The 57,671-nt window shown below is 49.0% G+C and carries 52 protein-coding genes, 2 tRNA genes, 5 pseudogenes and 1 other annotated feature (2 of these 60 running past the window's edge); of the genes and pseudogenes, 15 read left to right on the forward strand and 44 right to left on the reverse strand.

Features of this window, described 5'->3' with window-relative positions:
• On the reverse strand, positions 1-650 hold the 5' portion of the coding sequence (locus ACFPYJ_RS24325; RefSeq protein ID WP_379190819.1) for an ArsR/SmtB family transcription factor. 295 nt of this gene lie to the left of the window's left edge; the window shows 650 of its 945 coding nt (coding positions 1-650); the start codon lies at positions 648-650; its stop codon lies off the left edge, out of view.
• A 162-nt stretch (positions 651-812) separates the two neighbouring features.
• On the opposite strand from ACFPYJ_RS24325, the gene ACFPYJ_RS24330 reads away from it, so the two are divergent.
• Positions 813-3,563 carry a glycoside hydrolase family 2 protein gene (locus ACFPYJ_RS24330; RefSeq protein ID WP_379190820.1) on the forward strand — a complete coding sequence of 917 codons (2,751 nt, stop codon included), beginning with the start codon at positions 813-815 and terminating at the stop codon, positions 3,561-3,563.
• Positions 3,564-3,664: 101 nt separating this feature from the next.
• Here the strand turns inward: ACFPYJ_RS24330 and ACFPYJ_RS24335 are convergent, their stop codons facing one another.
• The 11 genes from ACFPYJ_RS24335 to ACFPYJ_RS24385 form a co-directional block, all read right to left on the reverse strand.
• Positions 3,665-4,846: a response regulator gene (locus ACFPYJ_RS24335; protein ID WP_379190882.1), complete on the reverse strand. Its 1,182-nt coding sequence runs from the start codon at positions 4,844-4,846 to the stop codon at positions 3,665-3,667.
• On the reverse strand, positions 4,843-6,618 hold the full coding sequence (locus tag ACFPYJ_RS24340) for a sensor histidine kinase (RefSeq protein ID WP_379190821.1): 1,776 nt from the start codon (positions 6,616-6,618) through the stop codon (positions 4,843-4,845). Before ACFPYJ_RS24340 ends, ACFPYJ_RS24335 begins: the two co-directional genes overlap by 4 nt.
• A 50-nt stretch (positions 6,619-6,668) precedes the next feature.
• Positions 6,669-7,493: a carbohydrate ABC transporter permease gene (locus tag ACFPYJ_RS24345; RefSeq protein ID WP_379190822.1), complete on the reverse strand. Its 825-nt coding sequence runs from the start codon at positions 7,491-7,493 to the stop codon at positions 6,669-6,671.
• A 17-nt stretch (positions 7,494-7,510) separates the two neighbouring features.
• Complete coding sequence (locus ACFPYJ_RS24350) at positions 7,511-8,401, reverse strand: carbohydrate ABC transporter permease (RefSeq protein WP_379190823.1); 891 nt, start codon at positions 8,399-8,401, stop codon at positions 7,511-7,513.
• Positions 8,402-8,581: 180 nt separating this feature from the next.
• A complete protein-coding gene (locus ACFPYJ_RS24355; RefSeq protein WP_379190824.1) occupies positions 8,582-9,958 on the reverse strand; it encodes an extracellular solute-binding protein in 1,377 nt (458 codons plus the stop codon).
• 206 nt (positions 9,959-10,164) lie between these two features.
• A complete protein-coding gene (locus tag ACFPYJ_RS24360) occupies positions 10,165-10,668 on the reverse strand; it encodes a DUF2569 domain-containing protein (RefSeq protein WP_379190825.1) in 504 nt (167 codons plus the stop codon).
• Positions 10,669-10,686: 18 nt separating this feature from the next.
• Positions 10,687-11,256 carry a GNAT family N-acetyltransferase gene (locus ACFPYJ_RS24365; RefSeq protein ID WP_379190826.1) on the reverse strand — a complete coding sequence of 190 codons (570 nt, stop codon included), beginning with the start codon at positions 11,254-11,256 and terminating at the stop codon, positions 10,687-10,689.
• Positions 11,253-12,467, reverse strand: coding sequence for a lysophospholipid transporter LplT (lplT, locus tag ACFPYJ_RS24370; protein ID WP_379190827.1), 1,215 nt, complete (start codon positions 12,465-12,467; stop codon positions 11,253-11,255). The genes ACFPYJ_RS24365 and lplT overlap by 4 nt, the downstream gene beginning before the upstream one ends.
• 222 nt (positions 12,468-12,689) lie before the next feature.
• On the reverse strand, positions 12,690-13,058 hold the full coding sequence (locus ACFPYJ_RS24375; RefSeq protein ID WP_379190828.1) for a VOC family protein: 369 nt from the start codon (positions 13,056-13,058) through the stop codon (positions 12,690-12,692).
• Between the two features lie 273 nt (positions 13,059-13,331).
• Positions 13,332-14,000 (reverse strand): HD domain-containing protein, encoded by a 669-nt coding sequence (locus ACFPYJ_RS24380; protein WP_379190829.1) that lies wholly within the window; start codon positions 13,998-14,000, stop codon positions 13,332-13,334.
• Positions 14,001-14,087: 87 nt separating this feature from the next.
• Positions 14,088-14,546 (reverse strand): TipAS antibiotic-recognition domain-containing protein, encoded by a 459-nt coding sequence (locus ACFPYJ_RS24385; RefSeq protein ID WP_379190830.1) that lies wholly within the window; start codon positions 14,544-14,546, stop codon positions 14,088-14,090.
• Positions 14,547-14,834: 288 nt separating this feature from the next.
• Between ACFPYJ_RS24385 and ACFPYJ_RS24390 the strand changes: the two are divergent.
• The 3 genes and pseudogenes from ACFPYJ_RS24390 to ACFPYJ_RS24400 all read left to right on the forward strand — a co-directional run.
• Positions 14,835-15,272: pseudogene (locus tag ACFPYJ_RS24390) on the forward strand (MFS transporter); the annotation flags it as partial.
• Positions 15,273-15,455: 183 nt separating this feature from the next.
• Entirely contained in the window at positions 15,456-16,601 is a 1,146-nt protein-coding gene (locus ACFPYJ_RS24395; RefSeq protein WP_379190831.1) for an AMP-binding protein, read from the forward strand.
• Positions 16,582-17,019 carry a class I adenylate-forming enzyme family protein gene (locus ACFPYJ_RS24400; protein ID WP_379190832.1) on the forward strand — a complete coding sequence of 146 codons (438 nt, stop codon included), beginning with the start codon at positions 16,582-16,584 and terminating at the stop codon, positions 17,017-17,019. Before ACFPYJ_RS24395 ends, ACFPYJ_RS24400 begins: the two co-directional genes overlap by 20 nt.
• Positions 17,020-17,135: 116 nt before the next feature.
• Here the strand turns inward: ACFPYJ_RS24400 and tyrS are convergent, their stop codons facing one another.
• On the reverse strand, positions 17,136-18,422 hold the full coding sequence (gene tyrS / locus ACFPYJ_RS24405; RefSeq protein ID WP_379190833.1) for a tyrosine--tRNA ligase: 1,287 nt from the start codon (positions 18,420-18,422) through the stop codon (positions 17,136-17,138).
• 52 nt (positions 18,423-18,474) lie between these two features.
• Positions 18,475-18,698 (reverse strand) — a binding site (T-box leader).
• A 232-nt stretch (positions 18,699-18,930) separates the two neighbouring features.
• On the opposite strand from tyrS, the gene ACFPYJ_RS24410 reads away from it, so the two are divergent.
• Positions 18,931-19,443, forward strand: a complete 513-nt coding sequence (locus tag ACFPYJ_RS24410) for a hypothetical protein (RefSeq protein WP_379190834.1) — start codon at positions 18,931-18,933, stop codon at positions 19,441-19,443.
• A 103-nt stretch (positions 19,444-19,546) separates the two neighbouring features.
• Complete coding sequence (locus ACFPYJ_RS24415) at positions 19,547-20,740, forward strand: FtsW/RodA/SpoVE family cell cycle protein (RefSeq protein WP_379190835.1); 1,194 nt, start codon at positions 19,547-19,549, stop codon at positions 20,738-20,740.
• A 109-nt stretch (positions 20,741-20,849) separates the two neighbouring features.
• Here the strand turns inward: ACFPYJ_RS24415 and ACFPYJ_RS24420 are convergent, their stop codons facing one another.
• The 3 genes and pseudogenes from ACFPYJ_RS24420 to ACFPYJ_RS24430 form a co-directional block, all read right to left on the reverse strand.
• Positions 20,850-21,593: a DUF4247 domain-containing protein gene (locus ACFPYJ_RS24420; RefSeq protein WP_379190836.1), complete on the reverse strand. Its 744-nt coding sequence runs from the start codon at positions 21,591-21,593 to the stop codon at positions 20,850-20,852.
• Between the two features lie 24 nt (positions 21,594-21,617).
• Entirely contained in the window at positions 21,618-22,022 is a 405-nt protein-coding gene (locus ACFPYJ_RS24425) for a DUF350 domain-containing protein (protein ID WP_379190837.1), read from the reverse strand.
• A 174-nt stretch (positions 22,023-22,196) separates the two neighbouring features.
• Positions 22,197-22,870 (reverse strand): annotated as a pseudogene (locus ACFPYJ_RS24430) (PspA/IM30 family protein).
• Between the two features lie 189 nt (positions 22,871-23,059).
• On the opposite strand from ACFPYJ_RS24430, the gene ACFPYJ_RS24435 reads away from it, so the two are divergent.
• Positions 23,060-24,235 (forward strand): acyltransferase, encoded by a 1,176-nt coding sequence (locus tag ACFPYJ_RS24435; protein WP_379190838.1) that lies wholly within the window; start codon positions 23,060-23,062, stop codon positions 24,233-24,235.
• Here ACFPYJ_RS24435 and ACFPYJ_RS24440 read toward each other — a convergent pair.
• Both ACFPYJ_RS24440 and ACFPYJ_RS24445 read right to left on the reverse strand, forming a co-directional pair.
• A complete protein-coding gene (locus tag ACFPYJ_RS24440; RefSeq protein ID WP_379190839.1) occupies positions 24,232-25,002 on the reverse strand; it encodes a helix-turn-helix domain-containing protein in 771 nt (256 codons plus the stop codon). The genes ACFPYJ_RS24435 and ACFPYJ_RS24440 overlap by 4 nt on opposite strands.
• 154 nt (positions 25,003-25,156) lie before the next feature.
• Positions 25,157-26,041 (reverse strand): phytanoyl-CoA dioxygenase family protein, encoded by an 885-nt coding sequence (locus tag ACFPYJ_RS24445; protein WP_379190840.1) that lies wholly within the window; start codon positions 26,039-26,041, stop codon positions 25,157-25,159.
• Between the two features lie 114 nt (positions 26,042-26,155).
• Here ACFPYJ_RS24445 and ACFPYJ_RS24450 point away from each other — a divergent pair, with 114 nt between their 5' ends.
• The 3 genes and pseudogenes from ACFPYJ_RS24450 to ACFPYJ_RS24460 all read left to right on the forward strand — a co-directional run bounded on the left by ACFPYJ_RS24450 (position 26,156) and on the right by ACFPYJ_RS24460 (position 27,165).
• The gene (locus ACFPYJ_RS24450; RefSeq protein ID WP_379190841.1) at positions 26,156-26,443 is read left to right on the forward strand and encodes a hypothetical protein; all 288 of its coding nucleotides are present in this window, start codon (positions 26,156-26,158) and stop codon (positions 26,441-26,443) included.
• Between the two features lie 24 nt (positions 26,444-26,467).
• Positions 26,468-26,887: pseudogene (locus tag ACFPYJ_RS24455) on the forward strand (SGNH/GDSL hydrolase family protein); the annotation flags it as partial.
• Between the two features lie 32 nt (positions 26,888-26,919).
• Positions 26,920-27,165 carry a hypothetical protein gene (locus tag ACFPYJ_RS24460; protein ID WP_379190842.1) on the forward strand — a complete coding sequence of 82 codons (246 nt, stop codon included), beginning with the start codon at positions 26,920-26,922 and terminating at the stop codon, positions 27,163-27,165.
• 85 nt (positions 27,166-27,250) lie between these two features.
• Here ACFPYJ_RS24460 and ACFPYJ_RS24465 read toward each other — a convergent pair whose 3' ends face one another.
• The 4 genes from ACFPYJ_RS24465 to ACFPYJ_RS24480 form a co-directional block, all read right to left on the reverse strand.
• The gene (locus ACFPYJ_RS24465) at positions 27,251-28,528 is read right to left on the reverse strand and encodes an ammonium transporter (protein ID WP_379190883.1); all 1,278 of its coding nucleotides are present in this window, start codon (positions 28,526-28,528) and stop codon (positions 27,251-27,253) included.
• A 197-nt stretch (positions 28,529-28,725) separates the two neighbouring features.
• Positions 28,726-29,115: a hypothetical protein gene (locus ACFPYJ_RS24470; protein ID WP_379190843.1), complete on the reverse strand. Its 390-nt coding sequence runs from the start codon at positions 29,113-29,115 to the stop codon at positions 28,726-28,728.
• The gene (locus ACFPYJ_RS24475; RefSeq protein WP_379190844.1) at positions 29,112-31,073 is read right to left on the reverse strand and encodes a primary-amine oxidase; all 1,962 of its coding nucleotides are present in this window, start codon (positions 31,071-31,073) and stop codon (positions 29,112-29,114) included. The genes ACFPYJ_RS24470 and ACFPYJ_RS24475 overlap by 4 nt, the downstream gene beginning before the upstream one ends.
• Before the next feature lie 189 nt (positions 31,074-31,262).
• Complete coding sequence (locus ACFPYJ_RS24480; protein ID WP_379190845.1) at positions 31,263-32,021, reverse strand: IclR family transcriptional regulator; 759 nt, start codon at positions 32,019-32,021, stop codon at positions 31,263-31,265.
• A gap of 230 nt (positions 32,022-32,251) precedes the next feature.
• Here ACFPYJ_RS24480 and ACFPYJ_RS24485 point away from each other — a divergent pair, with 230 nt between their 5' ends.
• Positions 32,252-33,868 (forward strand): PucR family transcriptional regulator, encoded by a 1,617-nt coding sequence (locus ACFPYJ_RS24485; RefSeq protein WP_379190846.1) that lies wholly within the window; start codon positions 32,252-32,254, stop codon positions 33,866-33,868.
• Here ACFPYJ_RS24485 and ACFPYJ_RS24490 read toward each other — a convergent pair.
• The 12 genes and pseudogenes from ACFPYJ_RS24490 to ACFPYJ_RS24545 all read right to left on the reverse strand — a co-directional run.
• Positions 33,865-34,074, reverse strand: a complete 210-nt coding sequence (locus ACFPYJ_RS24490) for a hypothetical protein (RefSeq protein ID WP_379190847.1) — start codon at positions 34,072-34,074, stop codon at positions 33,865-33,867. The two genes, ACFPYJ_RS24485 and ACFPYJ_RS24490, sit on opposite strands and share 4 nt — an antisense overlap.
• A 21-nt stretch (positions 34,075-34,095) precedes the next feature.
• Positions 34,096-35,484: a dihydropyrimidinase gene (gene hydA / locus ACFPYJ_RS24495; protein ID WP_379190848.1), complete on the reverse strand. Its 1,389-nt coding sequence runs from the start codon at positions 35,482-35,484 to the stop codon at positions 34,096-34,098.
• Between the two features lie 37 nt (positions 35,485-35,521).
• Positions 35,522-36,790, reverse strand: a complete 1,269-nt coding sequence (gene preA, locus ACFPYJ_RS24500) for an NAD-dependent dihydropyrimidine dehydrogenase subunit PreA (protein WP_379190849.1) — start codon at positions 36,788-36,790, stop codon at positions 35,522-35,524.
• A gap of 37 nt (positions 36,791-36,827) precedes the next feature.
• A complete protein-coding gene (locus ACFPYJ_RS24505; protein ID WP_379190850.1) occupies positions 36,828-38,183 on the reverse strand; it encodes an NAD(P)-dependent oxidoreductase in 1,356 nt (451 codons plus the stop codon).
• Between the two features lie 21 nt (positions 38,184-38,204).
• A complete protein-coding gene (locus ACFPYJ_RS24510) occupies positions 38,205-39,086 on the reverse strand; it encodes a nitrilase-related carbon-nitrogen hydrolase (RefSeq protein WP_379190851.1) in 882 nt (293 codons plus the stop codon).
• 2 nt (positions 39,087-39,088) lie between these two features.
• A complete protein-coding gene (locus ACFPYJ_RS24515) occupies positions 39,089-40,357 on the reverse strand; it encodes a M20 family metallo-hydrolase (protein ID WP_379190852.1) in 1,269 nt (422 codons plus the stop codon).
• Positions 40,302-41,735 carry an aspartate aminotransferase family protein gene (locus ACFPYJ_RS24520; RefSeq protein WP_379190853.1) on the reverse strand — a complete coding sequence of 478 codons (1,434 nt, stop codon included), beginning with the start codon at positions 41,733-41,735 and terminating at the stop codon, positions 40,302-40,304. Before ACFPYJ_RS24520 ends, ACFPYJ_RS24515 begins: the two co-directional genes overlap by 56 nt.
• Positions 41,736-42,393: 658 nt before the next feature.
• Complete coding sequence (locus ACFPYJ_RS24525; RefSeq protein ID WP_379190854.1) at positions 42,394-42,612, reverse strand: hypothetical protein; 219 nt, start codon at positions 42,610-42,612, stop codon at positions 42,394-42,396.
• Positions 42,596-43,090 carry an ATP-binding cassette domain-containing protein gene (locus ACFPYJ_RS24530; RefSeq protein ID WP_379190855.1) on the reverse strand — a complete coding sequence of 165 codons (495 nt, stop codon included), beginning with the start codon at positions 43,088-43,090 and terminating at the stop codon, positions 42,596-42,598. Before ACFPYJ_RS24530 ends, ACFPYJ_RS24525 begins: the two co-directional genes overlap by 17 nt.
• 264 nt (positions 43,091-43,354) lie before the next feature.
• On the reverse strand, positions 43,355-44,182 hold the full coding sequence (locus tag ACFPYJ_RS24535) for a sugar phosphate isomerase/epimerase family protein (protein WP_379190856.1): 828 nt from the start codon (positions 44,180-44,182) through the stop codon (positions 43,355-43,357).
• A gap of 43 nt (positions 44,183-44,225) precedes the next feature.
• Positions 44,226-44,987: an SDR family NAD(P)-dependent oxidoreductase gene (locus tag ACFPYJ_RS24540; protein WP_379190884.1), complete on the reverse strand. Its 762-nt coding sequence runs from the start codon at positions 44,985-44,987 to the stop codon at positions 44,226-44,228.
• Positions 44,988-45,285: 298 nt separating this feature from the next.
• A pseudogene (locus tag ACFPYJ_RS24545) lies at positions 45,286-45,621 on the reverse strand (endo-1,4-beta-xylanase); the annotation flags it as partial.
• Between the two features lie 216 nt (positions 45,622-45,837).
• On the opposite strand from ACFPYJ_RS24545, the gene ACFPYJ_RS24550 reads away from it, so the two are divergent.
• Together ACFPYJ_RS24550 and ACFPYJ_RS24555 are read left to right on the forward strand one after the other, a co-directional pair.
• A tRNA-Thr gene (locus ACFPYJ_RS24550) sits at positions 45,838-45,913 on the forward strand.
• Positions 45,914-45,921: 8 nt separating this feature from the next.
• A tRNA-Pro gene (locus ACFPYJ_RS24555) sits at positions 45,922-45,998 on the forward strand.
• A gap of 162 nt (positions 45,999-46,160) precedes the next feature.
• On the opposite strand, the gene ACFPYJ_RS24560 is transcribed toward ACFPYJ_RS24555, so the two are convergent.
• The 4 genes from ACFPYJ_RS24560 to ACFPYJ_RS24575 all read right to left on the reverse strand — a co-directional run bounded on the left by ACFPYJ_RS24560 (position 46,161) and on the right by ACFPYJ_RS24575 (position 50,668).
• Complete coding sequence (locus ACFPYJ_RS24560; protein WP_379190857.1) at positions 46,161-47,618, reverse strand: amidase family protein; 1,458 nt, start codon at positions 47,616-47,618, stop codon at positions 46,161-46,163.
• 135 nt (positions 47,619-47,753) lie between these two features.
• On the reverse strand, positions 47,754-48,914 hold the full coding sequence (locus ACFPYJ_RS24565; protein ID WP_379190858.1) for a UxaA family hydrolase: 1,161 nt from the start codon (positions 48,912-48,914) through the stop codon (positions 47,754-47,756).
• Positions 48,911-49,237, reverse strand: a complete 327-nt coding sequence (locus tag ACFPYJ_RS24570) for a UxaA family hydrolase (RefSeq protein WP_379190859.1) — start codon at positions 49,235-49,237, stop codon at positions 48,911-48,913. Before ACFPYJ_RS24570 ends, ACFPYJ_RS24565 begins: the two co-directional genes overlap by 4 nt.
• A gap of 27 nt (positions 49,238-49,264) precedes the next feature.
• Positions 49,265-50,668 (reverse strand): HEAT repeat domain-containing protein, encoded by a 1,404-nt coding sequence (locus ACFPYJ_RS24575; protein ID WP_379190860.1) that lies wholly within the window; start codon positions 50,666-50,668, stop codon positions 49,265-49,267.
• A gap of 275 nt (positions 50,669-50,943) precedes the next feature.
• Between ACFPYJ_RS24575 and ACFPYJ_RS24580 the strand changes: the two genes are divergently transcribed.
• Both ACFPYJ_RS24580 and ACFPYJ_RS24585 read left to right on the forward strand, forming a co-directional pair.
• Entirely contained in the window at positions 50,944-51,681 is a 738-nt protein-coding gene (locus tag ACFPYJ_RS24580; protein ID WP_379190861.1) for an AraC family transcriptional regulator, read from the forward strand.
• Between the two features lie 154 nt (positions 51,682-51,835).
• On the forward strand, positions 51,836-52,744 hold the full coding sequence (locus tag ACFPYJ_RS24585; RefSeq protein WP_379190862.1) for an aldo/keto reductase: 909 nt from the start codon (positions 51,836-51,838) through the stop codon (positions 52,742-52,744).
• A 13-nt stretch (positions 52,745-52,757) separates the two neighbouring features.
• On the opposite strand, the gene ACFPYJ_RS24590 is transcribed toward ACFPYJ_RS24585, so the two are convergent.
• The 6 genes and pseudogenes from ACFPYJ_RS24590 to ACFPYJ_RS24615 all read right to left on the reverse strand — a co-directional run.
• Positions 52,758-53,984: a multidrug effflux MFS transporter gene (locus ACFPYJ_RS24590; protein WP_379190863.1), complete on the reverse strand. Its 1,227-nt coding sequence runs from the start codon at positions 53,982-53,984 to the stop codon at positions 52,758-52,760.
• 245 nt (positions 53,985-54,229) lie between these two features.
• Positions 54,230-54,651, reverse strand: a pseudogene (locus tag ACFPYJ_RS24595) (maltose acetyltransferase domain-containing protein).
• Positions 54,652-54,705: 54 nt separating this feature from the next.
• Positions 54,706-55,539: a phosphotransferase gene (locus ACFPYJ_RS24600; RefSeq protein WP_379190864.1), complete on the reverse strand. Its 834-nt coding sequence runs from the start codon at positions 55,537-55,539 to the stop codon at positions 54,706-54,708.
• Positions 55,540-55,594: 55 nt separating this feature from the next.
• Complete coding sequence (locus tag ACFPYJ_RS24605; protein ID WP_379190865.1) at positions 55,595-56,593, reverse strand: acyltransferase domain-containing protein; 999 nt, start codon at positions 56,591-56,593, stop codon at positions 55,595-55,597.
• On the reverse strand, positions 56,584-57,222 hold the full coding sequence (locus ACFPYJ_RS24610; RefSeq protein ID WP_379190866.1) for a carbohydrate-binding family 9-like protein: 639 nt from the start codon (positions 57,220-57,222) through the stop codon (positions 56,584-56,586). Before ACFPYJ_RS24610 ends, ACFPYJ_RS24605 begins: the two co-directional genes overlap by 10 nt.
• A gap of 133 nt (positions 57,223-57,355) precedes the next feature.
• A protein-coding gene (locus tag ACFPYJ_RS24615) for a Gfo/Idh/MocA family protein (protein WP_379190867.1) crosses the window boundary here: on the reverse strand, positions 57,356-57,671 show its end. 707 nt of this gene lie beyond the right edge of the window; 316 of the gene's 1,023 nt are visible here — the last part of the coding sequence; its start codon lies off the right edge, out of view; its stop codon occupies positions 57,356-57,358.

Below are 57,671 nucleotides of genomic sequence, written 5' to 3' on the forward strand. Positions count from 1 at the left end.
CCAAAATCCGCAGGACTGGATAATTGGCCGATCCGGTGGTCATTGATAAACAACACGATATCCGAAGGCCATTCCGGATGAAACCCCGGCGCCTCCGAGCACAGCTCAGCACAGAATTGAAGTTCATCAAACACAACGCCAGGCGGCACCGGATTAGCAAAATAATACTCAACAAAGCCTGATCCGCCAAACCATAATAAAGCAGCTTCCGTTCGTTCAGGCATATAGAAAACACGTGGATCATCAACACAGCCAATGGCTGCCCCTTCTTTGTTCACCATTCCGCATGGAGGTCCTACGAAGCTATTCGAATACATTCCGATCGGCATATGGATCTCCTCTAATTTCTGAAGACCTTCGCCAAGCTTGGTAGGCAGCTCGAGCAAAATCGTACGGCAGGTAACCGAGCATATTTTCTCACGGTTCGCACCAAGCGTCGAGGTGACGAGCTCCGCATGCTCAAGCAATTGAATATTAATCGTTATTGTAGGCTGCGCTACACCCAGCTTGGCGGCAAGCTGTGAAATACTCATCGACTGTTCTCCGAGCGCCTCCAAAATCCGAAGCCGAAGGTCACCCGATAATGCCTTAGCAACATCAATGATACGTGAAGCTGGAAAACGCTGAACCTGTTCTTTAATGTCGCCCATGCATTCGTTCCTCTCCTAAACTGATATCTTCTAGTGTACCTTGGAAATGATTTATTGTAAAAACAATATATATATTGTTATAAGTATATACCTGTGCTAGTATCTTTTCTAGATACCGTTTTCATCCTGACTACCTATATGATTGGAGAGGTGTACAAGACAATGTCTGAATCCATTACAATCAAAGCAGCAACCTCGATCCCCCGTCCGGAATACCCGCGTCCAGATTGGCAGCGCAGCGAATGGGAGAATTTGAATGGCGACTGGTCCTTTCAATTCGATTCCGAAGATCGCGGCCGTTCAGAGAACTGGTCTCAGCCTGCAGCGAGTTTCTCTTCTACGATCATCGTTCCCTTCTCCTGGTCCAGCCCTTTGTCTGGGATTGGCATGGATGAGAAAGGCATTGCTTGGTACAGCCGGAAATCCAGCTGGAAGCCTGCGAACTCAAAAGATCGCGTCATTCTGCGGTTCGGAGCAGTCGACTATGATTCCGAGGTTTGGGTAAACGGCACGGCAATCGGTACTCACAGCGGCGGTTACGGCAATTTCGAATTCGATGTCACACAGGTTTGGAACCGTTCCGCTGAGAACACCATTACGGTTCGCACAGAGGATTTGGACCTTGGCCATCAAGGTCGCGGCAAACAGGGCTACGGTGAAACCAGAGGGATATGGCAGCCGGTATGGCTGGAGGCTCGTCCGCAGAACTATGTGAGCGACGCCCGGTTTATTACAAAGCTGGATGGCACTATTCAAGTTACCGCGAACATTACAGCCGGTGCTGCCGGTCAAGCGAAGCTTGCCTTTTCTTTTGCCAATAACTCGGTTGCTCATCAGGAAGATCTTGAATTAACAGAAGGTCATAATACGATCGCAACGACGTTCACTGCAGCGGATCCGCAGCATTGGAGCCCGGATTCCCCTCATTTGTATGAAGGTGAAATTATTCTGAGCAGCTCCGCTGGCGAAGATCGCGTGCAAACGTATTTTGGTATCAGAGAGATCGGTACCGCTCTAATTGACGGCCGTAACTATCGCTGGATTACGCTGAACGGGAAACCTGTTTATTTGAATGGAACACTGGATCAATCCTTCCATCCCACCGGATATTTCACTTATCCGGCCGATGAGGATATGCAGAATGAAATCTTCCTGCTAAAGCGTCTTGGACTTAACTTTGTCCGGATCCATATTAAGCCTGAAGAACCACGAAAGCTCTATTGGGCAGATAAACTGGGCATGCTCGTGATGGAGGATATGCCTTGCTTCTGGGGTAATCCTGATGAACAAGCCCGCCTCTCTTATGAAAGTGAAGCTCGTGAGATCTTCAATCGCGATTATAATCATCCATCCATATTCTCATGGATTATGTTTAATGAAACATGGGGCTTAAAGACCAACAGCAAAGCAGCCAGCTTAACCGGCGATGCTGGGGCAACGAATCATTATCTCCCGGACACTCAGGAATGGGTACGCAGTATGTACCACTGGGCTAAGAAAGAAGATCCGACACGGATCATTGAAGATAACTCCCCTTGCAATTATGACCATGTGGAATCCGATATCAACACTTGGCATTTCTACTTGAACGGTTATGAGAATTTGCGCAAGCATGTTACGGAAGTCGTTGAGAAAACATTCGTCGGCTCAACCTTCAACTACATCGGCGGCAATCAACAATCCGATGCGCCGCTAATGAACAGTGAGTGCGGTGCGGTATGGGGGGTTGAAGGAAGTGCAGGCGACAGCGACCTCGCTTGGCACTACCGTTACATGATGAATGAATTCCGCCGTCATGATAAAATGTGCGGTTTCGTCTTTACGGAATTCAAAGACGTTGTGAATGAATGGAACGGCTATTACCGGATTGATGGAACGGATAAGCTATTCGGTTATGAAGCTTTTGTTCCGGGAATGTCGATTGCTGACCTCCACTCCGCAGACTTCATTGTCATCGACGCAGCACCGTGTGAAACGGTTGATGCAGGCAAAGCCGTTAGTGTGGCCCTGCTCAGCTCCAGCTTCTCTGATCAATACCATGGTCAATCCTTGACACTGAGCTGGGAGTTGTCCTACGACAACCTGGGTGTGCGTGTTACTGCTGATTCCGGTTGTACTCAGCTGGAGTGGAACGGCTATGGCGTGAAAGCTATCGCCCCTATTGCAGCCAAGATGCCTAATCAGGATGCAGTCGCTGTTCTTGGTGTGCAGCTGTCCACGGCAGACGGTAAAGTCATCACCCGCAACTTCATTACGTATGACGTAAGAAGCGGCGATGCGAATAATAAGTATGATGCAGAAGGCATTTGGATCAGCGTTCCGGTCGCTTCCTTCTCAACCCGTGAGTGGCCATACAGCTGGAATGCGCTGCAGAATCAGAAGGTAAGCGGCGGTGATAGCGGAAGCTTCACTTATGATATTACCCTTCCGGATACAGACGAAGCTGCATTCATCGGTGATGTTGACATCATCTTCGAAGCAAGCGCCAAGCGCCTGCTGGTTAAAGACAGAGAACATCTGTCTCAGAAACAGCATGATATCTCGTATATGCATGGTTTGAAGACCGATCCGGAGATTAACCTCAATACGTATTACATGACGGATAGTGTCCGCTACGAATCCAATATTCGGATTCTGATCGACGGACAGCAGATAGAAGCTGCGCTGCTGCCGGATGATCCTGCAGATAGCCGAGGTGTATTGTCCTGGCATTACCAGCCAGTCGATAACAAACTGGATGAAGCGGGTTCATATGGATATTTAGTTAAGGTGCGCGTTCCAAGCGCTGTTGTTGCGAAGCTGAATCAAACGCGTCAATTCAAGCTGCAGCTTGAAGCATTAGACGGCGGACTAGCTTTATATGGCCGCAATGCGGGTCGTTACCCGATTGATCTGCTGATTCGTTACCAATAAGCAGCACGCCGTTTCTCACATCGCCAGAATAAATGTAAGCCCCGCTCCCTCCGCAGACATTAGCTGCGGGAAGCGGGGCTTTTCGAATTTGGTCAAAACCGTTAATCGGGAACGGAAAGCGCGTGCTGATGGCGGTACTCGGTTGGCGTGACATCGACTTTCTTGCGGAATACCTGGGTGAAATGGCGGACATCCTGATAGCCGATGCGTTCGGCAATATCCGCCAGCTTCATCTTAGGATGAAGCAGAAGCTGCTTGGCTTCCTCCATCCGCAGTGAAATCACATAGTCTTTGTAACCCTGGCCTGTCTTCTGTTTGAACAGCTGGCTGAAATAAACCGGATTCAAGAAGACGACGGACGCGACCTTCTCCAGCGACAGCTCTTCGTTATAATGAGCTTTAATGTACTGCAGCGCGGCCTCTATCGCCTTATCACTGCTGCTCTCGACAGGTGTGAAGACTGGGAGCGCAGAGACTTTACGCAGCTTCGTCACCACCTTAGGCACTGTAGCAATATGTTCAATCCGCTCCGAATTGGTCATGTGAAACGAAATCTTCAAATAATGCTTTAAATGCGTCTGCAGCTCTTCCATAAGCGTTTCAATCTGCTTTCCTTGATTTAGCGTGATAAGTCCCAGCAAATTCATCCGATCCAAACTGATCACGAAGCCGCGGCCGTACATCTCTATGAGCTCGGACAGCACATTATCGATAATAAAATGCTCCAAATGTGCGCTTATGTTTCCTTCTTCCATACGGACCATCACTAAATGAAACTCGGGATGATTCTCAATAATCGGATTGATATCGAAATTCCCAATGTCAAGACCCGATGCAAGGCGCTGAAAGACCGCCTCGCGCAAATATTTCAAGCTCGACTTCAACACGGATTCTTCTTTGGATATCAGAGACTGCTTCTGCACTTCTTCATCAAGAGATTCCATTAACTCAATTAAGCGCTTCTTCCCAATCGGCTTCAGCAAGTAGTCTTTTGCGCCTAATTGAACAGCCCTCTGGGCGTAGGAAAATTCAGAATGTGCAGAGATAACGACCCATTTGATATGCGGATATTTGCGGTGCGAGATCTTCATAAACTCCAATCCATCCATGCCGGGCATCAATATATCGGTAAGCACAATATCGATGTGCCTGCGCTCCAGCACTTTCACCGCTTCTTCTGTAGAAGCCGCGACATAAACACTGCTGCTCGGATACGCATGAAGAATCGTACGTTTAATTCCTTCTCGGATGATATTCTCATCATCAGCAATTAATATATTTATTTGATAATACCCCCTTCCTGTGGAAGCGGCAGAACGATCGTTACAGTTGCGCCTTCCCCTATATGACTATCTACTTCAAGGCCATAAGCTTCTCCAAATTTATGATGAAGCCTTAATTGCAGGTTCTGAAGGCCGATGCCCCCTTTATTGACTTTGATTCCCTCATCCGTTAATGAATACCGGATCTGCTGCAGCGCAGCCTCATCAATACCGATTCCATTATCCTTTACCATGAGCTTGAAGCTTCGATCATCAGAACGAACGGATAAGTTCAGAATACCCACCCGGTCATGAAGCGGCTCCAAACCATACTTGACGGAGTTCTCGATGATAGGCTGCAGGGTCATCTTCGGCAGTTTAATCCCCATCCATTGCTCCTCGATATCCATTTCAAAGGTCAGGCGCCCGCCGAGCCTGGCTGCGATAATCGTCAAATAATGGCGTATCTGCTCCACTTCCTCACGCAGCGTGACCTCTGCCCCTTCATCCCAATGGCTGCTGTACCGGAACATATGCGATAAGGAGAGAACGATCTCCCCCAGATCATCATTGCCTTTCTCATCCAGTGTCCAGTAGATCATATCTAACGTGTTATATAGAAAATGGGGGTTAACCTGTGTCTGAAGCGCTTGAAGCTCCGCATTCTTCTCGCTGACGGATGAAATCTTCACACGTTCAATAAGCTCTCCAATCCGGATAACCATGTGGTTGAAAGAGGCTACAAGAACGTTAATTTCCTGATAGGAAGTAACTTCCAGCGTCCGGTTGAAGTTCCCTATCTCCACCTGCTTCATCTCGCGGATCAGACGCTTGAGCGGTGAAGATAACGTTCGTGATACGAAAGACGCGATTAATGCTGACAGCAAAATCAAAATCATGACCACGATGAACAAAAATCGCTTCGTCTGCACAAGCTCCAGATTCAGATCCTTATCCGGCGTCGTACTGATAACGGTCCAGTCTGCAAAGGGCAGTCTGGAGGCGACTATAAGCTGACCTTGGCTTTTCTTGACAATAGCTCCACCTTGATTGGTCGGTCGAGGAAGCTCCAAATTATCCGGATATTTCCCGGAAGGAGCTGTTGTCGATATAATTCCCCCGTCTCCCGAAATCAAATAAACTTGGCTGTTCTTGGCGATCTTCAAATTGTTCATCGCGGATAAAATCGTAATCGGCTTCGATTCTATCAGGATCACTCCATACGGCTTATGATCAATCAAGTCATACAGAACTCTGCCAAAGGTAAATACGGGACGGCTTTCCACTTGATCGATAATGGAATGGTCATACACGCCCAGCCACACCATATCCCCCGTTGATTTGCGGATACGCCGGTACCAGTCGGATACTTCATAATTCACGGCGACCGCGCTCGTATAGTTCCCGTAATTATATACCTTACCCGAATCCGTCAGGATATGAATGCCGACAAGATCATCCCTGGAAAGATAAATAGCGCCGATTATGTTCGTAATCGTGCGCTCATTGATATAATCGATAGCCGGACTTGTCACAACCTCTTTGCCGAGCAATCGGGTCAAGTCGGTATTGCCTGTAACGGATTTAGTTAGACTGTCATACCCCTTAAGAAGAAGATCGAATAAAGCAACCGTTTGCGTCACATTCTGCTGCGTTACATGGCTGACTTTATCATGAACTTGAACCGTGGTGCGGTTGTAGTAAAGGATGCTGACAATAAGCAGCATCCCCGCCATACTGAAGAGAAAAAGTAAAAACAAACGATTGTTAATAGAGTGTAAGCCGCGCTTCAACGAAGTGGACTCCTTTCAGCACTGTGTGTCCCGCCGTTCTCCCTCGAGCATTAGCCTTTAACCGCACCTGCAACCATTCCCTTAGTAATCTTGTCCGATAAAATGAAGTACACCACGATTACCGGTAATGCGCCAAGCACGAGGAAAGCTCCGATCGCGCCGTAATTCACAGAAAACTGACTGACGAAGGTATAGATCCCAAACGGCAGGGTTTTCAATTTCTCCGAAGAGATAAAGGTTGCAGCAAGAATATATTCGTTCCAAATCGTAATAAAGGTTAAAATACAAACCGTCATGACCGGAGGCACGGAAATCGGAATAATAATGCTTCTGAAGATCCGATATATGCTCGCACCGTCCATGAACGCAGACTCTTCGATTTCATGAGGGATACCCTTCATAAATCCGCTTAGAATAAAGACCGATATCGGCGTTGAGAAAGCAATATAAGGAATAATAAGCGATAAACGCGTATTTAGGATATGAATATTTTTGAAAATTATCATAAGCGGCAGCAGTGTCGCCTGCAGGGGAATCATCATTCCGATCAGGAAGATCAGCGTGACAAGCTGTCCGTAACGCCATTGGAAGCGCGAAATGGCATAAGCGACCATAGAGCTTATCAGAATGACCGTAAGCAAAGTGATACCTGTTACAACGACGCTGTTAGACAAATACTGCAAGTAATGTCCGAAACTGTAAGCATCTTTATAGTTTTGCCACATCGGAGCATGAGGCAGTGCGAAGAAGCTGCTTCCGAGAATTTCTTCATTGGTTTTGAGCGAATAGGTCAGAAGCCAGAACAAAGGATAAATTTGCGTGAGGACAAGGATCGTGAAAAGAAGATACACGATCAGTTTAGGTATGGTTTTCATTTCTCGTGATCTCCTTCCTAGCTTACCTTATTTTCAATTCGTTTGAAAACCGAATTAATAATGACCGTAAAGATGAGACACAGAATGACCAGGAAGGAAGCGAGCGCGCTTCCGTATCCATATTTCATGGAAAGGAACGACATATTATACATCAATGTTGAAACGGTATCTGTCGCATGCGCGGGTCCGCCGCCTGTCATGACCATGATGAGATCGAAAGCTTGCAGGGAACCAATGAAAGCGAGCACGATGGAGATTTTGAAGATTGGAACGACCATAGGGAACGTAATATACCGATCCGCTTTGAAGCCTTCCGCACCATCTATTTTAGCCGCTTCGTAGATCTCTGTCGGGATGTTCTGGACGCCCGTATATTGAATCAGCAAATGGTAGCCGAAGTACTGCCAGATCGAAACAAAGTACAAGCAGAACATGGCGATTGCAGGATCAGTCAGCCAGCTGTGAGTCCAGCTCTCAAGACCCAGCCCGTTCAAAATGCCATTCAGCATACCCCCCATTGATTCAGGGTTATAAATCGTTTTCCATAATTGACCGATAATAACGACCGACAGGATGACCGGTACAAAGTAGAGCGATACGAGTGTATTCGCTTTGCGTACATAACGGTTCAACAAGGTTGCGATGAATAAGCATACCGGAATTTCCAGCATGGAGAACAGGGCATACAATAACGTCCGGCGTACGGAAGGCCAGAACACCGCGTCATGGAAAAACATCTGTTTAAAATTGTCAAACCCGATAAACTTCGCTTTTGTAATGCCATCCCACTCCAACATCCCGCTATAAAACGAGAACAATATTGGAACAAACACAATGCCTATATACAGCAGCAGAGCTGGCAGCACGAAGACGGCAATTGTACGTGCCGGTACTTTTAGAACATTCATTTTTCCCGCCTCCTAAAAGTTATTTGTGATTATTTACTCGGATTCTCCTTCGTGAACAAATAGCTCTCATCGTAAGCATCATCCAAGCTATTTGTGGTTCATTACCGCTTCATTTCTTCCCTCTAAACATCAGATGCGAAGGGCGGCCGCAGCCTCCTTCGCATCGCTTACAAACCTAACTTACTTATTAGCTTCGAATGCAGTTTGATGCTCTTTGGCTACAGCTGCCGGATCTACTTTTTGAACGAACATGTTTTGAATGCTGCTTAAGTGCGATTGTGCTGTTGCCGGATTCATAATGTTATCGAATGCCAAGTCGCCGCCTTTAACATCTTTGAAGAGATCGAGAACGCTGATTGCAAGATCGGAATAACCAGCTGCTTTGAAGTCGCCGTCTACTTTTTGACCAAGACCTACAGCATTTTTAAGGTCAAATTGCACCTTTGGCAGTTGGGTAGCAAAGTAGTTCAAGAAGTCTTTTGTTTCCTGCAGATGTTTGCTGTTTGCTGACACTGCAAATGCGGAGCCTGGTGCAAGCATATATTGGTTTGGATCGCCTTTACCGTTTACAGTCGGGATTTTGAATACGCCAATCTTGCCGGCTACAGAAGAGGCATCAATAGCGCCTGTTTCCCAAGTTCCCATCATGTACATGGCCGCTTTACCCGTTTTGAAAATGTTACCGCCCGCATTGTAGTCAATCGAAGTTGCGCCTTCTTCATACGCGCCTGCCTGAATCAGATCTTGGTAAGCAGAGACCGCTTCAGTGAACGCCGGGTCATCGAATGTTTTCTTGCCGGCAGCAACGTCAGCCAAGAAGCCAGGGCCTCCGTTCGTACGAAGGACAAGATTCATGAAGTTGAAAGAACCTGTCCAAGAATCTTTTTCACCGATTGCCATTGGTGTAATACCTTTGGATTTCAATAGCTTCACATCAGCCACAAGCTCTTCAAACGTTGTTGGCGTGTTTGTAATGCCTGCTTGAGCGAACAAGTCTTTGTTATAGTAAATAACTTGAATGTTGTTACCGTCTGGCAGTGCATAAATATTGTTATCGAAGCTGTAGTAGTCAAGAAGACCGGATTGATAGGTGTCTTTCAGACCGTTTTGGTCCAGCATGTCATTCAATGGAGCAAGCAAGCCCGCATCAACAAACGGTTTCATCTGCGCAGACGGGTTAACGATTGTGATATCCGGCACTTCTTTGGATGCAGCTTGCGTTTTCAATTTCAGCTTTTGTTGATCCGTATTCATCGAATCAAGCTCAATGGTTATGTTAGGGTGATCCTTTTGGTATTGATCGACGATTTGGTGAAGCATTTTATACGTCGGTGTTGTTGGGTCCGGATAAATATTTTGGAAGGTTATTGTGATTTTCTCGTCGCTTTTTCCTGCATTTGCGTTCCCGGCATTTGCAGCCGGCGTGTTGGCCGCACCTGTGTTACCCGAGTTTGAAGCTTCTTTATTGGTATCGTTCGCAGAACCACAAGCGGCCAAGCCAAGAACTAAGGCACTGGTTAAAACGGTTGCAGCAATCTTTTTCGTGTTTGTTGCCATTTCGTATTTCCCCCTCATGAATAATGAACTGCTCATTTCTATATCTGTATTATCACGAAATTGACAACTCTCAACAATGTGTGAAATCAAGGTATGAGGTTTACTTTTTCAAGGTAATCTTTTGATACCCATATAAAAAGAGCACCCCTAAGGTGCTCTCCATTACAGCAGTCGTATATGTGCTATTATGCCGCTTCCGGGGCAGACTATTTAATAAATGTATTGCGGACCCGGACAGATATTCCGTAATACGAAATCCAAATAGCACAGATGACAAGGGTTCTAATTAAAGTAACCAACGGGTTTGTTACCCCGACATCTTGAATTTCCGGAATCGCCCGAACCAGGAAAAAATCAACGAGTGTGTACACTCCATAAGCGAGATAGTAGTATTTTAACCATTTAGGCAGCTGACGTTTCTTCCTGTAGAACAGCACGAATGCATAGATTAATGCACCCAGAAGCAGACTGCTTCCAATTAGCTCATACGGGATAACGATCGGCCACATTTTATTATAGGACATAGAAGTTGGATCGGTTAGATTATTCCACTGATCTGTCCGGAAGATGGGCAGAATATTAAAGAATATATTAATGACAAAGCTTACGACCGTGCTCCATAAACTGATTTGCGCGAGAATCAACCATCCGCCAAGTCCGGAAATATGTTGATTGTGCAGAGGGTTGTATTTTTCTTGTGAATGTTCCATTAGCTAATCAGCAGCTCCCTAATTCTCTCTATTTGCCGTCAAACGGACGTAATCACTCCGTAAAATTCCCATACAAACGACATCCCAATACCTGCCTTGTATAAAATGGCGCTCTCTCAGACGGCCTTCTTCTTGAAATCCGCACTTTAAGTAACATCGGATCGCCGCCGTGTTATATTCATACACCTCCAGCTGCAGACGGTTTAAGCCCAGGCGATCAAATACAAACTGTTGAAGAACGCTGATCGCTTCTGCACCGTAACCCTTCCCCTGCTCTTCTTTGTCGCCAATTACGATCCCCATCTCTGCCGTACGATTCTTCCAATCAAATTTGAATAAATCGATTTGACCGATGTAGAGCCCCGTATCCTTATGCGCAATTACGAAGCCCCTGTGATCCCCTTCCTTTTCAAGCACCGCATTGAGGAATGACTCTGTATCATTCATCGTTTGCGGATATAGAAAGATGTCAGAGAGGAGATCCACAATTTCCGGATCATTGACCCATCCCCGCATCGGCACGATATCTTCTAACCGGTATTCACGAAGAACAATGCGGTCTCCAAAGAGCTTAGGCAATGCAATCACTCCCTCTCATCTAGTTTTTCCGCTGACTGGGCCCGCACTTTGGACAGCATTGTAGCAAGAAACAACATAAACAGAAGCAGAATAAGGCCCATTCCAATGACAGAGCCATTCACTGAAATGTTCATCTGACTTAGCGTCAGGTAGATAAACAAGCCCGTCACCGTCAACGTATTTTCCACGAAATTCTGAACCGCAATCGTCTTGCCTGAGCCAATCGTGCTTTTGCCTTCTTCTTGGAGCATTGTATTAAGCGGAATAACGAAGATTCCACCGAAGAACCCAATGAAGAAGAGGAGGACTAAAGTCGCCCAAAGCACATACGTCATCGAAGCGGCCAATACGGTCGCAACCATCAGAAGCCCAAAGTAGAATGCCCGGTACAGCTTGCCGGCAGGCACCCACCTTGGCGTGACAAAAGCACTCGTAACGACACCGATCGCCGTTACACCGATAATCATGGATTGCTGATCCGTATCCTGTATGCCAAGATTGATCGGAAGCCAAGCAATAAGCGCAATCCGAAGCACGGCTGCGGTCAGCCAGAATGAGCCTGTCCCAACCAACGAGAACCGTGATCTGGGGCTACGGAACAGCATGGCGCAGTCTTTAAGAAATTGCACCGATTCCGTTCCATATCGAAGCGATGGATTTCCTTTTCTAGCAGGTATTATAAAGGTCATCAGGAGCGATAGCAAATAGACGCCCAGACAGGTTAAGATCGCTGGCAAATCGGAATTTTGCGCAAGGAAGCCTCCCGCTACCGTTCCCAGTAAAATCGCAAGAATCGTTGAGCCTTCAACCTTGGCATTCGCACGCAGAAGCTCATCTTCAGAGGAGGTGAGCTCGGATAGAATGCCGTATTTGCCCGGCGAGTAGACGACGGCACCAATACCGACGAATATATAGCACAGTGCCGGCGGTAAACCGAACAGGAGCATCGCGATCCCAATCGCTTTGAGAATGTTGCCGAGCAGCAGGACGCTGGATTTGGCGTTCTTATCGGCAAAAGCGCCGACAATGGGTGCCAGAACAATATACGCGCATAAAAAGCCAATCTGAATATAATCTACCGTTATATCCGGATTCGCCACGCCCTGCCGTTTCACCATGCCCACAATTAAGAAAAAGTTCAAATTATCCGCAAACGCACTTAAAAACTGCGTGAGAACAACCGCATTAAGCGTTGACAGTATTCTTCTGAACGAAGCCAAACCCTACATCCCCTCTACTTAGTTGATCCAAAATCATCACCTAATCATATACCAGAATGAGCGGTGTCTGGAAGAGATTTATGACAGATTATAGAAGATATAAACGTAGATTACAGGAAGGGAGAATCCATAGAGGCTGCCAATTGATTCATTGGAAGCCTCTTGATGGATGGTTCATATCCAAACTTGATCTTCCTTAATTCTCGCACTATGCTTCGCTTGCTACGCGCTGGGATAATCGCTCCAAAGTTCAAGAATATTCCCGTCCGGGTCATGGAAACCAAAGGACGTGCCGGCGTATTCAGAAATCCGGTTAACTTGGATCCCTTTTTCCTTTAACTCTTTGTACATGACGCCTATATCCGAAACGATAAATCCATAGGAAGCCTGCGGCCCATTGCTGTAGTTCATATGAGACTTTACTTGATCTTCATTTGGAATAAGCATTACTCTAACGCCGGACTCCGTTCTTAATTCCAGATAAATGGGGTCCTCAACTACAATTTCAAAACCTAAGTGTTCCTTGTACCAGTTTGCAGACTTATAAAGATCACTTACGGGTATGTATAGATAACTGCTTTTAATTTGCAAAAGGACCGCCTCCGTTTCTATGATCGCTTACAGATATTCCCTATTCACGCCTCTATCTCCTGCTCTTGCTGGTTTGTCATCTATGCAATATTAGGGTAAGTAAAGAAATCAGCGTCAACTATTTCTAAAAGAGAAATTTTCTCGCATCTATTTCTTATTTTACTAATTTCACTTCACCTTACGCTCGCAGCAAAAAAAACAGCCGATTCAATAGAGCCGGCTGCCTTCGCATCGTAGTATTCGAGAACACGGCTATTTATAATTGCTCCTCCCTTAAGCTTGCCCTTCCCACTCTTGATGAAACTGTTCCAAATACCGCACCATATACGCGTGCCTATCCTCAGCGATACGCTTGGCGGATGAAGTATTCATGTTGTCCTTGAGCTTGAGGAGCTTTTCGTAGAAATGATTGATAGCCGTACTCCTGCCACCCCGGTATTCGGCTCTTGTCATGGAATCCCTGGGCGGCAGCAGCGGATCATGAATCGGATCACCTTTCCACCCTGCATACAAGAACGTACGGGCTATTGCGATTGCACCGATCGCATCCAGGCGATCAGCATCCTGAACGATTTTCCCCTCTAATGTGCGCATTGGCGGGTTAGTACCGGCATTGAAGGACATGGTCGAAATGATCTCCATAATGTGGCGGCGCTCCTCCTCTTCAATAGGCTGACTTTCCAGCCATGAGTCCACTTTGAGGAGTCCCGCTTCCTTCGAATCATTGAGCTTCTCATCCGCCACATCATGGATCAGTGCAGCGATCACACAGATAAACATATCTGCTCCCTCTCCGACGGCGATTCGTTTGGCCATCTCGACAACACGGTGAATATGCCACCAATCATGGCCTGAAGCATCGCTGCCCAGTTCCGATTTTACGAATAATTCAGCTGACGCTAGGATTGAATGTCGTTCTTGTCCGTTTGCTGTCTCAGACATGGCAGTTTAATCTTCCTTTCTATTAGGGCTGCAGCTCAGGCGCTTATTCCCTCGTTATATTTTCAACTTTTCACAATAGCTGCACAATCACTCGGTTGCTAATGCTTCAGCAGCGGCACAAAGATAATAAGCAAGGCCGATTTGCACTGACTCCAGCATATTTCGATGAAAGTCATCATTTAGAAAGAATCTGGCTTGCGCCGCAAAGCCGGAATCGCTTATCTCATGCCCAATATTATTCAGGAAATCCAGATGCTCCCTGATCATGATCCTTACTTTAGCGTCATCGTATCTAAGCCCTTCCTGCAAGGATTTCGCCATCCCATTCATAAATTGAACAGCCTCTGCGGCCTGCTCGTTCATGACTTCCACATCAATTGTGTTGTCCTTCAGTAAATCATATTCGTACGCTTCTTTCAAATATTGCTTTTGCTCGGCAAGTGCCGTCTGCCACTCCTCCTCGTCTTCAAAGCCTCTGAACATCTTTGTTGTATCCATTGTTTCCCCTCTCGCCGTGCTGATAATCGATTCGTTCAAGGTACCCATGACCCGCTCCAGTCTTCGCATACGGGCGTTTATTAATTCTCTTTGATTGGATAAAATCGATATCCGCTAATGATGCAGCGTTTTAATGGTCACCTTGGATAAGGCTGAAATTTCTTTGACCGTGTAGGACAACGCAATCACTCCTTTCTTTGCAACAAGCTTAAAGCCTCCTGTTAGGTCAGGGTCAAGCGCAGAAAATGCGAAAGTTAAGCGTTGACTCTCCTCTTAGAGGAGGGATTACGATCATTCAACACGATCAAACGCCTCGAAGGGAAGGGATTCTGCCGCATGTCATCTCCTAGGTTAATGGTTCACAATCGTTTTATCCGTACGGTCCTGATTTCAAACTTATTTTCTCAAATCGGTATTTGGATACGAAATTTCGCCATTCTCTTATATGTGATGGACATGACCGATGGAGATGCTGTTGCCATTTCCATGATTTCAGTCGCTGAATACGCACCGATGTTTCTATTTTCATTCATCGGCGGTGCTGCCGCAGATCGTTACCGTCCCAAAAAAACAGTCATCTGGTGCGATCTGTTAAGCGCAGTCTCCGTATTCATCCTGCTGATGGTGTTAACCTCAGGGACATGGGAAGCTGTGCTCCTTCTTACCTTGTGCTCCTCTACCTTATCTCAATTCGCGCAGCCTTCCGGAATGAAGCTATTTAAGCTGCATGTTCCCGATGATCAGGCACAATCCGTGATGTCTCTCCTGCAAACTGCTATCACTGGAGATCATTTATGGAATTGCCGGTTCTCCTTGTTCTTCCAAACCTTTACCTATAACTAAAACATTAACAACGCATCAGAAATACCAATTTGTCACGCTCACCTTGTGATGGTAAAGTTTTATCACCAAGCAAATCAGTTGGTATTATTCACGGCCAACAAGGAGGCTATCGCTTTGATTCTATCCCAGCTGCTGCCGGAAATTGCGCGTGTTTGCCCAATGAATGCAGCAATGAAAAGCAAGGAACAAACCTTAACTTACGAAGAATTATTACGCCAGGTAAACAGTGTCGCAGGTGGATTTGAACAGCTGTCGATCATGCCAGGGGACAGAGTTGCATTAATAGGGAATCCATCCCCTCATTTAGTAATCGCTGAATATGCCGCGGCTGCAATTGGCGCCGTACCTTTTGCTATTTTCCCAAGCTTAGCCATCCCAGAGATTGCACATATACTTGAGGACGCTGCTCCTGCAGCCATCATATTCGACTCCACGGACGATAAGATTGCAGAATTAATCACTTCCGCAGCTTCAGCTGCACAGCACCTTGTCTCTTGTCAATCAGGTTCCGCAGCACACTCCATTGAGGACTTCATCTCGAATAAGCCTCACTTCGTCCGGATCTATGAGGCGGATCCCGATGATATCGCCCTCATCATTTATACCGGCGGAACAACCGGGCGCTCCAAAGGTGTCATGCATACGCACCGCGGTCTTCGAAACTGGTCCTCCATGAACACGAGATTAGGCAGCGGTTATAACCGGGCGAAGAAATCCATTGTTGCGAACCTCGCTCATCTGACCGGCCAATTCGTTGTGTGGACTTCGCTTATAGAGGGCGGATGCCTAATCTTCCCGGATTCTTATCCCTTAACCGCGGAAGAGACCGTTACGATCATTGAGCGCGAACAGCTTCGAAATCTTGGCACAGTTGGACTGCTGCTAAGAGATATCGTCAACCTGCCCGGCATTAAACAAAGGCAGCTGCAATCGATCGAGGCGATATCCTGCGGGGGTGCGCCGATTAGTGAAACCACGCTCCGCAAGGCGAGAGAGATTTTCCCGCATGCACAATTAATCGAAGTTTATTCTCAAACCGAAAGCGGTAATTTCATCAGCTCCTTCTCCATCAATGAATGCATGCAGGAAGAGAGATTAAACAGGCTTCAATCCGTGGGCAAGCCTTCTCATACCGCTGCGTGGGGGCAGGAAATTTTCGAGGTACGGGTTGTTGATAATGCCGGTGATGATGTAAAGTCAGGCGCTGCAGGGGAAATCATTTGCCGGGGTCCCTCAGATCATGCGCGGTTATTGGAATAATCCAGGGGAAACGACAAATGCGCTGCGCGATGGATGGCTTCATACGGGAGATATCGGTAAATTGGATGAGGATGGCTACTTGTACCTGTTAGACCGTAAAAAGGATATGATTATTGTTAATGCCTCCAATGTTTATGCTCCGGAGGTGGAGGAAGTACTCGGTAAGCACCCCTCCATTCGCGAGGCTGCTATCATTGGAACGCCTTTACCCAATGAAGGGGAAGAGGTTACAGCGGTAGTCACCCTTCACCCCGAGTTTGAATTGACTTTAGAAGCAGTGCGTCATTACTGTCATGATCGTTTGGCCTCATTCAAGATTCCGACCCGATTGGAAATCGTAACTTCCCTGCCGCGAACAACAGTCGGTAAGCTTAATAAAACAGCGCTAAGGCAGCAATATACTCCCATTTTGTTATGAACATACATTCGAAGCAGCAATTTCATTCAATGAGAATACATACCCCGCTCAGGAAGCATTCGTTTGCCAGCTCGATACGAAGGGGCTGCCCATATCGGCAGCCCCTTCGTTTAGTTCTATTCAAATTTCGCCAGGTAGTAGTTTTTCTTGCCGCGCTTAAGCATGACGAATTTCCCGTACAATCGCTGCTCAAAAGTAACTGCCGTTTCGATGCTCGTTTGTTTAACGCCATTCACGGAAACAGCTCCGCTTTCAATATCCTGCCGCGCTTGGCGCTTCGATGGGGCTGCCCCCACCTCAATCAGAAGTTCAATCAGTCCGATGCTGTCCGTACTGCTAATCACCGTTGTCGGCATGTCTTGAAGTGCTTCGACGAGCTCGGCTTCACTGAGCTGGGTCACATCCCCGGAGAATAACGCCTGGGTTATTTTCTCAGCGCTAACAACCGCTTCTTCGCCATGCACAAGTTTGGTCACTTCACGGGCCAATTCACGGTGTGCGATACGTTTCTCCGGATGCTGGCCGTGCTCGGCCTCCAGCTCTTCAATCTGAGATTTATTCAAGAAAGTAAAATATTTCAAGAACTTAATGACATCCGCATCATCTGTGTTAATCCAGAACTGGTAAAATTGATACGCGGATGTTTTGTTGCGATCCAGCCAGATCGCGCCGGATTCGGATTTACCGAATTTTTTCCCGTCGCTCTTCGTTACAAGCGGCATTGTCATTCCGAATGCGCCGCTGCCGCCCATTTTACCGATCAGATCAAGACCGGCCGTTATGTTGCCCCACTGATCGCTGCCGCCGACCTGAAGCGAGCAGCCGTGATCTTCATGCAGCTTGTGAAAGTCATAAGCCTGCAGAATCATATAACTGAACTCTGTGAAGGATATGCCGTTTGCCAACCGGGAATCAACCGAATCTTTTGCCAGCATGTAGTTGACGGTGAAGTTCTTCCCGACATCACGAAGGAATGTGATGACATCCAGCGGGGCGATCCAGTCGTAATTGCTCACAAGCTTTGCTGCATTCTCAGCAGCATCGAAATCCAAAAAACCGGACAGCTGGCGTTTCAAGCTGTTGGTCCAATCCGCTACGGTTTCTGCCGTGTTTAACGACCGTTCAGAGGAGCGGCCGCTCGGATCGCCGATCAAGCCTGTTCCGCCGCCAACCAAAGCCAGCGGAATATGACCTGCCTTTTGAAAACGGCGCAGACACAGAATAGGAAGCAGGCTGCCGATATGAAGACTATCCGCAGTCGGGTCGAACCCGCAGTACAGAACAACGCGCTCCTTCTGCAGCTTTTCACTCAAATTCTCACGATTAGTGACTTGATGAATCAGCCCCCGGTACTCCAGGTCCTCCAACAGGTCAGTTTGGCTAGCCAGATTAATCTCGCTCATAACGATTCCCTCCAAATGTATGGTTACACAAAAAAGACCCGCCCCTGTCATAGACAGGGACGAGTCATCGCGGTACCACCCTAATTGAAAATGCGTAAGCATTCTCCACTCTTGTCTGGTTAACGGCAGACGACCGCTTTTCCCTTCTGCAGCAGCTGCAGGTTCGGGTCAAGAAGCTCCGGGACGTAATTCACGCTCATTCTGTACCGGCTTGCACCAACCGCCGACTCTCTGGAAGCTAGAAGTAAACGCTACTATCCCCTTCATTGCTTAGCTCATTTATTAAGGACTGGATTAACTTTAACCAATTTCAGTAGCGGCTGTCAACTCTGTCTTGGAGTACCGATTAGGATCGCCATAGATTAAACATCAGCTCATCCGCTGGAAGTACGGTTAAATTTATTCAGCATGTGTATGTTTGGATGCAGATTCCGATGATTATCCATTTATATAACGGGCAGCATCCGGGCATAGTCATTATTTTTCTTTGTGAGAGGGGACCTAATGTATGAATCCTTATAATCTGATCAGCTTCTATTTTCAAGACGATGGAACGATACCGAATAACCCGGGTTTGCCGGTCCTTCTTTATCCAGCCGCATTCAAGGGGAAATCGGATCATGTTGAGCGTACGTTCAATCGGAATAACTGGTTGAACAGCTGGACGAATGGTGTCTACTCTTACCATCACTACCACAGCAATGTCCATGAGGTGTTAGGCGTGACTGGCGGAAGCGCTGTCCTCAAAATCGGTGGCGAAGAGGGCGCTGAAGTCAATGTGCAGGAAGGAGATATTATCATACTTCCAGCAGGTACCGGCCATAAGCGGCTGCGTTCAAGCTCTGATTTTATAGTCGTCGGCGCTTATCCGGAAGGTATGGATTATAATCTGAGAACCGGTAAAGAAGGAGAGCGGCCTGCTGTACTTGAGGAAATCAAATCTGTTCCCCTGCCTGACCGCGATCCCGTCTATGGCAGGAATGGGCCATTGGCTGAATTATGGAAGAGAGGCCGCCCTTAATACCGTTATTTCGTTTATTTTCTCTTAATTGTAACTTTATGTAAGATCGGATCGTCTACTCTATGTCATTCACCTTATTCTGTTGAACGCATGGAGGTCATTTATGGGTTTTCTTTTGAAGAGAATTATGGAGAAACTGGACGGAATGATTCTATTTCTGCTGCTTATCTTCATGACGATCAGTATTTTCTGTATCTTTAGCGCCACCCATAATGATCCCAATCCAGTTTTTGCACAATCCTATACAAGGATGATTCTCTTTTATGGACTTGGCTTCATTCTGTTAATAGCGATGCTGTTCATCAATTATAAATTCATTATGAAGCTGTCTCCGTTCTTCTATCTGTTTGGCTTGGTACTCCTCGCCTTGCTGTTCTTCAAGGGAAGTACGATCAACAATGCACAGGGATGGTTCAACCTGGGAGGCTTCCAATTTCAGCCTGCCGAGCTGTGCAAGCTGCTGTTAATCCTCTTTCTCGCTTCCTTTCTCTCGTGGAGAGCATCGCCAAATCTCCGATTGCTTCAAGATTTGCTGCCAATGGGGCTTTTTACATTTGTCCCCTTCCTACTGGTGTTGATGCAGCCTGATCTGGGTAATTCCATTGGTTATCTGGTTATCCTCGTCATTATCTGTTGGTTCGGAAACATTCGATATCGGCATGCTCTGATTGGCCTGATGATTGTTTGTGTTGTAAGCGTTGCTTCTCTAATCAGTTACATGAACTATCATGATGAAGTCGTTCAATTCATGGAATCCAAGCACAAAGCTTACTGGCTGGATCGAATCGATGCTGTTCTCTTACCCGAGCAGGCATCTGAGAAAGCCACCTATCACACCGACCGGGCATTGGAAGCGATCGGCTCAGGCTCTTTGTTTGGAGAAGGCTATCTCCGTGGAGATTCGGTTCAGACCGAACGCGTTCCTTATGCTTATTCCGACTCCATATTCGTCGTTATTGGAGAGGAATTTGGCTTTATCGGCTGCGCCATGCTGCTGCTGCTGTATTTCTTCCTCATTTATCGAATGATACTGATTGCGCTCCATCTCACTTCCAGAAGAGGGATTTATGTCATTTCCGGTATATCGGCGATGTTTCTGTTCCAGATCTTCGAGAATGTCGGGATGCTTATTGGAATCATGCCGATAACCGGAATCACACTGCCATTCATCAGCTATGGGGGTACTTCTTTGTTGATAAATATGATATCCATCGGCTTTGTATTGAATATTAAAATTTACGACGATATAGACGTAGAAAGCAGCATTCAGCTTGAGCAGCGTGCCGCTGCCTACTAAGCCAAGACAAATAAGGCAGATGTACGATTATCCGCTCCGGCTCCGGCACGGGCGAATACCCCTTTCGGCGCCACTGCGGTACTAGGAGCAGTACAAGGTGCAGAAACGCTTATCTTCTTCTCGTTACTCTGCCGAATCCGACACGTGTCTTTGGCTTCACAGCTTTTCTCGGCGTCAGCCAGCTGTCGGATTTCTTGCTGCTGCTGTCGCGAGTAATTTTGCCTGAAGATTGGGGTGGAGCTTTGTTGAATATCCCGCCGCTCCCGCCTGCTTGACTGGAATCTGCGGTTTTGGAACGTTTGAAGATGGATCCTTGACGGTCGACGGTCATTGGCGGAACGGCTTGTTTCTCTTGAGCGGTCGGAGCGTGATAAGTACCGCCCTTTGGCTTATACGTATCTCGATCGGCGTAGCCCCTGTAAGAGCCTCCCCCATAACGGCCGTTCCCGAACAGATCACCCAGAAGCGTCGCTGCGAGATAGCCCTGCAGGAAGCTTGCGCTGTAATTGCTGCGTACGTAATCCTTCGAATCGACTTCAATCAGCGTATCCTCAGGCTTCTTCTCATCCTGCTGCAAATGGACCACTTTATCCGTGTAGATCAGAAATTGCTGGCCATCCTTGACTTCCGATTGCTGCTGCGGCTTCGACTTATCCACGAGCGCCTTTGCTGTTTCGGCAACAGTCAGACCTGCAGCCCGGTACACATATGAGGTTTGTGATCCGCTTCCGTTAACCGATTCAAGCGGAAATTGCTCTTCTATGGTTGAGGTAATACTGCATGCAGCGAGCAGAGGAACGATTAAACTTACAATCAGCCAATATTTGATCCACTTTTGAATCGATAGCCGCATGTGCTGCCTCCCTTAGCTTAATACTTACAAGCAAGAGCCGATAACAAGCGCGCCTGCTGCATGAATGGAGCCGGCAAGCAGTGCATGAGCGATCTTACCTTCCTGTGTGCCTTTATCCAGATTGAGACCGGCAGTCGTGCGCAGAATAAGCCGCAGCAAGCCTTCAAGTACGAGCAGAATAAGAAAGGAGATGATGGAGACAACCAGCGCTTCGACTAAATGATTAGAAGTGGTGATTGATTGGGATAATATGTACGCTTGGGCAAGAAGCTTCAACACGAACCGTGTCGTAACGGCTACATTGCCCTTCTTGATTTCTTCGATATCCTGATAGCGGGTAAAAAGTGAATCTACGGTCATAAGCACAATGAGCAGCACAGCTGCAGCGCCTGTCCAAACTAACATGGCAATAACTTCATTAATCGTCATCCTGCGCCCCTCCATTATTTTTCATTTTGCTGCGGACGTGGCAGTGCGGGAAGAAAGAACATCATTTGGCAGTCAGGCATACAGCTTTCAGACAGGACTCATCATGCCTTCTTCGCGTTCGGAGATGTTCTTTCTAATCCGAAATCCGCAAGTTCGCTGAGATTCAATCAGTCCTTATTCGTTACCGCTATCGTATTTCTTCATTAAGGCAGCAAGCTCATCATCGACCGCTTTATTCCTGCCGAGCGCTTCGATTTCGTCGTCCAGTGATTTCCCTTTACTGTTCAATTCATTGCTCGCTTCAGCTTGAGCTTCCATCTGCAGCATCTTCTCTTCCATCCGCTTCATGCCGGCGGAGGCCGTGTCTGAGCTAAAGCCTCCTATTGATTTATTAATCTCAGCCTGGGCTTTGGCGGCATTATACCTGGCAGCAAGCGTCTCCCGTTTATTCTTCATCTCGGTCAGTTGACTGCGCATCTCTGTAAGCTTGCCTCGCAGATTGTCAGCAGCGGCTTTGTTCTGATCAAAGCTGATTTTGTATTCGGAAGCCTTCTCTACAGCGGTATTTTTCTCTTCCAGCGCTTTGCGGGCCAGCCCGATATTTTGGGCCTGAACCGCAGTATGCGCCTGCTCTTCACGTTTCTTCGCTAATGCTTCCTGATCCTCATAAAGCTGCTTGAACCGTTTCTCAATGGCGATTTGCGCCGCTACGGCTTTCTCGGCATCTCCAAGTCCTCCTGCATGTCCCGAATATATTGATCGGTCAGCTTAACAGGGTCCTCTGCTTTCTCAATCAAGGAGTAGACGTTCGATAACGTCAGGTCTCTCATTCGCTTAAATAATGACAATGTAAAAAACTCCCTTCCCTAATCACCCATCAATTGTGATTCAAAGTCATGCAAACTCTTTAATTACTATGAAGGAAAGAAAGCAAAAATAAATAATCACCGTAACTTTTTTCCATGATTTGCGTCTATCCACTATATCTCTAATTTTTCCAGCCATCATCTATATAAAGAATCTTGGGGGAACTGCGAATGGGCAAACGAGCAAAAAAAGATCATCTTGAATTATTTCGGGGTCTCGCCATCTTGGCCGTTCTTATGATTCATGTCACTTCCACACCGATTGTCACGCTGCCCATGAACTCCACCTTGTACCCGCTGTATCACATCGTCAACACCGTCAGTCATTTCGCGGTTCCGGCATTCATTTTCTTAAGTGCGTTAGTCATGTTCTATCAGTATGATGATGTCCAGAAGCATAGCTGGTCTTCGTTTTTTTTCAAACGATTTCAAGTCATCGCCATTCCGTATGTGTTATGGTCGATCTTCTATTATGTGCTGGTCATTCGTATCGAGGGGAAAACAATTGAGGAGAGCTGGCCTTCATTCTTAAAGCATCTGCTGATCGGGAGCAACTACCCCCATTTGTACTTTATCATCGTCATCGTGCAGTTCTATCTGCTGTTCCCGTTGCTGCACCGGATTTTGTACCAGAAGGCTATTCGCACCCATCTGCTGTCGGTAGGCATTCTCTCCCAGACAGCCTTCTATCTGTTGAATTATCACTATTGGCACCTGAAAAAAATCGGCAGTCTCGCTCCATCCTATCTGCTCTTCTACTGCTTGGGTGCATCTGTCGGATTAGCCATTCAATCGACGGACGGGATATTTCGGATGCGAAAATGGATCTTCTACACCTGGTTTCTGTTGGCTGCTGCTTATTCAGCCCAAATGTGGATGCAGCGGGCAGACCCGCACTGGGTTCCAAGGTCTTGGCTGTCCGCGATTAACTTTGCGGCCGACTACAGCTTCTGTGCGATCAGTTGCTTGGCCCTGCTTCAATTGTCACAGCTTCTATCGGGCTTGCAGTGGGCAAGGCTCAGAATGTTTATTTATTCGATCGGGGCGACATCCCTTGGCATTTATTACGTTCATCCGTTTCTGCTGCTGGTATGGCGGAAAAAATTCATGTCTAACGATCCCATCCTCTATCATCCACTGACTTGGATTGGCGGAGCGATCGCATTATTCCTGTCTTGGGGGTTTACGGTGGTCATACAAAGAAGAACTTGGGGGAGTCTAATCGTTGGGAAATCAGCTGCTCGAAGGGGCAAGCGTAATCCATTAGCCGTAGAGCCCGGGCATGAACCAGAAAAACCCTCCCGGCAGGAAAATATCCAGCCAAGGGAGAGCAGCGACTCTGCTTAATGCAATTGACCCTGCTGGGATTTGCGCCAATCAGATGGCGAGGAACCCTCCTTCTTCTGGAACCAGGCGCTGAAGGAATGAATGCTGGAGAAGCCGATTTGCTCGCCGATGAGCTGAATGGGGCGGTTGGTTGAGCGAAGCAGCCATTTGGCCTCCTCTATCCGGCACTGCTGCAGATATTGCTTGGGGGATAAACGGTATCCCTCCTTGAAGAGGGCGCGGTAAGCTGATTCGGACAGCCGGCAGCGCTTAGCCAGATCACTGATCGATATTTCGCTGCTCAGGTTCTTGCGAATGAAGTCGGCGGATGCAGCTATCGAGAGCTGAAGCTTTTCACTATTCTGATGCTGGATAAGGAAGAGAATGAAGAGCTGAGTCCAAGTCACCAAACAGCTTGTCTCTTCTTGAAGCGGGCCGGAAATCATCCGAAGCCATTGCTTGAACAAGGTTTCATACTGTTCAAGGGCTATGGAGGAGAGCAGCAGCACCCGCGGCGCTTCTCCTTGAACCAATTGCTGAAACAGCTTCCCTACCTCTTCTGGCATGCTGCCAGCTTCAAGCACGCCAAAGCGAATTCTCGAATCGCTGCTGTAATCATGCAAGCAGTGAGATGGAATTAAGAGAACATGGCCAGGCTCAAGTGCATGGGTGAAGCCATCATAGAAGAAGCTTCCCTGTCCCTCCAGAACGATAGAAATCTCGAATGTAGGATGGGCATGGGCTCCCATTATCCAACCCGCATGATGTGTCGCAAAAGATGATTTCACGTAGGGACAATCGATTCTAACCCTCTCCTCTGTGCTAGGCTTGACCTTAATTTATCATAATGTCTGAACAGCGAAAAGAGCCTGACGCCCGCTTACAACCGTGCGGCAGACTCTTTTTTGCTGCTCAAAGGTATTGATCAAAAAATGAGGCTGCTCACACTCCCCACTTCGCTCTTGCCTCTTCCATTGGAATTGTCTTACCTGAATGCCAAGCATAATGTCCCTTCGGCTTCGCCCCGACCCAGCGTTCATCCACTGGCTCCGATTGCAGCTGGTATCTCGTATCTGCGCTTAAACGATATTGATTCGTCTGATTCGTAAGTGACCCATGCATCGTATACATCCCGAACAGGATCGCATCCCCCGCCTTAAACTCTGTCGTCGCCCATCGTCCGCCATATTTCTGGGCCAGCTCGAGCGGATCGTCAGTGAACCAGCCGTCTATGCGGTCCCGATCAACATCCATTTGGCCGTAGGTCTCTCTAATTCGGTCAAAATGCTGGGAGCCGAGCAATACAGCCAACCCCCCAAGCTCATAGGAAATATCACCGAGCGGCGTCCAGAGCGTGTACAAATTGCGCGTCCCCCGGCCCATATATACGATATCGTAATGCGCGCCTGTGAAGCCGCCATGGCATACCGCACGCACCCATTTATAATCATAGGTCAGCGGAGTCCCGCCAAGGAACCGTTCGAAGAATGCCATGGTTCGAGTTCCGTTTACAACCCGGAGCAGCTCCTCCGGCTGTTTCTCGCTGCCTTGAAAATTCGCCGCTTTGTTTGCCTTGTTGATGATGGCATCTTCGATAGCCGTGCCCGGCTCCAGCTTCCCCTGCTCCGCAATACGCTCCAGAAAAACCCGTTTCGCATCCAAAACTTCCTGACGGTCATGGAATCCGCGAATCAGTAAATAACCGTCTTCTTTCATTCGCAGACGAAGGGCCTCCTCATCATGAAGAATGTCGTTCGAGTCACGTAATTCAGTTAGATACGGCCCGTTCATTTCAAGCTCTCTCTCACCGATTTTCACTTTGACCATGTAAGCTGCCTCCTTATCATACATACCGTTAGCTTACTTGTAGTATAAGTTCACGAAGCTTGCACGTCTTTGTTGAAAACGCTTAGAGATTTATGCAAAACCTAAAGCAGCCGCTTGGCGCAGCAGGCAAGGAAATACCCTCCGCAGGAAGGAAGCGGAGAACCGGTACGTCTGCTTATTGTGGCGATTGGAAGCGGCTTGAACGCTTGGCAAGCAGAGGCCGAGCCCAGCCGTTATAAGTTCGACTTCGGCAACGGAAATGTTGAAAAGGGTTACATTGGTGTAAGCGCATCCGACCGATACGATGAGAAGAAGCGATACGGCTTCCATACGCCGGAGGATATGATCGATGTCCCCGCCTCCGGAACAGGAACGGCAAGCCGGATACGCCATTTACGTTAAGCGCTCAAGCTTTCCAGCCATCCAAAGACGAACCCGAAGAATAACGAAACCGAAGCGCTGTTCAAGGAGATTATGCGGGACATGATCCGGCAGGTCAAAGCGAAAGGCGCAGCGGTCATCCTGTCTACGCAGCAGGGTAGAGCGACCGATTTTAACCCGGAAGGCGAGCACAGCTCCGTGAACAGGTGGTATCGTCCATCCATTCTGGCTTTGGCGCACGAAGAGAACGTACCGCTTATCGATTTGAATGTGCTGAGCTCGGCTTATTTTACATCGATCGGACCCGAAGCGACGCTCGCGCTCTATATGCAGGGAGATACCCTGTACCCGAATCGGGCTGGAGCGGCGGTTCTCGCCAGACTTGTGGGGGAGGAATTGAAACGGCAATGTCTGGAAGGGTTCTCAGATCCGGAGAAAAAGGAATCTGAGATTCACGGGGAATGAACACCACAAATGATTAAAGAGGCGGAATGATGGTGAACAAACATATAGTTTCCAGGATGAAAAAGGCAGGCGCGCTTTTGCTTGCTTCTGCACTCGCCCTATCCGTGTCGGTACCGCAAATAGCGGCGGCTTCAGCGGGAGGAGATACCGGGGCAGGTCCGATCCCGAAGCGGCAGATGGAATATTTGGACCGCGGGCTTGCAGCCGTCAAAGTGGATAACGGCGTATTCGCGGCGATCCGCCCGGATCGGATTTTACGGAGAAGAAGATGGTCTTGAAGGCAGTACCCGCGGCTAAGGCTCTCAACTGGCTGACCCTCCGCATGAAGCGGAGGATCTTCTTCCGAACATTTTCAAGATACAATTACATCGCATCCAGCTGCCCAATCGTCGCTGCCGGAGTCCGGCTGACCGCAGGTTGTGCGGATGCAGCGTAGGCATTCTCGCCGTGCAGGCTGATATCGAGACCGACCTCCTCTTGATCCTTCGCAACTCGCAGAGGAATGAACAAGCTTACGATTTTCAATAAGACGAAGGTGCCCACAATCGCTAAACACACGGCAACCCCGACATCCAAGAGCTGTATCGCTACCTGCATCGGATGACCGTGAATCAGACCGTCAGCCCCGGCAGCGTTAACTTCCTTGCTGGCGAATATCCCCGTGGCGAGCGCCCCCCATATTCCGCCTAAACCATGAATGCCAAAGACGTCCAGCGTGTCATCCACTTTGAATCTCGATTTTAGGAAAGCAATGCCGAAGAAGCAAACGAAGCTGGCAATTCCGCCGATGAGAATCGACGAAAGTACGGATACATACCCTGCTGCTGGAGTAATAGCGACGAGGCCGGCAATAACGCCGGTTACGGTACCGACCAGGGTCGGTTTCCCTTTCCTTGACCATTCGATCGCGGCCCATGCGACTCCGCCTGCTGATGCTGCAACATGTGTCGTTGCATACGCAATAGCGGCCAACCCCCCGGATGCGAGTGCACTCCCTCCATTAAAGCCCATCCAGCCGAACCAGAGCGACATGCCGCCGATAAAGAACAAAATAACATTGTGCATGGATTCCCGCTGATGCGGAAACTGCTCGCGTGGTCCGATCATCATAGCTGCGACCAGGGCGCTCACGCCAGATAGAATATGAACGACCGTACCTCCGGCGAAGTCGAGTCCGCCCATCTTCATCAGCCATCCGCCGCCCCATGTCCAATGAGCCATCGGCGCATAGACGACCGTTACCCAAAGGACGGAGAAAAGGACCCACGCGGATAATCGGATCCGCTCAGCGGCCGCGCCTGAAATCAGGGCAACCGTAATGGCTGCGAACAAACATTGGAAGATCGCGAAGATTAAATGCGGAATGGTCATCGAACCCGAAGGATCGGCTCCGACTCCCTTGAATCCGAAGAAATCCAGCCCACCGATCAGACCATCCACATCTGGCCCGAACGCCAAAGTATACGCCCACAGCACCCAGACCAAGCTGACCACGATCATGCTGCTTAAGCTGTACATCATCGTAGAGAGCACGTTGCGTGAGCTCACCATACCGCCATAAAATAACGCAAGACCCGGCACGAACATAAACATCACGATTGCCGATGAAATCAGCATCCATGTTGTATCCCCAGTATCGATCGTTCCCATTTTCTTGCCTCCTTAAAGTTTTTGCGCGTGTGCCTTGAATGCCGAAATATCGGCAAGAACAAAGCAAAAACTCGCTTCGTAAGCGCATGCTAAGTTTTTGCGCGGCTATGCCCCGTGATTCTACTCAAGGAATCACGGAGCAAAAACTCGCTTCCAAAGCATTCGCTTAGTATATGTTGCGGTGCTGTTCAACTCATCCACACGAACATGAAGACGCCAACCGCTACTGATCCACCCGAGATTAGGGGTCTCATCAGCGCATGCCATCCCTTGGCGGGATTCTTCAATGAACGCCATAGAAGCCAGCATCCGTATATGATTCCCGCCAAGTTCAAGAGGAAGACAGCCAGCGTGAAGAGTGTTCCCCCATTCTGATGGTTCATGGGCATATCCATACCCGACCCCATGTCCATGCCCGCCACGGAGTGACTGGCGTGAAGCTCAGCATCACTTAGTCCGATGAGCAACGGAACAAGGAACATGTGAACGGTATGCAGCAGCAGCGTCAACCCGATCGGAACGGCTGTCCATACATAATACACCCAATCGGTCCCAAGTCTCCGCAGCCTTTGGATCATCCATGCCCCTCCTTGGAGTGACAGCCTGATGCTTTCGAGCCTTTCGAGCTGCAAGCGCTGATCTTTGTCGAAGGAGGTACGTCAAGCGCCGGACTTGCGGAGAAGAATCCGACCGGTTTTAATAGGAACCCGGTATATGCCGTAGGCATCACCGGCCAATCTTCCGGCCTAGGAATATGATTATGGCCCATCGTATACCACACCACGATATCGGTATTTGCAACAGGCCGATCTTCCTCCGTCCACTTGGATAATCCATCACCGCCGGCATGCTGATTCGGATAATTGCCTGCTGCGAACATTTCATCCCGGTCATAAGGCGTCACCCAGAGGTGATGCTGAATAAAGCCCGCCCTTTTGATCAGACTTGATTCCGGTGAAGCAAACGGGAAGCAGTTCTCGCCGGGAACGATTTTGTACCCTACCGATTGATTCATCTCATTCTTCACATTATCATTGACGAATTTCCAATAGCGCGCCGATCTCAGATCCAGATCCCGAACTGCCTCCTTCTCGGTTTCAAGCAGCGTGGATTTCGCCCAGAAAGCATTGTTGAACGGATTCTCAGGACCTGCCGGAGCGGCTTCAGTATTCACTTCATAGACCGAATTTTCATTGCCATCAATCTGAAGATCCAGCCGTACATTGAAGAAATGCTGATGATTAGGCGCATACAGCTCCGGGGCAACCATCGTGCCATAGAGCGGCTGTTCATTCTCCTCCAGCGCTCCGACGGAGAGAATACCTGTCAGTTTAATCTGGAACTCGATATTGCCATCCTGATAAAAGTACCAGAAGAAGCCATATTCATAATTCGCCACCGTAGATATCGAGGAAATCACAAGTCTGCGCGACCGGCGCACTTCGACTTCGTTCGTTCGCCAATCCGTGTGCTTCCATAGAATCCCGTAATCCTCCTCATGCATACAGATGGCATTCTTGATAACAACCGTCTCACCGCGGCTGTTGGTCATCGCTGCATCCAGATATTGAATATAGCCGACACAGTCGCAGCCAAGCTCCAAGCTGTTGGCAAGCTGTCCGATCCCATATTCCCCGCTGTCAAAAGCATTTTTACGATTCTGCGTAGGTCCAGGATCACCGTAAGGAACTACCATTTCCGACAATGCGGCTCGATATAGAATCGGGCGTTTCCGGCCTTGATCTTCGTAGCTAACCGTGTGGATGGTCAATCCTTCGCGTGTATTAAAGCCGATTCGCAGATTCCACTTCTGCCAGTTTACCTCGTGGCCGTTCAGTGTGAAGCTCGGCCCATCCGGCTGCGTAATCTCAATCGGCTTCAAATCCGTTCGAAGCTCACCTGCTGCACCTGGCGTATAATTAGCGGATTTCGGTGGAATCACGCGGTACGGATACTCTTCCACGCGAATAACTTCCATTGAATTCAAATCTATAACAGGAATAATCCCGAGCGGACGGGCATAACCATTCTCACCCGCTTCACTTCTCAGGAAACAGAGCGGCCTTGCCATTCGAATGCTCTGTTCATCCTCGAAACCGAAGTTCCCCGCTGACCAGAGGTCAACCATGACGAGGGATGAATCCGTGATTCCCAGACGCTCAATCGCCGCTTGAAACGCCGGACTCGCTTTGACCGCCTGCTCGCATTCCACTTGTTCATCGAGCATGATCGTCGGCTGGACACCAGGAACATGCGTCCACGAAACGACCTGCTGATCCGTGATGGACACAACCGCTTCATAACATGCGTTCAGTGCGTTGTTCAGAATAACAATCGCTGCTTCTCTTTTGAAAGATGCAGAGCCGTCAAATCCGATGACCATTTCCTTGCCCGGTTCTCTGAGCATGACGGAAACAAAACGATCATACGTATTCAGCTGTTTCTTTTCCTTAAGTGTCTGAACTGCAATTTCAATTTCTTCCGTGCTGAGCGGCTCCAGTGGATGCTTGACCTGCTGTGCTTGTATGAGTTCCATTCTCCATCCCTCTCCTTCATCGATTCGCTGTATGTTCCTTCATCCGGCCCTCGCAGATGTAAGGTTATCTCCCATTATAGAGGCGGCTGGCTTTGAACCCAATACGTCTTTCCCATCTATCGGGATGACGCGATAATTTAACAAAAAAAACTCTGGTGCGGTTATTGCACCAGAGCTCCCTTCCTAAGACTAGCTGTTATAGCCTAATTCCGAGGATATTAAATTCGCATATTTCTTCACGTAGAAGCTGTACTTCGCAATCGTGTCCGCGCTGAACCGCAGCTCGGGTCCTGCGACATTGATCGAACCCACAACCGTCTTCTCATAGGAGAATATGGGAGCGGCAATGCCGGTCGTGCCTTCCGTCGCTTCTCCTGTCGTAACCGCGTAGCCCAGTGAACGGATTTGAACCAGGTTCTGCTTAATGTAATCATAGCTAAGCGGTTTCAATGAGGGTACCTCGTCCCAGCATACATGCTGAATGAGGTGCTCCTGCAGCCTCGCCGGCAGATAAGCCAGGATGACACGGTTCGAAGCCCCGATATAGAGCGGGAGTCTGAGCCCGATCGGCTCCGATATTTTGAGAATTTGCGGGGAATCAATCGAATCGATATAGACGCCTTCGTCATTCTCCCGGCTGGCAAGATAGACGGTCTCCCGCGTTTTCCTGGATAGTTCCTCCATATACGGCCGAGCCACAGAACGAAACATCAAGCTATCCCACATCAGAAAGCCATATTTCATTAGCGAAAGACCAAGCTTATACTTTTTGGTTTTACTGTTTTGAGCAACGAAGCCATGCCTCGATAAAGATACCAGAATGCGATGCACACTTTGTACGGGCATATCCAGCATGCGGCTAATTTCTGTAACACTCAGCTCCTTCTCCATTCCTTGAGGCACTAGTGAATCCAGAATGTGAATCGCTTTGCCAATGACACCGGTCATCTGCTTCTCACCCCGTTCCATTTACGTTAACTTATCTAACATAATTATAACGGTTTCCATATCATTTAGAATAAATTTATCCCACTATGCGGGAAAATCATAAGATTTTCATTGTGAAAATGGTAAAAGGTTCATCATCTTCGTTCACTATGTGTTAGATTAGTAGTATCCTAGACAATCACAGGCTGTCCAGCTCGGCTCATCCCCAAGAAGAAGAGGAGTGGAGGCTTATGGTCAAATCCTTGCTGCAGCTAACGATCAAAGATATTTTAGAGCGCCCGCTCTTTCAAAAGGCAGATGCTTACGCGGATGAACAAGCCCTACAGCGTGTGGTGAAATGGGTTCATATTCTCGAGGTCCCGCAGGTCGGTGGACTGCTGAACGGCGACGAGCTCATTCTATCGACAGGGATCGGCTGGCATGAAGACGAGGAGCTAAGTGTATCCTTTCTTCGTCAACTTATTGACTGCGGTGCATCGGGATTATGCATTGAGCTTGGCACCTACACCAAGAAGCCCTTCGAGAAGATGAAACAGCTTGCAGAACAGGAGCATTTCGCTCTTATTTTCTTCTATGAGGAAGTCAGATACATCGATATAACGCAGGATCTGCATGCTTATTTCATTCACCAGCATCACCGGATGGTTTCAGAGCTCGAAGCCTTGTCCGGCCAATTCAATCAGCTGTTGCTCGCAGGCAAAGGAGTCCTTCCACTATTAAAAACGCTGCATCAGGCTACCCAAGCTCAAGTCGCTTTCTTCCCTGTCGAGGCGGAGGCCTGCTTTTATCCTCCCATAAACAAAGAAAATGCCGATTATATATACCGGCAGTGGATAAGCGGTGAGCTGCTGAGCGGTGCAGAACGCAAGAAAAGAAACACCCACCGGCCAATTCTGGCGATGGACCACCTCTTCGCCGACTTGCTGCTGAGCTCCAAGAAAGAGCTCAGCAAGTTCGATATCTTCGCACTTGACCGCTGCACGACCGCCGTCGCCCAGGAAATGATGCGAACCAGGTATATGGAGGAACGCAGGCGGCATCAAGAGGATCTCTGGATTATCGAATGGCTGAACGGCAGACACGGATACGATGAAATCAAAGACTATCTCACCGGCTTGCGATCATCCATTAAGCTGGCAAGAGCAGCTGTTTGCGTGTTTGATTTGCAAGTTAAACGGCATTCCGGCACATGGGACTTCGAGCCGCTGCTTATTCAGAAATACATGGTCGCCCGCTCCATCTTCGAAGGGGAAGGCTTCTTCCTCCTTCCTACCTTAGCAGACAAGCAAATGGTCTTTATTCTGCTGGACCAATTAAGCCGGAGCAGCGCTTCCGAGAGAATGATGAAGGGAGTTTCACGCCTGCAGCAGACGGAGGATCAAGAGGAATCCGCTTTTTTCACCGGTTTGATTGGAATCGGCCAGGAGATCAGCGATTTTACTCAGCTGCAGAGCAGCTACGAAACCGCCAAAGAAACGATTGTGATTCAAAGAGATGTCGGACCGCTCTTAAAACCCTTTTACAGTGAGCTTCATGCCTACAGAATGGTCTATATGCTCAAAAAAGCCGGACAGCTTCCGGCCTTCATCGAGGAGTATATAGGAGCTTTGGTGAAATACGATATGGAGAAAAGCGGCGAGTTATTGAAGACCCTTAAGGTCTATCTCACTCAATATGGCTCCAAACAGGAGACGGCCACGGAACTCTTCATCGTCCGGCAAACCCTCTATCATCGGCTCGAGAAAATAACAGCGCTTATCGGCGACAATTACATGCGTCCTGATCGCCGGATCATGATCGAGCTTGCTTTATACGCCTATGAATACTCACATGGCCCGATTCATTAATTGTTCATTAACAGCAGCTGAGCCCAGTATTTGCGGGCATTCGCATGACATACCAATAAGCTCACTTTCTCACCGATTCCGCCCGGCTGTTCGAAGATCAATCGGTCGCCGCTTAAATCCTCAATGACAGCGGATAACACATAGCCTTGAGACACCATGGCATCTATATTCGCCTTTTCTGATACATAATCATCGTAATCGGACATTGTCGCTGCCTCCTCCAAGTATTACAGATCCGATTTGTATTTCTTTCGTTTCAAATAACGGCCGCTGCCTGCTGATCCGACAAATTGCTTATCGCGAATGACGAATTCGCCGCGGCTTAATACCGATACCGGCTCGCCTGTCACTCTCATTCCTTCAAAAGGATTATAGTCCACGTTCATATGATGCGTTGCCGCCGATATCACCCGTTCTGCCGCAGGGTCGAAGATTACCAGGTCCGCATCGCTGCCTACGGCTATCGTGCCCTTCTGCGGGAAGAGACCGAAGAGCTTCGCAGCCCGCGTAGCGATCACATCGACGAATTGATTCAGCGAGAGTCGGCCTTTTGTCACCCCTTCGGAATAGATTAAACTGAAACGATCCTCAATGATGGGCCCGCCGTTTGGTATTTTACTGAAATCCCCCCGGCCGAGCTCTTTTTGCCCTTTGAAATTGAAGGAGCATTGATCAGAGCCTACGGTCTGAAGCTGTCCGTTCTTCAGCGCATTCCATAAGACTTCCTGATGCCAGGCTTCGCGGAGGGGTGGCGACCATACATATTTGGCTCCTTCAAAGTCCGGCCGCTGCAGATACGTTTCATCCAGCAGCAAATATTGAGGACAGGTTTCCCCCCATATTTCATGCCCCTGATTCCGGCTGTCGGCAATCTGCTGTACCGCCTCGGCGCAGGTCACATGAACCACATAGAGCTGAGAATCGGCAAGTGCCGACAGCTTCGCCGCTCTGCCGGTTGCTTCACCCTCCAGCACCGAGGGACGGGTCCTTGCATGGAAGATCGGATCCGTGTTTCCTTCAGCCAGCGCTTGGGCGATCAAATAGTCGATCACATCGCCATTCTCCGCATGAACCATCACCAGAGCCCCCTGCTCCTTAGCCATCAGAAGCGTGCGGTACAAGGTTCCATCGTCCGCCTGAAGGACGTTCTTGTATGCCATAAATACTTTTAGAGACGTGATGCCTTCCTCAGCGATAATTTGCGGCAGTTCAGTAAGCACAGCGTTATTCACCTCTCCAATCATGAGATGGAAGCTGTAATCGATCACCGCTTTACCCTGCGCTTTCGCATGCCAGGTTTGAATGGAGCTGCACAGAGGCAGTCCTTTATTCGTCAAGCAGAAGTCGATCACCGTCGTCGTTCCCCCAAAAGCCGCAGCTATCGTCCCCGTCTCGTAATCATCTGCCGTTATCGTACCGCCGAAGGGCATATCCAGATGCGTATGGGGGTCAACACCTCCGGGGAAAACAAAGCAGCCTTCCGCATCAATAACTTCTGCAGCCTCCGCCTGGAGATTCATGCCGATGGCTTGAATAATCCCGTCATTAATCAATAGATCTGCTTTATAGTGATCCGCTGCCGTCACAATCGTACCGTTCTTGATGATTTTAGCCATGCAAACGATGCCTCCTCAGCTTTAATCGTAGGTGGAGCTATCTCGTTTTGAATGCAGCAATTGCTTCCTGACGCTGATTCCAATTCATTGGAGCATGGCCGGAAGGAACCTCAATCATATCGATTGCCCCCTCAACCGGACACACAATTGAGCATAGATTACAGCCCACGCAGTCTTCTTCCCTTACTTTCAGATAAGCATTCCCCTGCTCATCGGTTAGACGGTCAATACATTGGTGCGCCGTATCCTCACAAGCGATATGGCATTTATTGCAGGAAATGCACACCTCTGTATGAATCTTGGCGACAACGGCATAATTAAGATCCAACTGGCCCCAATCCGAATAACGGGGCACAGATTGGCCGGTAAGCTCGGTTACAGAGGCAATGCCTTTATTGTCCAAATAGTTGGACAATCCATCGAGCATCTCCTCGATGATGCGAAATCCATGATGCATTACCGCTGTACACACCTGCACATTGGATGCGCCCATGAGCATAAATTCTGCGGCATCCTTCCAATCCGATATTCCTCCGATGCCGGAAATCGGAAGGTTCATTTGCGGATTTCTCGCGCACTCAGCAACCATATTCAGCGCGATTGGCTTGACAGCAGGCCCGCAATAACCCCCGTGCGATCCCTTACCTCCAACATGAGGTATCGTATTCCAGCTATCCAAATCAACGCCGGCCAAGGAGTTGATCGTATTAATAAGCGAGATCGCATCCGCTCCGCCCCGTACGGCAGCCAGGGCAGTGGCGGTAATATCGGTGATATTCGGTGTGAGCTTCACGATAACCGGCGTTCGGGCGACTTCCTTCACCCACGCCGTCTGCATCTCCACAAGATCGGGCTGCTGCCCCGAAGCAGCCCCCATTCCCCGCTCCGCCATCCCATGCGGACAGCCGAAGTTAAGCTCGAGTCCGTCAACGCCGATCGCCTCTATCCTCTTGACGATTTCATGCCATTTCTCCCGCGTCGGTTCGACCATGAGGGAGGCAACCAGCGCCCGGTCCGGAAATCTCTGCTTCGTCTCCGCCATTTCTCTTAGATTCACTTCGAGCGGGCGGTCCGTAATAAGTTCAATATTATTAAAGCCCGCTACACGCTGACCATTGAAATGTACGGCAGCAAACCGGGATGAAGTGTTAATAATCGGGTCACCCAGCGTTTTCCATACGGCCCCGCCCCATCCGGCCTCGAACGCCCGCTGTACTTGGTAGCCCGTATTCGTAGGCGGAGCTGACGCCAGCCAAAACGGATTGGGTGATGAAATACCCGCTACATCGACGCTTAAATTAGCCATGTTGGGACCCTCCTAAGAGATTTGTGAAGAATGAACGCTAAGCTGTCTCACTCTGAGCTGCAATCAGCTGCTTATAGATCGAATAGGCAGCCAGTTTACCCTGCTGCGCCGCTGAAACAACCATGGCCTCGCCTTGTCCTTCTCCGAATATAACATCGCCGGCAGCATAGACCTGCGGATTGGACGTTCTGTACGTTTCAGGATCGATTTGCACAATTCCGCGGAGATGCTCCAGCCCAAACTGCTCCACAAGCGGTACATACCGCGTCTGTCCGATTGCTTTAATAACCGCATCTACGGGAATGACCCACTCTGACCCCGCAATCTCAACCGGACGGGCTTTGGCACCGGCCTCCTGCTGCACCTCCAGCTTCATTCGGATACACTCCAGACCGACAACCCGCCCGTTCTCATCTCCGATGATTCGTTTGGGTGCTGTGAACCATTGGAAATGAACACCGTCCTGCTTAGCGAACTCGTACTCAAATTCATAAGCAGTCATTTCCTTCGCGGATCGCCGGTAGAGAATCTGAACCTGCGCTGCTCCCATTCTTACCGAACAGGTTGCTGCGTCAATCGCCGTGTTGCCCGCCCCGATAACAGCTACGCGTTTACCGGCCAAATCCGTAGAAATCTGTGTTTTCGTAGATTCTACGAACTCGATTGCATCGTGCACCCCCTCCAGCTGTTCCCCTTCTATACCGAGCATCGGCACCTTCGACATCCCAACCGCAAGCACAACCGCATCATAATCCTTCAGCAGCTGCTGGGGCATAATATCCGAGCCGACGCGTTCATTCGTCCGGATCTCAACGCCAAGCTGCCTGATCTGTTCTACCTCCCACAGCGCAATGGCTTGCGGCAAGCGAAAGGAAACAATTCCGTACGTGTTCAGTCCGCCTGCCTGCTGCTTCGCTTCAAACACCGTCACCCGAAATCCGAATCTGGCCAGCTCCCGGGCTGCCGACAGACCCGCAGGACCACCTCCAATGACTGCGGCCGATTTGCCATTGCTTGCTCCCGCCGAGAATAACAGCTGATCATTCTTAATCGCCCAATCCGTAGCATAACGCTGCAAATCCCCGATCATAATCGGCTTCGATGAATGATTAAGCACGCACGCTCCCTCGCACAGCTCCTCGGTCGGACATACCCGCGCGCAGCTTGCGCCCATCGGGTTGGCTTCCATGATTGTTTTTGCCGAGCCTTTCAGATTACCGGTGGCAATCTTCTTGATAAACGAAGGAATATTGATCCCGGTCGGGCAGGCCTGAATACAAGGCGCATCATAGCAATACAGGCAGCGATTCGATTCTTGAACAGCCTCCATCGGCTTCAATCCTGACTTTACTTCAGCGAAATTCCGCCATAGCTGCTCAGCAGAAATGAACATGTTCACGCACCTCCCAGCGTCTTACAGGCTTGTAATATTCGCATAGGTTTCCGGCCGGCGATCCCGGTAAAACTGCCACGCATCACGAACGTCCCGAATCACCTTCTTGTCCATAACACCGATAACCACTTCATCCTTGTCCCGGCTGCCGATGGCAATAATCGAGCCTCTGGGATCAACCAGATACGATTGCCCGTAGAATTCCCCCATATTCCAAGGCGCTTCAAACCCGACCCGGTTGATTGCTGCAACATAGTAGCCGTTGGCTGCTGCATGGGCCGGCTGCTCCAGCTTCCACAGATATTCCGACGTACCGGCGACAGTAGCAGAAGGATTAAACACAATCTCCGCCCCGCTAAGCCCAAGCATCCGGGCGCCCTCGGGAAAATGCCGGTCGTAGCAGATATAGACGCCAATCTTGGCATAAGCCGTCTCAAACACGGGATATCCCCTATTCCCGGGTTTGAAATAGTATTTCTCCCAAAATCCGCAGCCGTCCCCGCCCGCAGCTACATGCGGGATGTGATGCTTGCGGTATTTGCCAAGATAGGCGCCATCCGCATCAATAACCGCTGCGGCATTGTAATAGGCAGCGATGCCCTCCCTTTCGTAGATAGGAAGCACGATGACGACGCCGAGCTCCTTCGCCAATTCCTGAAACAGCCGCGTCGTCGGTCCATTCGGAATTTCCTCGGATGCCTCATACCACCTCGCAGACTGCTCGGCACAAAAGTAAGGTCCGTAGAATATCTCCTGCAGAGAAATGATTTGAGCCCCTTTGGCAGCCGCTTCGCGAACAAGCCGGGTATGCTTCTCGATCGCATGGCGCTTATGAGTCTCTACCGGTTCATCACCGTGAACATCATGGGATGCTTGAATAAGTCCGATCGTGACCAGCTGCATCCTTAATCCCTCCCTGCACCTTGCGATGCAATGTGAACAGCCGTGCGATACAACAGCTCTGTCCCGATCGAGATATCCTGTGGACTTGAATATTCGAGCGGATTATGGCTGATCCCATCCTTGCAGCGAACGAAAATCATGCCATAATCGCAGAAGTATGACATCGTCAGCGAATCGTGAAAAGGACCGCTCATCAGCTTCGGAGGAGAAAGCCCCATCTCTCCTGCCTGTTCCTCCATCACTTTCTTAATCCAATCCGCACAGAAACGCGCCTCGCTGTTCGTATCCTCCCGCAGCGTATAAGTAAGCCCATATTCCTGTGCTGCACGGTCTAACAGGGCAAGCAGCTGCAGCTCTCGCCGATCGCGGCGATCCATATCGATATCTCTTAGATCAACGGTGAACGTTACCTTCTCGGGGATAATGTTGCGGGAATTAGGAAATACCGTCAGCGAGCCAACGGTGCCGACTGTCGGGGCTCCCGGTTCACTGCTTGCCAAATCATGAAGCGCCAAGATCACCTTTGCACTGCCAACCAGAGCATCCCTTCTCATAGACATCGGCACAGAACCCGCATGACCGGCAAAACCCGTCATCTCAACGGTCAGCCAGAGCGGACCCGAGATCCCCGTTACGATGCCAACCGGCGTTTCCAATGAATCCAGAATCGGTCCCTGCTCAATATGCAGCTCCAAGAAAGTCCCGACTTGACCTTCCGCATACTGAGAAGCTGCAAACTGGCCGGGATCGCCTCCAAAATCAATTAATGCCTGCCTGCGGGTCACCCCGTTCCCGTCCATGCGCTCAAGCTCGCCTTCCTCCAGCCTCCCCGTCAACCCTCTCACGCCGAATAATCCCTTATTAAACCGGCTGCCTTCTTCATCGCAAAAAGCCACAATCTCCACAGCCATCTGAGGCACAATCCCTTGCTCCGTTAAAGTCTGTACGACCTCCAGCGCCCCCAGTACGCCAATGACACCGTCGAATCGGCCGCCGTATGGCTGCGAATCAATATGCGAACCGATCATAAGCAGCGGCAATTGATCATCCAGGCCCTCTAAACGCCCGATTAAATTTCCAAAGGCATCGATTCTCGTCGTTAAGCCGGCCTCTTCCATCCAGCTCTTCACCAGCTGCACCCCTTGCAAATCCTCAGGCGACAGCGCCAGCCGGCATACGCCTGTCTCTCCTAATCTACCGATCTTCGAGAGATCTTCAATTCGCTTGTGAAGCCTGGGGCTGTTGATCGTCAGCGATTGGTTTATGGCCACTTTGCTGCACCTCCTTTCCTTCCAATAAGGCATCGAACGCCCCAATAAGCGCAGCTGCGATAAAATCAACTTCCTCATCCGAAGTAATCAGCGGCGGACAAAGCGTCAGAATATTCACGAATCCGGCTACCGTATCCCCATTCTTGCCGATCAGCAAGCCCTGCTGCTTGCAAGCTTGAACGACCTGCAGCACTTTATCAGCCGAAGCAGGCTCTTTCGTAATTTGATCCTCGACCATCTCTATGCCGCAAGCCGAACCGAAGAACCGGATATCGCCGACATTCGGATGATCCAGCAGCAGATTCAACCGGTAGCTGAGCTGCTGCCCGAGATAAGCAGACCGTTCAACAAGACTCTCTCTCTCAAGGATTTCAAGATTAGCCAGCGCTACCGCGCACGAAACCTGGTTGCCTCCGAAAGTGTTAACATGCCGGAAATGACTGATGCCGTCTTTCCCTCTGAAGCTCTCATAGAGCTCAGCCCGAACAGCCGTGGCGGATAATGGGGAGTATGCGCTCGTCAAGCCTTTGGCCATCGTCACGATATCAGGCGTAACGCCGTAATTATGATGACCAAACTTCTCTCCGGACCTCCCAAAGCCGCATATCACCTCATCGACGATCAGCAGGATCCCATACTTGTCACAAATCTCACGGACAATCTGCAAATATTCCGGCGGCGGCACAATCATTCCACCCCCCGTAATAACAGGCTCCAAGATGACACCTGCAACTGACTCCGCACCCTCCCAGTTAATGATGCTGTCATAGATTTGAGCGCATTCAATATTGCAGCTGCTGTAGGATTTACCGAATGGGCAGCGGTAGCAGTAGGGCGGCGGCACATGCTCGAATCCGTCTACCAGCGGCTCGTATTTCAGCTTTCGCTGCGATTGTCCGGTTGCACTGAGCGCCCCCATCGAATTGCCGTGATAGGCCCGGTGTCGGGAAATAAATTTATGACGGGTTCCCTCGCCTTTCTGATGATAATATTGACGGGCGATCTTAAAGGCGACCTCATTCGCATCGGAGCCGGAATTCGAGAAGAAGATGCGATAATCACCTTCAAGCCAGCTGCTGATTTTCTCCGCTAATTGAATCGCCGGCACATGGGATTGGATTAACGGAGAGTATGCAATCGTCTTCATTTGCTCATAAGCAGCGGCCGCAATCTCTTCGCGGCCATGCCCGACATTCACACACCACAAGCCCGACATGCCGTCAAAATATCGTTTCCCGTCAATATCCGTCACCCAGCAGCCTTCTCCTGAAACCACAATCAGCGGTTCATCGTTATGCGGCGAAATATGATGCCACACATAATTACGGTCCTTCTCGAGCAGCTCTTCCTTCGTGAATGCCGGTTTAACTCCACTCATCGCCCCGCCCCTCTCCCTGGCTGCGGCTAAGCAGGCAGTGCCGCGAATGTTAGATGCATCCGCGGCCTGCAAGCTGCCGACTATCCCTTCCTTGCTTCCTCATTCACCGACTGATCAACGGCTGTGCTGAGATCGGCTGCCTTCTTAATCATGCATACTTGAGCGAGATATCGGCCGAAACCTTCAATGAATCATCCACGAACATGCCAACTTGATCCGCTTTGAATTCTTCAGGCCGAACAAGCTTCGCCATTTCCTGCAGCATAGTCCATCGTAAATCCCTGCTTGACCAGATTTATGTCCGTCTTCGGATCCAAGCCATTCTTCTCGAGAAAAGCAAGAATTTGGAACTGCTGACACCCATCCAGCTTCCTACCTTCTTACCCTTCATCTGGGTAAGGCGTATCAATACCGGTTGTTTTCTTCGCTAACAGCCGGCAGCTGCTTTTCTGCGTAATCTGCGCCAGCTGAAACGAGCGGAAGTGTGTTGTCCCGATTTACGAGCAGGGAATCCATGGATGAAACCCCAAAAGGACAAGTGCAAACCTGCTGCCAGCATGAAGCAAGAGGTTTCTTCTGCTCATTCCCACCCAATCCTCTCCTATGTATATGTTTGCGGATGTCCCGGCATATCTAGGAACGATTAACTTTGCACATCTTAAAGCTGTGATGAATGCCAAGGCTTCAGCCATTTCTCTGCTGCAGCGACAAGATAGTAGAAGGCAATACCCAGAACAGCCGCAATGACGATACATGCCCAGGCTAAAGGCATATTGGCCAAGCAGATTTGATCCGACAACAGATAGCCGAGTCCTCTGGAGGAAATGAAGAACTCGGCTGTACCATGGCGCGCAAATCTTCTATCCGGCAGCCTCATCAATGCGACCACTCTCCTCATAGAAGCTCTTTCGCACTTTAGTCATGGTTTCATGGAACAGCTCGGATTCCCGCACCTGATGGCTTCTGTTATCGCCCAGCGGTACATCATGAATGGAATGAAGACGCAGCTCAAGCTGAAGCTTCTCTTTCGTAAATTCGTCTAATGCGGAGAAAGGCTCATCCATGAATAAAATGGGGGGATCCAGACTAAGCACTCTTGCAATGGCTACCCGCTGCTGCATGCTGCCGCTCAGCTGCCAGGAGTAATGATCTTTAAACGAGGATAATCCAACAAGCTCAAGCAATCGCATGCTGGTTTGCAGACGTTCTTTCTTGGAGAGTCCCAGCGTCGATTTCCCACAGCCTGAAGGTCCCAGCAGGGAAACAAACTCATTCTTGTATACTTCGAATTGGATATTCGCAAGTGCAGTAACCCCTTTGCTTTGGCTGCCGAACACCTTACTGACATCATTCACGAGGATTAGCAAGCCCTCCTTATCGATATGTTAGGTATACGATATTTTTAAGTTATTATTATGTAATATTATATAACATATGTTTTCCTTTTTTCACTATACAGAGTGTTTCATTTAGGCGCGTGCCATTTGACACATCGTCCATTCACACCATAAATATAGAAACAACCGCGGAAGAAGTGCCGGTCAGCACATAGAAACAGCCGTGGAAAGAAGCGCTGATCAGCACTTCTTTTCCACGGCTGTTAAGGGGAGGAGACCTGTTTACAGATACGAATTCACAATTGGCTTTACACGTTCGAGACCTTCCCACATATCGCCAGGGCCATCGTAAATTAATACGATTGCACCTCTATAATCGGCTTCCCTTACGGTATCCAGGCAGCGGATCAATTCCGCTTCATCCGGAACTCCATTCTCATCATAATGCGGCTTGGCATGAACGGATACGCTCGCAGGCAGCGTTTGGGCAAACTCCCCGTACTTGTCAGGTGCGCTGAAGTTGCCAAAATCCGTAATAAATCCAACCTCGTCGCCAGTCAATTGGAGCAGCTTTACACAGTTGTCTCCGATTGATGTAAGCGGCCGGAAATTCTCCGTAATGACTCTCACTCCGCTATCCGAAGCATATGCAGCAAGCTCCGATAACCCGGCTGCGGATCGTTCCAGCGCTTCTTGATCCGTTGGCTGGGCTTCACCGGCAACGAGGCGAATTTGCTTCGCTCCTGCAGCGGCGGCGGCATCAATCCATCGGCGGATAAGCGCTTTATCCGCTTCCAGCCTTGCCGGGTCAGTCGTCGTTAAGTCCCCATAATCGAGCAGAAGTGTATCGAATGAAATGCCGGCATTGTTGAACGCATCGCGAAGCTGCGCCAAATAATCTGAATCGGTAGACGGAAAGTGAAAATGGCAGACTTCCAAGGCCTCATAGCCCCGACGCGCAGCTTCAGCAGGCAGATCAAGCAGACTGTGCACAAGCGGCTGTTCTTGTTCTTTGGTATCATGCTGACCCGTCCCGGGGTTCCAGACCGTTAATCGAAGCGGGCCTAACAGTCGATGCAGGCTCCATGTGCTTACGGATAAATAGGACATTTACGCATTCCACTCCTTGTCGTCGTATTATTCAGTTTAGCTGTTAGATAGACGGCATGATATTCCCGCCGCAGACCGGGATGTAAGCACCCGTGATGAAGCTCGACAAGTCTGATGCCAGAAAAGCAACGGCATTGGCGATCTCCTGATCGGTTCCGCGGCGTTTCAGCGCGACGCTCTTCTCATAACCTTCATTGCGCTCCGAATTCGATTTACGGTCCCGCTCGCTGATGGTCCACCCCGGCGCCACTTGGTTCACAGTTATTTGGTGTCCGCCAACTTCCTTGGCCAGGACGCGATAGACGCCGTCCATGCCTCTCTTGCCTGACACATAAGCCGATTGCGTCTCAAAGTTCTGCATCGAGCATTCCGTATTGATACCGATCATTCGTCCTGCGCGTTTCTCAATCATCCCCGGCACGAAAGCTTTGGCCAGAAATACGCTCTGCAGAACACAGGATTCGAACTGACTTCTATAATCTTCAGCAGCCTGCTCAAGAACGGAGGTCCATTGGTACTGAACAACCGCATTGGCAACGACGATATCCACGGCGCCAAGCTGTTCAACCACTTTGGCTTTCATATTCATAATGGAATCTTGAGAGGTGATGTCCGCCTCTACGATTATCGCCCGGCGTCCCATGGATTGTACTTCCTGCTGAAGCTCAAGTGCTCTAGCTTCATTGCTTCTATAATGAATGACAACATCGGCTCCGCACTTCGCCAGCGTACGGATCATCACTCTGCCAAGCTCACCCGTTGCTCCAGTAACCAGTGCAATTTTCCCTGACAAATCAATATTCAACATTTGCATCCCCTTTCATGATAAACAGCTCTCTTTATTATAAAGGATTCCATAGACATTTACTGTATCGCCCGTCCACTTATTGGTCTGTTTTATTGGTTAATAATGATGCATTATTGCTCTAAAGGCGCTTCCAGCTCCCATAGCCCAAACTGCTCCTGACAATAAGACGTAACAAGCAGCAAAAAAAGATCAAGTTCGAATGAACAAGACCTTCAGGCTGCCGCCTCCTGTTACGGTTGTCACTCCTCTTACTCAAATAAAGCAAGCATAGCGATTGTACGGTTTCTTCAATGAATCACTCCGCCGATACTTCCTTAGCCGCTCGGATCACGCTGTGGAAAGCCGGTTTGTGGCGGTGATACCCGTCGAACAGCAGCGGCCAGTTTTTCCTGACCCGGACCGGAAAATAGTCCAGCCATGTATAGCCGTCCGCCGCCCCCCAGAAAGTTACGCCCGTAATAACGTCCCGGTACTCTCTGAACAAGTCAAAGAACTGCCCGTACCGTTCTGCCTGTCTGCGCATCATCTCCGCTGTCGGTTCCGTCAAATCGATGCGGAGGTCATCATGTTCATATACCGAGACGTCCATCTCCGTAATCTGCAGCTGCAGCCCAAGCGGAGCATATCGTTCTTGTCACTTTCCAGATGATACCGGCTCAAGGCATCGAAGTCCGCACGCAAACGTTCCATCCTACCACCTTCATAGAGAGGCTACAAGTGAAGAAAGTGGCGGTAAAAACCGTATTGAAACGAGGCAAAAAAACCTCCAAAAAAATTTCGGACAACCTCTTGCAAGAATCGTTTTCTATGTGGTAAGATCTTTCTTGTACTTGAAAAAAACACATATGCCGGTGTAGCTCAGTTGGTAGAGCAACTGACTTGTAATCAGTAGGTCGGGGGTTCGAATCCTCTCGCCGGCACCATTCTTTTACGGGACGTAGCTCAGCTTGGTAGAGCACCTGGTTTGGGACCAGGGGGTCGCATGTTCAAATCGTGTCGTCCCGACCAAGATAATGATTTAGGTACGAATACATAGCACAAGGAAGAAGCTTGATTACTCAAGCTTCTTTTTTATGATCTTATAATCTGGTTTGATCTTAACCCGATCAGCCACTGAATCCCCCCTCCTCACAAGGCCAACCCGGACCAGTAATAGCCGGCTGCATTATCTTAAATGAAGCTTTTGAGCGATGGCGGCTTGCGAACCAGCGTATGCTGTTCAAACGCAAAGGCGAGTTTAATCAGCATCGGCTCGCAGTAGGCCTGTGCGGTAAAAGTGACCCCAAGCGGCACGCCGGCTTTTGTATACCCCGCGGGGACCACAATGGCCGGATAACCAGCCCGAGAGGATATTCGAGCTCCAAAATCTGCAGGGAACAGCAAAGCATCCAGCTCATGCTCCTTCATTGCTGCATCAATACCATCGATCCTGCACAGCTGCAAATCAGCAGCGCGGTCTTGAAGATACTGCGTTTCCGTTAATGTTCCCGACGTATGATATTCCGCTTGGATCAGAGTTGATTGTCCATATCTGAGTGTTTCCAGCGGATGCTCGTTGTTGAAATCAATGATGTCCCGTAAAGAACGAATCGACGAGCCTGGCGTTAATTTAGCTAAATAGGCATTTAAAGCAGATTTGAATTCATTTAAGACGACCGAAGAATAAGCGATTTGACGTGCTGTCTTAATATTAGCCGGATCTATGATGACTGCTCCCTGCTCCTTCATCCGCTCTACCGCGGAATTGAATATAGCAAGCTGCTCCTCCGTCAATTCTTCAAAATAATAATCCCGCGGAATTCCAATTCTTGCCCCGCTCAGACCGTCTCTCTCCAGAAAAATCGAATAATCCGTATGTTTCCTGCCCACGCTCGTCATAGAAGCCGCATCGGCGGTATCCGTATGGACAAGCGCATTCAGCAGCAATACTGCATCCGTAACTGTCCTTGCCATCGGCCCTGCCGTGTCTTGAGAGGTAGAGAGCGGGAGAATACCAGAGCGGCTAACCAGTCCTACGGTTGGTTTAATACCTACCGTGGAGCTCAAATTGCCTGGATTTAAGATCGAGCCCGAAGTCTCTGTGCCGATGGATGCCGTGCAGAAGTTACAAGCAACCGCAACGCCTGAGCCCGCGCTTGATCCGCCTGTGGGGGCAGAGATATTGTAAGGATTAAGCACCTGGCCGCCCCTTGAGCTATAACCGGAAGGCATTCCATCCGTCATGAAATTTGCGAATTCGGTCATATTCACTTTTCCCAGAATAATTGCACCCGCTTCACGCAGCTTCTTAACGAGAAATGCATCTTCTCCCGCGTAGGAGTCAGCTAAGGCGAGTGAGCCTGCGCTCGTATGCATGTTATCGCCGGTATTGATATTATCCTTGAGCATTATAGGGATCCCGTGCAGCGGTCCCCGAGTCCCTTGGATGCCGCGCTCCACATCAAGCGCTTCTGCAATAAAGAGCGCATCCGGGTTGATTTCCAATACCGAATTAATGGTAAGCCCGTTCTTGTCATGACTGACAATCCGTTCAAGATAAGCGAGCACTAACCCTCTGGATGTGATTTCTCCTGATTCCAATGCTGCCTGAATATCTGCAATGGTGGCTTCGACAATTTCAAAGCTCATAGGGCTCACTCTACTTTCTCTATTAAGATCATTCTTGCTATTAGTTTATCATTTATTACTAAAGGATCGTGACAGACAAAATAAAAAAACTGAACCGCTCACCATGACGTGAGAGGTTCAGTTCTTCACCATACCCTATAAGCTAGGACCAATACGGTTGATGCTGAATTCCTGATGCCCCAGAAGCTCCGCCTTCGTCCATTTGCCTTCGGCGACCTCGGTAATCTCCTGCCAGATCCGCTCTCCGGCTTGGCTCAAGCTCAGTGTTCCAGTCAGCATGTCACTAACATCGACATCCATGTTATCTTCCATCAACTCGAACGTCCGTTTATTTCCCGTTATCTTGATTACTGGCACGACGGCAGCCCCAGTCGGTGTTCCCCGGCCGGTTGTGAAGCACACGATATGCGCGCCCCCCGCCGCCATTCCAGACACGCATTCAATATCATTGCCGGGAGAATCCATGAAGTACAAGCCATGCTCCGGTATTCTCTCCGCATACTCAATTATGGCGTCAATGGGAGCCGTACCGCATTTGCTAATACAGCCTAAGGATTTCTCTTCGATGGTGGACAACCCTCCGGCAATATTGCCAGGACTCGGATTACCGCCTCTCATGTCTGCGCCCATCCGCTCTACTTCCTTCTCAAAACGGTTGACGATGGCATATAATTTGGTCGAAACCTCTTCGTCCACGCAGCGCTTGGCAAGCACATGCTCAGCCCCGATGATCTCGGTCGTTTCGCCGATAATTACAGTCCCGCCTTCGCCGATTAGCGAGTCAGCTGCCTGACCCAGCGCCGGGTTGGAGGACAGACCGGAGGTCGCATCGGAACCCCCGCATTTAACCGCTACTTTCAGCTTGCTAAGCGGAACAGTCACTTTGGCCTGCTGATCCAGTTCAGCCTTCATGCGTCTGGCGAGCTCGACCCCGTACTGGATTGCTTTTACCGACCCGCCGGCGGATTGGATGTCAAACACCTCAACCGGTTTACCGGTCTTTCGTATCGTTTCGGCAAGCGCAGCAGGATCAACGACCTCGCAGCCTAAGCTAACGATAATAACTGCGCCTACATTCGGATTCATCCCTGTACCCGCCAATACGTCAAATGTGCGATCCTTATCGGATCCGATTTGACTGCATCCATGCTGATGCGGAATAGAGATCGTGTCCGGAACCATCTGCATCATACGATTGCATACTTGTTTGGCGCAAATAACAGTCGGGATAATGAGCAAATGATTGCGGATACCAATATCTCCATTCGGTCTTTCATACGCTGCGATCGTTCTCATGCACTATTCTCCTTGATGAAGTTGTCGCCTCGTCCTCGTATACCTTCAATATTATGCACATGCACATGGCGGCCCGCCTCAATGGACTGACTCGCCCGGCCAATGACTTCCCCGTACTTCCTTACGTCTTGCCCTTCATCGATACTTACAATTGCGAGCTTATGGCCGAATGGCACAGCATCGAGAAGGATTAAACTTGTCAGCACATTGCCCAGATGATAATGAACGGTGTCACCTGCCTGCATGTCGCGCAGTAAAGTAGCCACATGATCCCGGTCATCCATAACTAAAGCGTCTGCACCATTTCGAAATTCATGAGACATATCCCGCTAACCGCCTTTATTGAATTGTTAGAACGTGCTGGCAGGCGTCGTCGATGAACACCAGCGTGTGTTGAAGAGCTCTCTCATCAGCACATCGTTAGCTTCCTTCGTTCCCATGTAACGGAGCGCTTCCAAAGCATGGCCCCGCACATAGCGGTTCTCATCCGTAAGAGCCGTTTCCAAGTAAGGAATTGCCGGAGCTGCCGCTTCGCCGATACGCGTTAAGGAAAGTGCAGCCATGAAACGAACCTGTGTATCCTCATCCTGCAGTCCTTTGATCAGTGCTGCGACAACGTCTTGAACCGGCTCTTTAATCATTCCGAGCACATCTACGACGGTACGGCGCACCCTGACAGAAGGCTGATCAAGGAGTGCACGAAGCTTAGGAAGTGCTGCCGCAGCCAATTCTCTAAGCTCACCAAGTGCGAACACAGCAAGGTTAACTGTTTCTTCGCGGGAATCATCGAGTGCGTAAATTAAACCGTCCACTGCTCCGGCACCGGCAGCCGACAATCCGTATGCAGCTGAGCGGGACACCTTAACATCCTCATGATGGAGCCCTTTGAACAGGGCATCTGTCCCGCCGTTTCCTCTGGCTGCCAGCTCATATGCCGCAGCTAGAGCCGAAGGTTCATCACTGCCTGTCAGCCTGTTGCTCAGCTCGGCGATTGCCGCTGAATCGTCGGCTTTCGTGCCTGCCAGACTGCCAATATCACCAGAAAGCCAGTTCCACACTTCTTCTCCAATAATGGTAGGCTCCACAACTCCGGCTTCCAGTGGAACTGCTGACCATGAACGTTCTTGGTTGTCCCATGACGGGGCAGTCGGTGCCGCTGTACGCATGAACTCAAATTTCAGCATGAAGCGCGGCGTACCAAGCACATTTGGTGTAGAACGATGCCAGATGTCATAATGGATCAGAGCAAAGGTTCCCGCTTCCCCATTTGCTGTTGCCTCTTCTTCCATCTCATCGGAAGCAAAGGTGCGGCTTTCGCTGTACTGCGTTCCAGGCATAACGCCAGTCGGTCCAAGCTCAACTGGAGTATCCTGCGGGAAATACATAATCATCGCCCACCATGGATGGTGATTGCGCAATCTACTGTAGCCCCAGTAGCTGTCTTTATGCCAGCCGCCTGGTTTAGGGATGGAGTTGTAATGCCCGTGGCGGTGAGTATGAAGCAAATAATCCGATCCGAGCACGCTTGTTAATGCACCCGTAATCACAGGATGCTCGAATACACGCTGCATGTCCCGAATGCGCGGCAAAATATTATTGCCTGGATTCCCTTCTTTTTCATAGATTTCGTTGAGCTGGTTTACGAGGCCGGCATGAAACTCCTTCGAAAAATCAGTTTTGAGAATCAGGTATCCATTCGTAATAAAAGATTTCATTTGCTGATCGTTAAGCAATAGTGGTTGAGTAGTAGCCATTCTTTATCTGCCTCCTGTTGGTTGTTGATTCCTCTCGATTATAAAACGAAGCAGCAGCGCTTCCTATGGCTAAGATTAAGGAAGGAGGGTATAAAATTAAGGATTTCTTGTACCGGCTAAATGCTTTATGATAGAAGGGCATCCATTCTTATCTGTAATGAACCAAGTCAAAGGAGTGCAGTCGCCTGAAACTTAAATACGAAGACCAAGCATTATCCGACCTGCTCCAGACGCTGCAGATTAATGTTCTATTCGCCCATAAGACGCAGTGTACGATGGAGTGGAGAGATCTCGACTATACCCCGGAGTTTAACAAGCTGTATTATATATGCGAAGGTGAAGGCTGGTTAAAAATCGGGGACGAGGAATTTTATCCGAAGCCAGGCCAGCTGTGCTTGCTGCCCGCTTATACACAGCAATCCTACTCCTATATCAACGAGCGGCCTTTTCTAAAATATTGGTGTCATTTCACAGCTACGATCGGACCTTTTGATTTATTTCAATGGATCGGCGTGCCGTTCTGTATCGATATACAGGATAAGGAAGAGATGACCCGGTTATTCAAGCAGCTTGCAGCGTTGTATGATAATAATTCCGTCATTTCACGCATTCGCGAGAAAGCGATTATCTTAGAAATCATCTCGCTGTATCTGGAGCAGGTGCCGCTTCGCATTTTGCAGCACCGTTCCGAAGACATGAAGCGGATAACGTTCATTCAGGAGTATATCGAGAGCCACCTCAGCACCGGCCTCAAGATTGAGGATATGGCCAAAGCGTCCCACCTGCATCCGAATTATTTTATCGCTTATTTCAAAAAGCATTTCGGTGTCTCACCTTTGAAATATGTCAGTAGGAAGCGTGCGGATAAAGCGAAGATTCTGCTTACCACGACAGCCTTGAGTGTAAAGGAAATCGCGGATCAGACCGGCTTTGTCGAAACGAATCATTTCGCCAAATTCTTCCGTAAGGAGACTGGACACAGCCCGTCGGAATTCCGTTCTATTTTCTCGTAAATGCATGATTATTGAAGAGACCCTCTCCCGTCTTGATGACCGGGAAAGGGTCTCTTGTCATTCAGGGAGGACTGCCTCCTTTGTTGACGCAGCTCGAAATCTTCTCTTGGACACGTTATAATAAATCAAAAACGGCAGCGAAAAGGAGCACAAGATGAGAAAAAATCGTCTGGGCCACTCCGAATTAGAAGTGAGTGAAATGGGTCTTGGCTGTATGTCCTTAGGGACTGATGAAGCAAAAGCCATTTCCATCGTTCATGAGGCTTTGGAGCAGGGAATTAATTTTTTGGATACCGCCGATCTGTATGATGCAGGCCGCAATGAAGAAATTGTCGGCAAGGCCGTACGTCATCGCCGAAAGGACGTCATACTGGCTACGAAAGTGGGCAACCGCAGGAGACCGGGTCAAGAAGGCTGGACTTGGGACCCCTCCAAATCCTACATTAAGGCAGCTGTCAAGGATAGCTTGAGAAGGCTGCAGACGGACTATATCGACCTGTATCAGCTGCACGGGGGCACGATCGAGGATCCGATAGACGAAACGATTGAGGCGTTTGAAGAACTCAAACAAGACGGTCTGATCCGCTATTATGGAATATCTTCCATTCGCCCGAATGTAATCCGTGAATACGTGAACCTCTCCGGCATTGTGAGTGTGATGAGCCCATACAGCATACTCGACAGACGGCCTGAGGAAGAACTCCTTCCGCTTCTTGCAGAGCGCGGAATCAGCCTTATTGCAAGAGGGCCGCTTGCAGGCGGCCTGCTGACAGAGAAAGGCGCCGGCAAGGCAGGGAAGAATTATCTGGATTACAGCAAGGAGGAATTGTTAGAGCTGCTTGAACGGCTTAAAGAGCAGACCGGCGAATCCCGAACCCTAACGCAAGCAGCGCTTCAATATCCGCTTGCTGATCCAACTGTAGCCGTCATAATTCCAGGAGCAAGCAGCATAGAGCAGTTAAGGCAGAATGTCTCAGCAGCCGCTAACACACCCCTCTCATTGAAGGAGCGAGAAGCAATCCGGGGTGTAAGCAGAGCCCATTCCTACACGCTTCACCTTTAATGACGGCAATAAGTTACCTGCGCCCAACAGCCACAAAACGTTGGTGGTTTCTCTTCGTTCTTCTCACCAGACCAAAGTAAGCCAGAAGAGCCAAAGAGCTTGTCGTAAAGATGATCACTCCCATTGGGACGGCTGTATGTTCACCTGCTATCCCGACCAGCGGAGAAACGACTGCACCCAGTATGAACGGTATGACTCCAAGCAGAGCGGAAGCACTGCCCGCAATATGATTCTGAGTTTCCATGGCCAATGAAAAAGAAGATGTTGCCGTAATTCCAATCGAGGCAACAAACAGAAAAAGCAGAAAAACAAGTCCTGGCAACGGGCCTTTAAAGAGAACCCATAATAGCGCCCCGCCGCTGGAAATGCCGGCTAACAGCAAACCGATAATAAGAAACCGCCGCTCGGTAACAATATGGACATAACGACCGACAATCTGCGAGCCGATTATCAGGCTGATGCCGTTTGTTCCAAACAAAATAGCGAAAGTTTGAGGAGATACGCCGTAAATATTCTGATAGATGAACGGAGTTCCGGATACGTATGCGAATACGCCTCCGATCATTAAGCCTTGTGCGAGCGCATATCCCATAAATTGGCGGTCATTAAGCAAGGAACCGAAATTCCGCAGCAGCTGGGGTAAATTATTGGGCGTACGGTTCTCTATCGGCAGCGTCTCTTCCAATCTCCATGTCGCTAAGACCGCTAAGAGAATTCCAATCGCACCTAAAACCACAAAAACTCCGACCCATGTGGTAAAGGAAATGATGCCGCCTCCAGCCACAGGTGCGAGCAGAGGGACCGCATTGTTCACGAGCATCAGCAGGGAGAAAAACTTGGTTAGTTCATGGCCGCTGAACACATCACGAACGATGGCCCTTGAAATGACGATTCCGGCGGCTGCCGCGAACCCTTGTATAAACCTTGCCACGATAAAGAAAGCAATATTGGGTGCAATTGCACAGATGAATGAAGCCGTTAAATACAGAACTAGCGCGATAATCAAAGGTTTACGTCTGCCATGGACATCACTTAATACACCCATTATGATTTGACCAAAAGCCAATCCCAGTAAGCAAGCAGTCAGACTGAGCTGTACGAGGGAAGCTTTCGTCCCGAACGCTCCTGCGATCTCAGGGAAAGAAGGCAGGTACATATCAATAGTAAGAGGCCCAAGAGCAGAAAAAGCACCTAACAGCAGCGCAAATCTTAAATGATTATGAATTGTTTTATTACCCATCGTTTCCTACTTCTCCTATCCGATTCTCTGTTTATTTTTAAGTATACTCGAATAGAGGGTTCAGCCGTTAGCACTAAATGGCTTCGCTCCCCATCCTTATTCCGGTATTTCGATCAAACTCATGACTTTCTGCAGAGGCATAAACCGGATAATCCCATCATCCCAATAACAAAAAGCCGCGTAATTCGCGACCTCTAATGGAACCTCATATTAGAATTCCGAATCGTATAGGCGGCATTTTCCCATTACTCTCGGCGGTATTTCTTCTTGTCCGCCTCGTTGATTTCCCGAACGACTCGGCAAGGATTGCCCACAGCAATCACTCCGGAAGGAATATCCTTAGTAACTATACTCCCCGCTCCGATGACCGTACCGTCCCCGATCGTCACTCCGGGCAGAACGGTCACACCTCCGCCGATCCAGACATGTTGTCGCCAATTTCGATGTTATAGCCGTAATCGCAAACAAAAGGCTGTTCGATCAAAAATCTATCCGTTGTTTTTCCCAGCAGATTCTTAATAATGGCTGTCCGCTCCTCCATTCTCCTAGGGTGGGTCTGGTTGTATTCATAACAGAGCCCTTTGGCATAGATGCGTTCTTCGATCAGCGCCTTGTCATAATTTGCATCATAGAGCAGACCTTTTGACGCTTTTTCTTTTTCAGTCATCGTTAATCTCCTTTTCATATGCTGCTGCGAGGCGTCTCTCGTATTGGCATAAGATCAATAAAGCTTCCATTCCTTCCAAGCGGTCTGATACAAGGTCAGATCCTCCGGGTGGTGTAATAAGCAGGTTGCTATGCGAAAATATAACGCCATAATCATATCCTCGATTAATTCATGTGTCTGTATGGGTTCATTGCCGAGCTGTTCGGCCGCGTTTACTAATATCGGCAGGTGCAGCCCATCCGGCGAAGAGCAAAATGCATATAAAACATCGTATAGCCGGCGGCCTAATTTAGGAAGCGGATCTATAATCCCGTACAGCTTTCCTTCCTCAAACAAAAAATTATGAACGCCGAAATCTCCATGCAGCACATAGAGATCTGCCCGCAAAATCCGCTTTTGCCGGCGCAGATGAATGTCCTTTACCAGAGCATGATCCGCTGCGTCGAGGTGAGATCCAATGATTGATTCCGAGTAAAGAATATCCTCCGTAACGCGCTTTGGATCCTCCACCCATTCATATTCATCCAATGATTCAGCCTGTACGTAGAACTGAAGCATGAGCTTTGTCAGATCGGACATCAGTTCCTGCTTCCGGGTTCGATTATAATTCGTTTCTCCAGGAATAAAATCATACACAAAATATCGGTATTCTGGATCAACATATCTGACGGATGGTAACGACGGTATTTCTTTATAAATTTGAAAAAAACGTGTCTCAGCAGCAATTCGCTGCGGTTCATTCGATTTAACCACATACATCTTCGGCGAATTCAAGGTGCCAATTACCCCAACCTTACTATGCGTACCCCCTTTCAATTCGCTCCAATGGCAAATCGACTCCGGGATAATTCGATTTTGTATTAATTCATTGATGATTGGATTCGACATATTAAATCCACCCCTAAGGTATCTGTCATCCCATTAGTTTACACGAATCATTATCTTAGCGCGAAGAAGGAAGGATAAATCCAGCTCCATGGCTTAAATCCGTCCCCTTCTTCCATTCCTGAGCAATAATCTCTTGAAGCTTCGTCTCTCTTGGAGCTGTATTTGCGTCATCCGGTCTCCCGCCGAAGACCCGTTCGAAGAGCTGACGATCGCTGCCCTCTGCGGGAAGAAGTTGAAATCGTTGATTAAATTGAAGAATATTGGATGCGGGCGGTAAAAAATTGCGAAATGAAGGAGTCAGCAGCCAGGAAGAGCATACATAACCTGAATAAAGCCGATCCGGGAATAAAGAGCTGAAGAACTGTGCAGCGTCCTTCAACGATTGCCCGCAGCGTTCCGGAGTAAGCGGCTCCCCTTCTTGAATATGCAAATCCAGCACCAAGCTGGACGGATTTAATACCATCTCCCATTCCCCGGAAAGCGAATATAAGTCGGTCTCTTCCCCATCGCAGGAGCGGATCATCAACTCTCCGCTTCGGTTATGACGATATACAATAAAAGGCTGATCCCAATGCTTGGGCATATATTGCAATCTGCCGATTTTGAAAAGCTTGCACCGGATATGATTCAAAATCCATGAGGTTTCGTCTAACCCCCAAACTCCATATTGCCGTTCATATTTCTCCATCCAAACCCGTACGTCACTTAGCGTGTCCGCTAAAACAATCTCCGAAATACCCTTATTCGAATAAAATGCCTGCATCTGCGGGATACCAGATAGAATGACAACAACCGCGAGCATCCCCGAACTTATCCCGCACGCAGCGGCGGCTTCGTCAATGATTGATTTTGCCTCTTGTTCGTTGTAATGCTCGGTTTGAATGATCTTCTCATGACAATCCATTACCTGCGCCAGCAGAGCGGAATCTTCCTTGATGGCTTGGATCGTTGTCAGATATGCATCAACGGCCCCTTCAGGCAGATGGAGCAGATTGTTCATTTCATAGATATAACCATCTTCCAAATAAACGGTATCCTTATGGTTCATCCACATTCATCCTCACCTTCTTGGGTGCTGCAATCACTCTTCTCAAAGACCAGCGTCCCGAACCGTTCAGGTACATGAAAATTGACCGCTCCCGTAGGGCACCATGCAGAGTAGTGGCGCTCTCCCGCTGCATCGTCATCGATTCGGAATAAGTTCCAGCGCCAGGAAGTTCCGTTCACAGGCAGCTGTTTGAAAATGCGCAGCGGTAATCGCAGCTCGTAAACGCGTGCGCCATCCGGTTCGACGCAAACTTTGGTCTGAAGTCCCTCAGCATGCCAATCCATATCCGCGGTTATACCCCCGCCGGCATCCCTGTCGATCAACGCATCGAAAACGACATTCCTCGGACTGACTTCGATCTCATAATAAATTTGTCCGGTTCCTGCTTCATCAATGAAGACTTCAACGACATCCTCCAGATAGAGCGGATCATCATGACATTCCATGGTCGCAACGACATGATCATCCTCACATTCGAAACGTATGTATAAAGAATCTTTCGTCCAGCAAGCCCGCACTCTCGTTGCGAGGCGCGGAGTCTTGCCCGAGGTTACGTCGCGAAGTGAAACCTCATCCATCTGCTTCCAGGGAATTCCCAGCCTAACCTCATTTACATATCGACAAGTATATTGCATTCCCCTGGTCCCTCCAATAACAAAATTAAACCTCATTCCTGCTCCTCAAAAAATAAGAAAAACTCCCTCTGTTGAGGGAGAAAGCAGCGCCACATGTCTTGCTTTTGTGCCAGCATGATATGAAATCTATGCGTTACTCTTTCACAGCTACCCACTCGCCCTGCTGGTCGGCCGATTCAATCTCGGCCTCGACGATTTGAATGGTTCCCATCGTGCTTGCCGGAGCTGCGATCGTGACTGGTTCATGGTTCAGAAGGGCTTGGACAAAATATTTCAGTTCGAAATAATAGCCTAGATCCTCGGATAACTCCGGCGTGAAGCCCTCCCCGTCATTCGGGTTGATTTGCAGCTTCCCGCCTTGGAATACAGCATTGCCCTGCTCGAAATTAACCCGGTACAGCATTTCAAAACCATAATCTCCCTGCAGCGTCCAATCCGCTTGGGCATTA

Source organism: Paenibacillus solisilvae (assembly GCF_042656405.1).
GTDB lineage: Bacteria > Bacillota > Bacilli > Paenibacillales > Paenibacillaceae > Paenibacillus_Z > Paenibacillus_Z solisilvae.

Excerpts from the sequence above, each read along its gene's own strand:
- ACFPYJ_RS24470 (WP_379190843.1), bottom strand. The coding sequence starts at position 29,115 with ATGATCCAAAGGCTGCGGAGACTTGGGACCGATTGGGTGTATTATGTA.
- ACFPYJ_RS24350 (WP_379190823.1), bottom strand. The coding sequence starts at position 8,401 with ATGAATGTTCTAAAAGTACCGGCACGTACAATTGCCGTCTTCGTGCTG.
- hydA (WP_379190848.1), bottom strand. The coding sequence starts at position 35,484 with ATGGCTAAAATCATCAAGAACGGTACGATTGTGACGGCAGCGGATCAC.
- ACFPYJ_RS24415 (WP_379190835.1), top strand. The coding sequence starts at position 19,547 with ATGGGTTTTCTTTTGAAGAGAATTATGGAGAAACTGGACGGAATGATT.
- ACFPYJ_RS24475 (WP_379190844.1), bottom strand. The coding sequence starts at position 31,073 with ATGGAACTCATACAAGCACAGCAGGTCAAGCATCCACTGGAGCCGCTC.
- ACFPYJ_RS24520 (WP_379190853.1), bottom strand. The coding sequence starts at position 41,735 with ATGAGTGGAGTTAAACCGGCATTCACGAAGGAAGAGCTGCTCGAGAAG.
- ACFPYJ_RS24585 (WP_379190862.1), top strand. The coding sequence starts at position 51,836 with ATGAGAAAAAATCGTCTGGGCCACTCCGAATTAGAAGTGAGTGAAATG.
- ACFPYJ_RS24600 (WP_379190864.1), bottom strand. The coding sequence starts at position 55,539 with ATGTCGAATCCAATCATCAATGAATTAATACAAAATCGAATTATCCCG.
- preA (WP_379190849.1), bottom strand. The coding sequence starts at position 36,790 with ATGGCTAATTTAAGCGTCGATGTAGCGGGTATTTCATCACCCAATCCG.
- ACFPYJ_RS24575 (WP_379190860.1), bottom strand. The coding sequence starts at position 50,668 with ATGGCTACTACTCAACCACTATTGCTTAACGATCAGCAAATGAAATCT.
- ACFPYJ_RS24345 (WP_379190822.1), bottom strand. The coding sequence starts at position 7,493 with ATGAAAACCATACCTAAACTGATCGTGTATCTTCTTTTCACGATCCTT.
- ACFPYJ_RS24410 (WP_379190834.1), top strand. The coding sequence starts at position 18,931 with ATGAATCCTTATAATCTGATCAGCTTCTATTTTCAAGACGATGGAACG.
- ACFPYJ_RS24590 (WP_379190863.1), bottom strand. The coding sequence starts at position 53,984 with ATGGGTAATAAAACAATTCATAATCATTTAAGATTTGCGCTGCTGTTA.
- ACFPYJ_RS24330 (WP_379190820.1), top strand. The coding sequence starts at position 813 with ATGTCTGAATCCATTACAATCAAAGCAGCAACCTCGATCCCCCGTCCG.
- ACFPYJ_RS24435 (WP_379190838.1), top strand. The coding sequence starts at position 23,060 with ATGGGCAAACGAGCAAAAAAAGATCATCTTGAATTATTTCGGGGTCTC.
- ACFPYJ_RS24485 (WP_379190846.1), top strand. The coding sequence starts at position 32,252 with ATGGTCAAATCCTTGCTGCAGCTAACGATCAAAGATATTTTAGAGCGC.
- ACFPYJ_RS24580 (WP_379190861.1), top strand. The coding sequence starts at position 50,944 with ATGGAGTGGAGAGATCTCGACTATACCCCGGAGTTTAACAAGCTGTAT.
- ACFPYJ_RS24490 (WP_379190847.1), bottom strand. The coding sequence starts at position 34,074 with ATGTCCGATTACGATGATTATGTATCAGAAAAGGCGAATATAGATGCC.
- ACFPYJ_RS24445 (WP_379190840.1), bottom strand. The coding sequence starts at position 26,041 with ATGGTCAAAGTGAAAATCGGTGAGAGAGAGCTTGAAATGAACGGGCCG.
- ACFPYJ_RS24400 (WP_379190832.1), top strand. The coding sequence starts at position 16,582 with ATGCGCGGTTATTGGAATAATCCAGGGGAAACGACAAATGCGCTGCGC.
- ACFPYJ_RS24355 (WP_379190824.1), bottom strand. The coding sequence starts at position 9,958 with ATGGCAACAAACACGAAAAAGATTGCTGCAACCGTTTTAACCAGTGCC.
- ACFPYJ_RS24360 (WP_379190825.1), bottom strand. The coding sequence starts at position 10,668 with ATGGAACATTCACAAGAAAAATACAACCCTCTGCACAATCAACATATT.
- ACFPYJ_RS24505 (WP_379190850.1), bottom strand. The coding sequence starts at position 38,183 with ATGTTCATTTCTGCTGAGCAGCTATGGCGGAATTTCGCTGAAGTAAAG.
- ACFPYJ_RS24420 (WP_379190836.1), bottom strand. The coding sequence starts at position 21,593 with ATGCGGCTATCGATTCAAAAGTGGATCAAATATTGGCTGATTGTAAGT.
- ACFPYJ_RS24570 (WP_379190859.1), bottom strand. The coding sequence starts at position 49,237 with ATGTCTCATGAATTTCGAAATGGTGCAGACGCTTTAGTTATGGATGAC.
- ACFPYJ_RS24535 (WP_379190856.1), bottom strand. The coding sequence starts at position 44,182 with ATGTCCTATTTATCCGTAAGCACATGGAGCCTGCATCGACTGTTAGGC.
- ACFPYJ_RS24380 (WP_379190829.1), bottom strand. The coding sequence starts at position 14,000 with ATGTCTGAGACAGCAAACGGACAAGAACGACATTCAATCCTAGCGTCA.
- tyrS (WP_379190833.1), bottom strand. The coding sequence starts at position 18,422 with ATGAGCGAGATTAATCTGGCTAGCCAAACTGACCTGTTGGAGGACCTG.
- ACFPYJ_RS24510 (WP_379190851.1), bottom strand. The coding sequence starts at position 39,086 with ATGCAGCTGGTCACGATCGGACTTATTCAAGCATCCCATGATGTTCAC.
- ACFPYJ_RS24425 (WP_379190837.1), bottom strand. The coding sequence starts at position 22,022 with ATGACGATTAATGAAGTTATTGCCATGTTAGTTTGGACAGGCGCTGCA.
- ACFPYJ_RS24610 (WP_379190866.1), bottom strand. The coding sequence starts at position 57,222 with ATGCAATATACTTGTCGATATGTAAATGAGGTTAGGCTGGGAATTCCC.
- ACFPYJ_RS24385 (WP_379190830.1), bottom strand. The coding sequence starts at position 14,546 with ATGGGTACCTTGAACGAATCGATTATCAGCACGGCGAGAGGGGAAACA.
- ACFPYJ_RS24525 (WP_379190854.1), bottom strand. The coding sequence starts at position 42,612 with ATGAGGCTGCCGGATAGAAGATTTGCGCGCCATGGTACAGCCGAGTTC.
- ACFPYJ_RS24480 (WP_379190845.1), bottom strand. The coding sequence starts at position 32,021 with ATGACCGGTGTCATTGGCAAAGCGATTCACATTCTGGATTCACTAGTG.
- ACFPYJ_RS24560 (WP_379190857.1), bottom strand. The coding sequence starts at position 47,618 with ATGAGCTTTGAAATTGTCGAAGCCACCATTGCAGATATTCAGGCAGCA.
- ACFPYJ_RS24605 (WP_379190865.1), bottom strand. The coding sequence starts at position 56,593 with ATGTGGATGAACCATAAGGATACCGTTTATTTGGAAGATGGTTATATC.
- ACFPYJ_RS24565 (WP_379190858.1), bottom strand. The coding sequence starts at position 48,914 with ATGAGAACGATCGCAGCGTATGAAAGACCGAATGGAGATATTGGTATC.